47 protein-coding genes, 1 rRNA gene and 2 pseudogenes (2 of these 50 running past the window's edge) are annotated in these 57,671 nt (G+C 52.0%); 34 read left to right on the forward strand and 16 right to left on the reverse strand.

Annotated elements, in window-relative coordinates:
* Both JOE45_RS16770 and JOE45_RS16775 read right to left on the reverse strand, forming a co-directional pair.
* Positions 1-2,067, reverse strand: partial view of an FdhF/YdeP family oxidoreductase gene (locus JOE45_RS16770; RefSeq protein ID WP_210023216.1) — the 5' portion only. It extends 285 nt beyond the left edge of the window; the window shows 2,067 of its 2,352 coding nt (coding positions 1-2,067); the start codon lies at positions 2,065-2,067; the stop codon falls past the left edge of the window.
* A gap of 195 nt (positions 2,068-2,262) precedes the next feature.
* On the reverse strand, positions 2,263-2,625 hold the full coding sequence (locus JOE45_RS16775; protein ID WP_210023215.1) for a Na-translocating system protein MpsC family protein: 363 nt from the start codon (positions 2,623-2,625) through the stop codon (positions 2,263-2,265).
* Positions 2,626-2,917: 292 nt separating this feature from the next.
* On the opposite strand from JOE45_RS16775, the gene argC reads away from it, so the two are divergent.
* The 7 genes from argC to argH all read left to right on the forward strand — a co-directional run bounded on the left by argC (position 2,918) and on the right by argH (position 11,116).
* A complete protein-coding gene (argC, locus tag JOE45_RS16780) occupies positions 2,918-3,967 on the forward strand; it encodes an N-acetyl-gamma-glutamyl-phosphate reductase (protein WP_210023214.1) in 1,050 nt (349 codons plus the stop codon).
* 26 nt (positions 3,968-3,993) lie between these two features.
* Positions 3,994-5,226, forward strand: coding sequence for a bifunctional glutamate N-acetyltransferase/amino-acid acetyltransferase ArgJ (gene argJ, locus JOE45_RS16785; RefSeq protein ID WP_210023213.1), 1,233 nt, complete (start codon positions 3,994-3,996; stop codon positions 5,224-5,226).
* Between the two features lie 106 nt (positions 5,227-5,332).
* On the forward strand, positions 5,333-6,124 hold the full coding sequence (gene argB / locus JOE45_RS16790; protein ID WP_210023212.1) for an acetylglutamate kinase: 792 nt from the start codon (positions 5,333-5,335) through the stop codon (positions 6,122-6,124).
* 32 nt (positions 6,125-6,156) lie between these two features.
* A complete protein-coding gene (locus JOE45_RS16795) occupies positions 6,157-7,347 on the forward strand; it encodes an acetylornithine transaminase (RefSeq protein WP_210023605.1) in 1,191 nt (396 codons plus the stop codon).
* Between the two features lie 44 nt (positions 7,348-7,391).
* Positions 7,392-8,348 carry an ornithine carbamoyltransferase gene (gene argF, locus JOE45_RS16800; protein ID WP_210023211.1) on the forward strand — a complete coding sequence of 319 codons (957 nt, stop codon included), beginning with the start codon at positions 7,392-7,394 and terminating at the stop codon, positions 8,346-8,348.
* A gap of 32 nt (positions 8,349-8,380) precedes the next feature.
* Complete coding sequence (locus JOE45_RS16805) at positions 8,381-9,622, forward strand: argininosuccinate synthase (RefSeq protein WP_210023210.1); 1,242 nt, start codon at positions 8,381-8,383, stop codon at positions 9,620-9,622.
* 78 nt (positions 9,623-9,700) lie between these two features.
* Positions 9,701-11,116 carry an argininosuccinate lyase gene (argH, locus tag JOE45_RS16810; protein WP_210023209.1) on the forward strand — a complete coding sequence of 472 codons (1,416 nt, stop codon included), beginning with the start codon at positions 9,701-9,703 and terminating at the stop codon, positions 11,114-11,116.
* A gap of 155 nt (positions 11,117-11,271) precedes the next feature.
* Here argH and JOE45_RS16815 read toward each other — a convergent pair whose 3' ends face one another.
* Positions 11,272-12,744, reverse strand: coding sequence for a VanW family protein (locus tag JOE45_RS16815; RefSeq protein ID WP_210023208.1), 1,473 nt, complete (start codon positions 12,742-12,744; stop codon positions 11,272-11,274).
* Positions 12,745-13,084: 340 nt separating this feature from the next.
* On the opposite strand from JOE45_RS16815, the gene ftsE reads away from it, so the two are divergent.
* The 5 genes from ftsE (at position 13,085) to JOE45_RS16840 (ending at position 19,038) form a co-directional block, all read left to right on the forward strand.
* Positions 13,085-13,771, forward strand: a complete 687-nt coding sequence (gene ftsE / locus JOE45_RS16820; RefSeq protein ID WP_210023207.1) for a cell division ATP-binding protein FtsE — start codon at positions 13,085-13,087, stop codon at positions 13,769-13,771.
* Positions 13,761-14,678 (forward strand): permease-like cell division protein FtsX, encoded by a 918-nt coding sequence (ftsX, locus tag JOE45_RS16825; protein ID WP_210023206.1) that lies wholly within the window; start codon positions 13,761-13,763, stop codon positions 14,676-14,678. Before ftsE ends, ftsX begins: the two co-directional genes overlap by 11 nt.
* 47 nt (positions 14,679-14,725) lie before the next feature.
* Entirely contained in the window at positions 14,726-15,967 is a 1,242-nt protein-coding gene (locus tag JOE45_RS16830; RefSeq protein ID WP_210023205.1) for a murein hydrolase activator EnvC family protein, read from the forward strand.
* Positions 15,968-16,061: 94 nt separating this feature from the next.
* Positions 16,062-17,510, forward strand: coding sequence for a S41 family peptidase (locus JOE45_RS16835; protein WP_210023204.1), 1,449 nt, complete (start codon positions 16,062-16,064; stop codon positions 17,508-17,510).
* 235 nt (positions 17,511-17,745) lie between these two features.
* Positions 17,746-19,038: a PDZ domain-containing protein gene (locus JOE45_RS16840; RefSeq protein WP_210023203.1), complete on the forward strand. Its 1,293-nt coding sequence runs from the start codon at positions 17,746-17,748 to the stop codon at positions 19,036-19,038.
* An 85-nt stretch (positions 19,039-19,123) separates the two neighbouring features.
* On the opposite strand, the gene JOE45_RS16845 is transcribed toward JOE45_RS16840, so the two are convergent.
* Both JOE45_RS16845 and JOE45_RS16850 read right to left on the reverse strand, forming a co-directional pair.
* A complete protein-coding gene (locus JOE45_RS16845; protein WP_210023202.1) occupies positions 19,124-19,867 on the reverse strand; it encodes a flagellar motor protein MotB in 744 nt (247 codons plus the stop codon).
* Positions 19,851-20,642 (reverse strand): flagellar motor protein, encoded by a 792-nt coding sequence (locus JOE45_RS16850; RefSeq protein WP_210023201.1) that lies wholly within the window; start codon positions 20,640-20,642, stop codon positions 19,851-19,853. The genes JOE45_RS16845 and JOE45_RS16850 overlap by 17 nt, the downstream gene beginning before the upstream one ends.
* A gap of 264 nt (positions 20,643-20,906) precedes the next feature.
* Between JOE45_RS16850 and uvrB the strand changes: the two genes are divergently transcribed.
* Positions 20,907-22,904 (forward strand): excinuclease ABC subunit UvrB, encoded by a 1,998-nt coding sequence (gene uvrB, locus JOE45_RS16855; protein WP_210023200.1) that lies wholly within the window; start codon positions 20,907-20,909, stop codon positions 22,902-22,904.
* Between the two features lie 23 nt (positions 22,905-22,927).
* Complete coding sequence (uvrA, locus tag JOE45_RS16860; RefSeq protein ID WP_210023199.1) at positions 22,928-25,810, forward strand: excinuclease ABC subunit UvrA; 2,883 nt, start codon at positions 22,928-22,930, stop codon at positions 25,808-25,810.
* Between the two features lie 193 nt (positions 25,811-26,003).
* On the opposite strand, the gene JOE45_RS16865 is transcribed toward uvrA, so the two are convergent.
* Positions 26,004-27,617 (reverse strand): nitrite/sulfite reductase, encoded by a 1,614-nt coding sequence (locus tag JOE45_RS16865; RefSeq protein ID WP_210023198.1) that lies wholly within the window; start codon positions 27,615-27,617, stop codon positions 26,004-26,006.
* 296 nt (positions 27,618-27,913) lie between these two features.
* On the opposite strand from JOE45_RS16865, the gene JOE45_RS16870 reads away from it, so the two are divergent.
* Entirely contained in the window at positions 27,914-28,129 is a 216-nt protein-coding gene (locus tag JOE45_RS16870; RefSeq protein WP_210023197.1) for a hypothetical protein, read from the forward strand.
* 137 nt (positions 28,130-28,266) lie between these two features.
* Here JOE45_RS16870 and JOE45_RS16875 read toward each other — a convergent pair whose 3' ends face one another.
* Complete coding sequence (locus JOE45_RS16875; protein WP_210023196.1) at positions 28,267-29,235, reverse strand: sugar phosphate isomerase/epimerase family protein; 969 nt, start codon at positions 29,233-29,235, stop codon at positions 28,267-28,269.
* Positions 29,236-29,508: 273 nt separating this feature from the next.
* Here JOE45_RS16875 and JOE45_RS16880 point away from each other — a divergent pair, with 273 nt between their 5' ends.
* The gene (locus JOE45_RS16880) at positions 29,509-29,799 is read left to right on the forward strand and encodes a hypothetical protein (protein WP_245247051.1); all 291 of its coding nucleotides are present in this window, start codon (positions 29,509-29,511) and stop codon (positions 29,797-29,799) included.
* Positions 29,800-29,860: 61 nt separating this feature from the next.
* Here the strand turns inward: JOE45_RS16880 and JOE45_RS16885 are convergent, their stop codons facing one another.
* From JOE45_RS16885 to JOE45_RS16905, 5 genes are all read right to left on the reverse strand, one after another.
* Entirely contained in the window at positions 29,861-31,015 is a 1,155-nt protein-coding gene (locus tag JOE45_RS16885) for an MBOAT family O-acyltransferase (protein ID WP_210023195.1), read from the reverse strand.
* Positions 31,016-31,110: 95 nt separating this feature from the next.
* Positions 31,111-32,028, reverse strand: coding sequence for a hypothetical protein (locus tag JOE45_RS16890; protein ID WP_210023194.1), 918 nt, complete (start codon positions 32,026-32,028; stop codon positions 31,111-31,113).
* Positions 32,029-32,257: 229 nt separating this feature from the next.
* Complete coding sequence (locus JOE45_RS16895; RefSeq protein ID WP_210023193.1) at positions 32,258-33,454, reverse strand: class-II aminoacyl-tRNA synthetase family protein; 1,197 nt, start codon at positions 33,452-33,454, stop codon at positions 32,258-32,260.
* A 5-nt stretch (positions 33,455-33,459) separates the two neighbouring features.
* Complete coding sequence (locus tag JOE45_RS16900; RefSeq protein ID WP_210023192.1) at positions 33,460-33,711, reverse strand: acyl carrier protein; 252 nt, start codon at positions 33,709-33,711, stop codon at positions 33,460-33,462.
* A 45-nt stretch (positions 33,712-33,756) separates the two neighbouring features.
* Positions 33,757-36,990 carry an FG-GAP repeat domain-containing protein gene (locus JOE45_RS16905; RefSeq protein WP_210023603.1) on the reverse strand — a complete coding sequence of 1,078 codons (3,234 nt, stop codon included), beginning with the start codon at positions 36,988-36,990 and terminating at the stop codon, positions 33,757-33,759.
* Positions 36,991-37,308: 318 nt separating this feature from the next.
* Between JOE45_RS16905 and JOE45_RS16910 the strand changes: the two genes are divergently transcribed.
* Both JOE45_RS16910 and JOE45_RS16915 read left to right on the forward strand, forming a co-directional pair.
* Positions 37,309-39,831, forward strand: coding sequence for a U32 family peptidase (locus JOE45_RS16910; RefSeq protein WP_210023191.1), 2,523 nt, complete (start codon positions 37,309-37,311; stop codon positions 39,829-39,831).
* 106 nt (positions 39,832-39,937) lie between these two features.
* Positions 39,938-40,465, forward strand: a complete 528-nt coding sequence (locus tag JOE45_RS16915) for an IS3 family transposase (protein WP_348632604.1) — start codon at positions 39,938-39,940, stop codon at positions 40,463-40,465.
* Between the two features lie 61 nt (positions 40,466-40,526).
* On the opposite strand, the gene JOE45_RS16920 is transcribed toward JOE45_RS16915, so the two are convergent.
* Both JOE45_RS16920 and JOE45_RS16925 read right to left on the reverse strand, forming a co-directional pair.
* Positions 40,527-40,760, reverse strand: a complete 234-nt coding sequence (locus JOE45_RS16920) for a hypothetical protein (protein ID WP_210023190.1) — start codon at positions 40,758-40,760, stop codon at positions 40,527-40,529.
* On the reverse strand, positions 40,757-41,014 hold the full coding sequence (locus JOE45_RS16925) for a hypothetical protein (RefSeq protein ID WP_210023189.1): 258 nt from the start codon (positions 41,012-41,014) through the stop codon (positions 40,757-40,759). Before JOE45_RS16925 ends, JOE45_RS16920 begins: the two co-directional genes overlap by 4 nt.
* Before the next feature lie 90 nt (positions 41,015-41,104).
* Here JOE45_RS16925 and JOE45_RS16930 point away from each other — a divergent pair, with 90 nt between their 5' ends.
* The gene (locus JOE45_RS16930) at positions 41,105-41,575 is read left to right on the forward strand and encodes an Hsp20/alpha crystallin family protein (protein WP_210023188.1); all 471 of its coding nucleotides are present in this window, start codon (positions 41,105-41,107) and stop codon (positions 41,573-41,575) included.
* Here the strand turns inward: JOE45_RS16930 and JOE45_RS16935 are convergent.
* On the reverse strand, positions 41,562-41,750 hold the full coding sequence (locus tag JOE45_RS16935) for a hypothetical protein (RefSeq protein ID WP_210023187.1): 189 nt from the start codon (positions 41,748-41,750) through the stop codon (positions 41,562-41,564). The two genes, JOE45_RS16930 and JOE45_RS16935, sit on opposite strands and share 14 nt — an antisense overlap.
* A 133-nt stretch (positions 41,751-41,883) precedes the next feature.
* Here JOE45_RS16935 and JOE45_RS16940 point away from each other — a divergent pair, with 133 nt between their 5' ends.
* From JOE45_RS16940 to JOE45_RS16970, 7 genes are all read left to right on the forward strand, one after another.
* Positions 41,884-42,294 carry a hypothetical protein gene (locus tag JOE45_RS16940; RefSeq protein ID WP_210023186.1) on the forward strand — a complete coding sequence of 137 codons (411 nt, stop codon included), beginning with the start codon at positions 41,884-41,886 and terminating at the stop codon, positions 42,292-42,294.
* A 213-nt stretch (positions 42,295-42,507) separates the two neighbouring features.
* A complete protein-coding gene (locus tag JOE45_RS16945; RefSeq protein WP_210023185.1) occupies positions 42,508-43,566 on the forward strand; it encodes an ABC transporter ATP-binding protein in 1,059 nt (352 codons plus the stop codon).
* Positions 43,559-44,272 (forward strand): ABC transporter permease subunit, encoded by a 714-nt coding sequence (locus tag JOE45_RS16950; RefSeq protein ID WP_210023184.1) that lies wholly within the window; start codon positions 43,559-43,561, stop codon positions 44,270-44,272. Before JOE45_RS16945 ends, JOE45_RS16950 begins: the two co-directional genes overlap by 8 nt.
* Before the next feature lie 54 nt (positions 44,273-44,326).
* The gene (locus JOE45_RS16955; protein ID WP_210023183.1) at positions 44,327-45,718 is read left to right on the forward strand and encodes a Gldg family protein; all 1,392 of its coding nucleotides are present in this window, start codon (positions 44,327-44,329) and stop codon (positions 45,716-45,718) included.
* On the forward strand, positions 45,715-46,650 hold the full coding sequence (locus JOE45_RS16960) for a DUF4340 domain-containing protein (protein WP_210023182.1): 936 nt from the start codon (positions 45,715-45,717) through the stop codon (positions 46,648-46,650). Before JOE45_RS16955 ends, JOE45_RS16960 begins: the two co-directional genes overlap by 4 nt.
* 180 nt (positions 46,651-46,830) lie before the next feature.
* Positions 46,831-47,064: a hypothetical protein gene (locus JOE45_RS16965; protein ID WP_210023181.1), complete on the forward strand. Its 234-nt coding sequence runs from the start codon at positions 46,831-46,833 to the stop codon at positions 47,062-47,064.
* Between the two features lie 23 nt (positions 47,065-47,087).
* Positions 47,088-47,918, forward strand: coding sequence for a spore coat protein (locus tag JOE45_RS16970; RefSeq protein ID WP_210023180.1), 831 nt, complete (start codon positions 47,088-47,090; stop codon positions 47,916-47,918).
* 53 nt (positions 47,919-47,971) lie between these two features.
* Here the strand turns inward: JOE45_RS16970 and JOE45_RS16975 are convergent.
* Positions 47,972-48,290, reverse strand: a pseudogene (locus JOE45_RS16975) (HNH endonuclease).
* A 139-nt stretch (positions 48,291-48,429) separates the two neighbouring features.
* On the opposite strand from JOE45_RS16975, the pseudogene JOE45_RS23610 reads away from it, so the two are divergent.
* The 8 genes and pseudogenes from JOE45_RS23610 to JOE45_RS17010 all read left to right on the forward strand — a co-directional run.
* Positions 48,430-48,602 (forward strand): annotated as a pseudogene (locus JOE45_RS23610) (helix-turn-helix domain-containing protein); the annotation flags it as partial.
* A complete protein-coding gene (locus JOE45_RS16980) occupies positions 48,599-49,699 on the forward strand; it encodes a sensor histidine kinase (RefSeq protein ID WP_210023179.1) in 1,101 nt (366 codons plus the stop codon). The pseudogene JOE45_RS23610 and the gene JOE45_RS16980, both read left to right, overlap by 4 nt.
* A gap of 256 nt (positions 49,700-49,955) precedes the next feature.
* A complete protein-coding gene (locus JOE45_RS16985; protein WP_210023178.1) occupies positions 49,956-50,138 on the forward strand; it encodes a hypothetical protein in 183 nt (60 codons plus the stop codon).
* 174 nt (positions 50,139-50,312) lie between these two features.
* Positions 50,313-50,897: a hypothetical protein gene (locus tag JOE45_RS16990; RefSeq protein WP_210023177.1), complete on the forward strand. Its 585-nt coding sequence runs from the start codon at positions 50,313-50,315 to the stop codon at positions 50,895-50,897.
* Between the two features lie 265 nt (positions 50,898-51,162).
* A complete protein-coding gene (pcrB, locus tag JOE45_RS16995) occupies positions 51,163-51,840 on the forward strand; it encodes a heptaprenylglyceryl phosphate synthase (RefSeq protein WP_210023602.1) in 678 nt (225 codons plus the stop codon).
* Between the two features lie 27 nt (positions 51,841-51,867).
* Entirely contained in the window at positions 51,868-54,162 is a 2,295-nt protein-coding gene (pcrA, locus tag JOE45_RS17000) for a DNA helicase PcrA (protein WP_210023176.1), read from the forward strand.
* A gap of 23 nt (positions 54,163-54,185) precedes the next feature.
* Positions 54,186-56,204 carry an NAD-dependent DNA ligase LigA gene (gene ligA, locus JOE45_RS17005; RefSeq protein WP_210023601.1) on the forward strand — a complete coding sequence of 673 codons (2,019 nt, stop codon included), beginning with the start codon at positions 54,186-54,188 and terminating at the stop codon, positions 56,202-56,204.
* 912 nt (positions 56,205-57,116) lie between these two features.
* Positions 57,117-57,671, forward strand: a 16S ribosomal RNA gene (locus tag JOE45_RS17010) (it continues 986 nt past the right edge of the window).

The raw sequence follows: 57,671 nt of genomic DNA on the forward strand, positions 1-57,671 counted from the left end.
TTCCTCATTTATCAGCACGTCGTAACGGTCAGCACCGTTAAACGGATCGGTCTCACTATAAACCATGGAGTTGAATTGCTTACCTCTTCTAGTCGTTACAAAATAATGGCCTTCCGGCTTGCGCAGCTCAGGAAGCTCAGTAGGGATCAGATTTCCCCGTCCGTCCGTCGTAGGGCAAATTCCATCCTCACAAAGCCAAGCACCGCCCCACTGGAACACATCGCCGCGGTTTTTCAGGTGCTGAATGCCGTCGTAATTTGGCGCAGCCTTTGCAATCTCAGCCCGGACTGCCGCAGCATCTTTAAACTGGATCAAATGCGCCTGCTCAGGCTTCACCCGTGAAGCCAGGTCCACGTAGATCTCCCATTCCGAACGAGCTTCAGGCATGCGAGGCCCGTCGATTTCAGGCGAGAAGAACACCATGCGCTCCGTCGACGTGGAGGTTCCGCCTCCCGGCTGTTCATAACGAGTCATAGCAGGCAGGACGATAACCGTTTCCTTGGCGTCCACCAGCGTAGACGTGTTCAGCATGATGTCTTGGTGTACCCGCAGCTCTACGTTTTGTAAGCAGCGCTCTACGAATTCTGGTTCCGGCATGGTTTCGAGGAAGTTGCCGCCGGAAGTGTAGAACGTCTTCAGCTTCCGTTCGTGATCCTCCGGGAGCAGCGCGTTCTCGAGCGTTACTCCTACGATGTCCCCCTGCCAATCAGGCAGCTTAAAGCCCCACAGCTCTTCGATTCTTGGGACGTCGGCTCCTTTAAACTCGCCACCTGGCAAGCTGAACGGGTCTGCGCCCATTTCGCCGGAACCCTGCACGCCGCTGTGACCGCGGATCGGCATGAGTCCGCAGTGTTCGCGGCCGAGGAAGCCCCGCAGCAGCGCCAGATTGGCGACTTGAGAGATGTTATCCGTACCGAAGCGGTGCTGCGTCAGCCCCATGCTCCAGACGAAAACAGCCGACTTTGCTTCAGCGAGCAGCACGGCGAATTCGCGAATTCTTTCACGTGATAGCCCGGACGATTGTTCAAGCAGTGCCCAATCCTGATTCATGACATGTGCACGCAGCTCTTCATAGCCGTTCGCATGCTCCCGCACGAAATCCAGGTTCACGGCGGATCCAGGAGAGGTTTCCTCCATATCGAACCAATGCTTCATTACACCGTTCATGAAGGCGATGTCCCCGCCGATGTTCACCTGATAGAAATCGTCCGTAATCTTGGTGCCGAACAGAGCGGATTCTCCAACAGACGGAATCCAATATTGATCCATGGAAGGCTCATGGTAAGGATTAATGGCAATGATCTTGGTCCCTTTCCGTTTAGCCGCATACATATACTTGGTGGATACGGGCTGGTTGTTCGCGGCTACGCTGCCCCAGAACACGAGCACATCCGTACCGATCCAGTCTTTGTAGTTACAGCTCGAGGCTCCGATACCGACCGAACGCTTCAGAGCGGTTTTAGACGGCGAGTGACAGATACGGGAGGCGTTGTCGATATGATTTGTCCCTAATAAACGGGCAGCTTTCGCTGCGACATAATATGATTCATTTGTAATGCCGCGAGCTGTCAGGTAAAAGGCCAATTGTTTTGGATCTACACTTCGGATTTTCCCGGCAATCGTATCGAGGGCCTCATCCCATGACAAACGGCTAAACCGGCTCTCTCCAGCGCGGCGGATCAAAGGATAAGGAATCCGGCCCAATTTGCGCAGCTCCGTGCTGTCGAGCTTACGAAGCTCTTCGATGTCCGAATGCAGAACGTCGTGCGCAATAGCGGGCATGGTGTTCAGCCGAAGCACATTCAGCCGAGTCGTACATAAGTGGGGGCCTTCCAGTGTCTGATCCCGCAGACCGGAAACGCCCAGGGCACAGCCGTCGCAAACCCCTTGAGTCAGAATGCGGTAAGCGTAAGGAAGCTGGTCGCGATTGTCCCATACGACCTTTAATGTGTCACGAATATGCCGCGGCTTGATCCGATTGAGACCGAACGGCATTTTGCTGGCCCAAAGCTTGGGGTCTGGCATACTAGGCAGGCTGATGCGTCCTGAATGTTTCGTTTTACCCATGAATAATTACCACCTTTGATTGGAATTTCGTATGATTTGTTATGATCTATGGAATAAAAAAAGCCGCAAAGATCCCGCTCCCTTGAAGTCCGTTAGTCGGAATGAAGGAGTGGATCTATTGCGGCGGTTAGTCTTGAGCAGGTTCGCTGCCAAGTGCCAACGGCACATATTATGTTGGTTTGTATGCATTCGGCTCTATGACGAACTGAATTTCTTCTGAATGTCCTGATCGAATACAAAAATGCTCATGCCCAAATCTTTATCCAAATCGATGTCGACAAACAAATCAACGAATTGTGCCCCTAGAAGTTCTTCGATTTCGGTAGGGCGGTGCGCTCGGTACATTTCTTTAATCATTTCGGTCCGAGCCGTACGTAGCGCATGCTTGCCATCGGTTGCGGTGGCGATAAATTTCTCTACGGGAGACAGATGCCCCTCCATCTCGCAGATCGCCCAATTTTTGCAGAAGGTGGTGCGGATCTCGCGAGGCCCCTTACCGATATGGCGTTTGCGGAACGCCTTAACCAAATTGCTAAATTCGGCTTCTGTTTTATTCATTCGTGTACAGCTCCGTCTATGGCAACGTTTTCTGCTTACCCATTTTATCACGGCAGTAAGGCTGTTTCAAGAAAAAAAAGGTTTTGTGCGTTAGGCGGAGACGTTTTGCTTGATAGAGTCGCCCGGGTGCGGTACGATGAGGAGAGGAACGGAAGGACAGCTGCCCGGAATACTTGGTTTTTCGACGGGGATTGCCGGTGAACAGACCTTATATAAAAGGAAAAAATGAATTGAATTATTATACCTAAGAATGTATAATAATACATAGTTTTTATGTGGAGGGAACGGAACCATGTCTACGAAATTAAGAGCGGCCATCATCGGTTCGACGGGCTATGGCGGGGTAGAGCTTATTCGGCTGTTGCTAGCGCATCCGCATGTGGCCATTACTTCGGTGATCTCGTCTTCAAGCGCGGGGGCGCCGATCGCGGACGGATATCCGCATTTGAATCAAATATTGACCGACAAGCTGGATGCCGTAGATGTCGATTTGATCCGGGAGAAGGCAGATGTTGTCTTCTTGGCGACGCCGCATGGCGTTAGCACGGAGCTGTCCCCTAAGCTGGTTGATGCGGGGATGAAGGTCATCGATATCTCGGGAGATTTCCGTTTGAAATCCGGCAGAGATTACGAGACTTGGTACAAACACAAGCCGGCGGATCCCGCTTATATAGAAAAGGCAGTTTACGGACTGGCCGAGGTGTTCGCAGATGAGGTTCGGGACGCGGAGTTCATCTCCAACCCGGGCTGCTATCCGACTGCCACGCTGCTCGGTCTGGCACCGATTGCAGCCAGCGGCTTAATGGATCCGAAATCCGTCATCGCAGATGCCAAATCGGGCGTGTCGGGTGCGGGTCGGGGGCTTAGCCTGACGGTCCATTACGCGGAAATCAACGAGAATTTCCTTGCGTACAAAGTGAACAAGCACCAGCATACGCCGGAGATTGAGCAGACGCTGAGCCGGCTGGCCGGAGAAGAGGTCGTCATGACGTTTACGACGCACCTGGTGCCGATGACGCGGGGGATCTTGTCTACCATCTATGTGAACCTCAAAGAGCGCCGCAGCGAGGACGAAATCTTCGACCTTTATCGCAAATACTATGAGGGACGCCGGTTCGTCCGTATTCGCGACAAAGGAAAGTATCCGGCAACGAAGGAAGTATGGGGCTCCAATTATTGCGACATCGGCTTGTCCCTCGATCCACGGACTGGCCGTTTGACGATCATTTCAGTTATAGACAATGTAGTGAAGGGCGCCGCAGGGCAGGCGATCCAGAACTTGAACATCATGATGGGCTGGGATGAAACGACAGGTCTTGCGTTCACCCCGGTGTATCCATAACGCGCTAAGGAACGGTGAGGAGAAGGATGGCTATGATAGGGAAGGATTCGTTCGTGATCTTATCGGAAGGGTCCGTTACGACACCAAAAGGATTTCGTGCAGGCGGGCTGCACTGCGGTCTGAAGAAGACGGAGCGGTATGACCTTGGTGCGATTGTGTGCGAGGTCCCGGCTCAGGCGGCGGGTGTGTACACGCTGAACCAGTTTCAGGCGGCTCCGCTGCGTGTAACGCAGGAGAGCATCGCGCAGGGAGGAATGCTGCAGGCGATGCTCGTGAACAGCGGGAACGCCAACGCGTGCACAGGACAACAGGGCGAAGACGACGCCCGTGCGATGAGATCCGCTGCAGCCAAGGCATTCGGCGTAGCTGAGCATTTGGTCGGTGTCACGTCAACCGGCGTGATCGGCGAGCTGCTGCCGATGCCGAAGGTGCTGAGCGGCATCGAGAAGCTGCCGGTTGAGGTGAAAGCCGACGGCGGGGACGATTTCTGTCAGGCAATCCTGACAACGGATCTGGTGAAGAAGGAAATCTGCGTCAGCCTGACGGTGGATGGGCGAACGGTACATATTGCGGGTGCGGCGAAGGGCTCGGGCATGATTCATCCGAACATGGCCACGATGCTCGGATTCATGACGACGGATGCGAACATCGAGAGCGCACAGCTGCAGAAGCTGCTGAACGACGTAACGGATTCCACCTTCAACATGATTACGGTAGACGGCGATACGAGCACGAATGACATGGTTGTCGTCATGGCTAGCGGTCTTGCGGGCGGCGTAAGCCTGACGCCGGAGCATGAGGAGTGGACTGCGTTCGCGGCTGCGTTCAACTACGTTGGCGAATATTTGGCCAAAGCGATTGCTCGTGACGGCGAAGGCGCAACCAAGCTGATCGAGGTGACTGTTAGCGGAGCCGCTTCGAGGGAAGCGGCGCGTGCTATCGTCAAGACCGTGATCGGCTCGAGTCTGGTGAAATCCGCCTGCTTCGGAGCGGATGCGAACTGGGGACGGATCATCGCGGCGGTCGGACGCGCGGGTCATCCGGTACAGACGGAGACGGTGGACATCCGATTAGGAGACATTGTCGTGCTGGCGCAGTCGCGTCCGGTGAAATTCGATGAGGAACGGGCCGCCGAATATTTAAAGGGCGAGCTTGTGCAAATCCATGTCAATCTGAACATGGGTGACCAGAACGCAACCGGCTGGGGCTGCGATTTGACATACGATTATGTGCGGATCAACGCGGCATACCGGACTTAGCTTACAGAATTCAAAAGAGCTTATAGGAACAGTCAAGGGTATATTTTTGCGGCCTTGCCTTGAACTTGGTAGGGGATAGCCGATCTATAAAGGGGAAACGGTTCGGATGAGCAATTGTTTTGTGATGAAATGCGGCGGCAGCACGCTGGCTGCTCTACCTGATGGTTTTTTTGAGGATTTGAAAAGGCTGCAGGAGGAGGGTCTAATTCCGGTCATCGTCCATGGCGGCGGTCCGGCGATATCGGATACGCTCGGGAAGCTCGGCATCGAGACGGAGTTCGTGAATGGCTTGCGCCGGACGAATGAAGCGGTGCTGGATGTAGTCGAAATGGTACTTGCGGGACAAATTAACAAAGAGATTGTTCGCAAAATCCAGCGTTCCGGAGCTAAAGCGCTTGGTCTGTCCGGGGTGGACGGCTACCTGATTCAAGCGGCGCCTGTAGCGAACGCGGATGAGGTCGGGCTCGTCGGCGACGTTACGCATGTGAACGCAGAACTCGTACAGGGTATCGTGAACATGGGCTATATGCCGGTCATCGCGCCTGTGGGTATTGGAGCGGACGGCGGTCAGCGCTACAACATCAACGCGGACACCGCTGCGGGTGCGGTAGCATCCCATATTGGCGTGGAGCGGATGATCGTGGTGACCGATGTGCCGGGCATTATGAGAACGGTGGACGGCGAGAAGAAGGTGCTGCCTTCCGTGACGGTGCAGGAAATCGACGAGATGATCGAAAGCGGCGAGATTTACGGCGGCATGATCCCAAAGGTGCGTGCGGCGGTGCAGTGCATCCAAGGGAAGGTGCGCGAGGTTGTGATCGTGAACGGTGCCGAACCGGAAGTCCTGAGCAAAGCGCTCAAGGGCGGGGGCATCGGAACGCGCATCGTCAGGGGGTAAGGAACCTTTTGAATGATAAAGGAGTGAAAGGCATGGGAGAGTCTCAAAATGCGTTGTTTCCGAATTACGGACGGTATCCTTTTACGTTTGTGAAGGGGGACGGCAGCAGGCTGTGGGATGAGAACGGCAAGGAATATTTGGACCTGATGTGCGGGCTCGCGGTGACGAACTTAGGGCATGCTCCAAAGCAGGTAAAGGAGCGTTTGAAAAACCAGGTCGATACGCTTTGGCATACGAGCAATCTGTTTCATATTCCGGACCAGCAAAAGCTGGCGGAGCTGCTTGTCGCTAACAGCTGCGCAGATGCCGTATTCTTCTGCAACAGCGGGGCGGAAGCGAACGAGGCGGCGATCAAGCTGGCGCGGCGTTATTATCAGAAGGTAATAGGCAAGCCGGAGCGCTACGAGATCATTACCTTCCATATGTCGTTCCATGGACGGACGCTGGCGACGCTGACAGCAACAGGACAAGACAAGGTGAAGGAAGGCTTCTCGCCGCTTCCGGAAGGCTTCGTGTACGCGCCTTTCAATGATGCGGAAGCATTGGAGAAATTGATTGGCGACCGGACGTGCGCGATTATGTTGGAGATGGTTCAGGGTGAAGGCGGCGTGAATCCGGTGGACCCTGTATTCGTGAAGCGGGTAGCAGAGCTGTGCGAGCAGCACGGGCTGCTGCTGATCGTTGACGAAATTCAGACCGGCATGGGACGCACGGGCAAGCTGTTTGCGTATGAGCATTACGGTATTGAACCCGATGTGTTCACATTGGCCAAGGGACTCGGCAGCGGTATGCCGATCGGCGCGATGCTTGGTAAAGAGAAGCTCCGAGAAGCGTTCTCCGCAGGGAGCCACGGCTCCACGTTCGGAGGCAACTACTTGTCCACCGCGGCAGGCGTTGCGACGCTGGAGACGATACTCGAAGAGAAGCTGTCGGAACGCGCGGCGGAACTTGGCAGCTATATTGTCAGCGAGCTCGAGCAAAAGCTGGCGGGCAATCCGCTCGTGGAGCAAATCCGCGGACTGGGACTGCTCATCGGTATCGGGCTGAACCGATCAGCGGCGGAGATTATTAATGAGCTGCATAACGAGGGTATCCTCGTCGTATCGGCGGGCCCTAACGTCATTCGTTTGGCGCCAAGCCTCTTGATCTCGAAGGAAGATTTGGATCGTGGGCTCGATGCGATCTGCACCATTTTAGCGAAAAAGGCCGGGGCTGCAGTTTAACTTTACAGCCGGTTTATACGGATAAACAGAAAGGAGATGCATCCATGCCAGGAACAACTGAACAGGATATGGCAGTTCAGCTTAAAGGGCGGGATTTCATCGGATTAGTGGATTATACGCCGGGTGAGATTCAATATTTAATCGATTTAGCGGTGGAACTGAAGAAAAAGCAGAAAGCGGGAGAGGTGTATCAGCCGCTCAAAGGAAAGACCCTCGGAATGATTTTTGAGAAGTCTTCTACGCGGACGCGGGTTTCTTTTGAAGTGGGAATGTACCAGCTTGGGGGTCATGCACTGTTCCTCAGCAAGAACGATCTGCAAATCGGCCGCGGAGAGACGATTCAAGATACGGCGCAGACGATGTCGCGGTATTTGGACGGGATTATGATTCGCACGTATGCTCACCGGACGGTGATCGAGCTGGCCCGGGGTGCAACGGTTCCCGTAATCAACGGCTTAACGGACTTGTCTCATCCTTGCCAGGCGCTGGCGGATTACCAGACGATCTTTGAGAAAAAAGGCCGTCTGCAGGGACTCAAAGTAGCCTATATCGGCGATGGGAATAATATGGTACACTCTCTGTTAATGGGTGCGGCCAAGCTTGGCGTGAATTTTGCGGTGGCGACGCCGGATGGTTACGATCCGGACAAGGAAGTGCTCGAGATGTCCCGTGAAATGGCTTCGAAAGCGGGCTCCAGCATCTATGTAGGCACAGATCCGAAAGAAGCGATTGCAGATGCCGATGTCGTATACACGGATGTATGGGCCAGCATGGGCTTCGAGGCGGAGCAGAAGGAGCGGGAGATCGCGTTCAAGAATTATCAGGTGAACGACGAGCTCGTGAAATACGCGAAGAAGGACTACCTGTTCATGCACTGCCTGCCGGCGCATCGCGGGGAAGAAGTTTCAGAAGGCGTGATCGACGGGCCGAACTCCGTCATTTTCGATCAGGCGGAAAACCGTCTGCATGCGCAAAAAGCGGTAATGGCTGCAATAATGTAGAATGAGCTTAAATGTAAGGGGAGCGGAAACGAATGGCAAAGCAAAAAATTGTTTTGGCGTATTCGGGCGGTTTGGATACGTCGATCATTTTGAAATGGTTGAAGGAAACGTATGATGCGGAAATTATCGCTTTTACAGCCGATATCGGGCAGAAGGAAGAGCTTGACGGCCTAGAGGAAAAAGCGCTGAGCACCGGTGCCTCCAAAGTGTACATTGATGATCTTCGTGAAGAGTTTGCACGCGATTTCATTTATCCGATGTTTCAAGCGGGTGCACTGTATGAAGGACAGTATTTGCTCGGCACGAGCATTGCGCGTCCTTTGATTGCAAAGCGGATGGTTGAAATCGCCCGTGCAGAAGGCGCTACAGCCATCGCGCACGGCGCTACGGGCAAAGGGAACGATCAGGTGCGTTTCGAGCTGACGGCGGCTGCGCTGACTCCGGACATCGAAGTGATCGCGCCTTGGCGTATGGAGCAGTTCCGTGAGCAATTCCCGGGACGCGCAGAGATGATCGCTTATGCGGAGAAGCACGGCATTCCGGTCACAGCATCGGCATCCAAGCCGTATTCAATGGACCGCAACCTGCTTCATATCAGCTATGAGAGCGGTGTATTGGAAGATCCGTGGTTTGATGCCAGCGCGCCTTCGAATAAAGACATGTTCCTGCTCAGTGCAGACCCTGAGGATGCTCCAGATCAAGCAGAGTATGTGGAGCTGGAGTTCGAACAGGGCAATTGCGTGGCAGTAAACGGCGAGCGGATGATTCCGCTTCACGTGATGGAAAAGCTCAATGAGCTCGGCGGTAAGCACGGCGTAGGCCGCGTGGATATGGTGGAGAACCGCTTCGTCGGCATGAAGAGCCGTGGCGTGTATGAAACGCCGGGCGGAGCGATCTTGTTCACCGCGCATCGCAAAATGGAGTCGCTCACGATGGACCGTGAAGTCATGCATTTGCGCGACTCGCTGATCTCGCGTTACGCATCGCTCGTGTACAACGGCTTCTGGTTCGCACCGGAGCGTCTGGCTGCGCAAGCACTCGTAAGCGAGAGCCAGAAGAACGTGAGCGGTACGGTTCGACTCAAGCTGTACAAAGGCAATGTCATTGCCGCCGGAGTGAAGAGCCCGGTGAGCTTGTATAACCCGGACATCGCAACGATGGAAGCGGACCCGACACAAGCGTACAACCAAGGCGACGCGACCGGCTTCATCCGCCTGAATGCGCTGCGTTTGCGCGTTGCTTCCGGCGTAGAGCAGCAGAACGCAGGAAAGTAAACTGCATCGTGGTTAAGAACTTAGGGTTTTCCGCCTTTGGAAAACCCTAAGCCTATGTGTATGAGGAGGGAGCAAGACGTGTCAAAGCTTTGGGGTGGACGGTTTACGAAAAAAACAGACCAATTGGTGGAAGAATATACAGCTTCAATCATGTTTGACAAGGAACTTGCCGAGGAGGATATCCAAGGCAGTCTGGCACATGTGACGATGCTTGGCAAATGCGGCATTCTACCGCTGGATGACGTGGAGAAAATCAAAGACGGCCTGTTGAAGGTTCAGAGCATGATTCGCCGCGGTGAAATGGAGTTCTCCATCAGCGACGAAGATATTCATATGAACATTGAGAAAGCGTTAATCGATGAGGTTGGTTCTGTCGGGGGCAAGCTCCATACCGGACGCAGCCGGAATGACCAAGTGGCAACGGACATGCATTTGTGGCTGCGCAAGCGCGTCGTCGAATTTGTCGGTCTTTTGAATAAAGTGCAAGAGGCTTTGATCGGACAAGCGAAGAATAACCTAGATACCATTGTGCCGGGTTACACGCATTTGCAGCGGGCGCAGCCGATTTTGTTCGCCCACCATCTGATGGCTTACGTATCAATGTTCCAGCGGGATATCGAGCGTCTGCAGGACAGCTATAAGCGAGTCAACGTAATGCCGCTCGGGGCCGGCGCTTTGGCGGGAACGACGTTCCCGATCGACCGCCACTTCGTAGCGCAGCAGCTCGGCTTTGACGGCGTATACGAGAATTCGCTTGATGCGGTCAGCGACCGAGACTTTATTCTCGAGTTCTTGTCGAACGCGTCAACGATCATGATGCATCTATCGCGGCTGAGTGAGGAGTTCGTACTGTGGTCCAGCACGGAGTTCCGTTTCATCGAGCTTGACGACGCATTCTGCACTGGCAGCAGCATCATGCCGCAGAAGAAGAACCCGGACGTGGCCGAGCTCGTTCGCGGCAAGACGGGCCGCGTATACGGCAACCTGTTTGGTCTCCTGACCGTGCTGAAGTCTCTCCCATTGGCCTATAACAAGGACATGCAGGAGGACAAGGAAGGTATGTTCGACACGGTACGCACCCTGCAGGGCGCTCTGCAACTGTACGCGCCGATGATCAGTACGATGAAGGTGAACAAGGAACGGATGAGGCAGGCGGTGAACCAGGACTTCTCCAACGCGACCGATATCGCGGATTATTTGGTTAACAAGGGCATGCCGTTCCGCCAAGCGCATGAAGTTATCGGCAAAACGGTGCTCTACTGTATTCAAAATAAAAAATACCTGCTCGACTTGAAGCTGGAGGAGTTTCATCAATTCTCCAAGCTATTTGATCAGGATATTTACACTGTGCTGCAGCCGGAGAGCGTCGTGAATGCGCGCAATGTGTACGGCGGCACGGCGGAGGCTCAGGTGACCGGGGCAATTGAGCGCGCGGAAGCCGTTCTGGCCGGATCGAACGCATGGTTTGAAGAGTATTACGCGAAAAGCAGATAATGCAGCGATCGTATAAACGGGGCGCCGCGGCCGAATCATTGGCCGATGGGCGCCCTGTTGCTTTGTGACAGCTGTGCTCCTGTCCATGTGCAGTTGATGTCTCGTCGGACATAAGCATCCTGCAGATCCGCTACAGTCCGGCTGCCCCCATATTTTTACTGGAAATGGGGACCTTTCACGCCGTCTTCGATCAAAGGCTCAGGCTTATCGCCGCTCGGGGATGGTATAGAGCGGTCGCCTCTGCCCGATCCGCTGTTTGATGCAATGATCGTAGGCTGAGCGGCATATGTATCGCGAGATAACTTTTCTTGTGAAAGCACTCTGCCGGCTTTCTTCTTGTAGCGGTAGGTTTCGACAATATAGCCGGGTTTGCCCTTAGAAATCGTTTCCTGCTTGCCTGTCTTAAGGGAAGGATTCAGCACGTATTTCACCGGAGGCTCAAGCGTTTCGACCGTTCTCGATTCGACCTCATAGGTAAACTCAGGTGGCGTCTGACCGAAAAGTCTAACTGTTAAGCTTTGGTGATCGGCCTCGGTTCGAATGAGCACCGCATAGTCCGTACTGTTGCGGAACTTGAAGTTAATGTGTCCGCTCGCAAAGGTGGCGTCCTGTCCCAGAGGCACATAGCTAACCGGAAGCGAATGATTTCGCCGCTCCACGATGGTAAGCCCGGCTCGCAGTACGGCGTTGTACAATGTAGACGACACTTGGCAGATGCCTCCGCCTATACCGGGAACGAGCTTGCCGTTGACAATGACGGGCGCTTCCTTGAAGCCGAATCTTTTTTCCGTTTGCTCGATAAAAGGAGCATAGTCAAATACTTCACCGGGTTTCAGCAGGACGTCCTGCAGAGAGGCAGCTGTGGAGCGGACGTTATGAACACGGCCTTCGCCGCTGGGGGCTGATGATGCATGAGGCGGATAATTTGTTATAAATTCGCTGATTTTTCTCACAATCCCCTGCTCTTGCAGCATAAGCATCGTGACTTGGGGCTCAGCTATCCGCATAGGAACATCCAGCTGGAGCGGCTGGTTATCCGGCCCGCATATCGTCTCCCAAGAAGGCAGGATCTTTTCCAACAGCTTCTTCAGCTTTTCCTCGTCAATCCGCTGCACTCGTATTTCCGGGATAAGACGAATCGTGTCATCCGGCTCAATCACCCGCCTGGCGTCGGCCGGCTGACGGGAGTACACCTCGTGGAAGGTTTCCTTCAAGGCCTCATGCACCTTCTCTTCCGGGAAACGGGCGGTCAGCGTCCAAGACTCATGCCGAATGCGCCAGCGGTAGAGCGCCCGATGAAACGGTGAGCCGTCCGTAAGCGGTCCTAGCCGCTCAAGCAGCTCCTGCGTGTTGACTTCCAGTCCGAGCTGCTGCAGTGTACGTACTGCAGATAGACTCCCTCCTTCGACATTCAACCGAATGTTGAATCCCAAAAGACCAGCCCTTCTTTCCTCCAACTGCTTTTCGAATTCAGGCACGGTCAGACCGCCGATGACCCAATCTCCGACCCTCACATGCGCAGGAATACGCTGAAGCGAACCATAGCCGGCGATCGTCAGGCAAGCGGATAACGATATCATCAGAACGCTAATCCACAACCAGAGTAAACGGGGATTTGAGTATGCCATCAAAGGGTCTCCTTCTCACGAAAGCTCGTACCTTATCTTCATAAGTATGCGGCCAAGGTCAAAAACTTGCCAAAAACGTACCGGTGGGGTCGCCGTTTCGCATAAGTGGATCGTGCCGTTTTTTGCCCGGAAACGTCGATTGCCTCATTTCTTGCGCACCCCAAGAACGACCATTCAACAAATCTCTTTCCAAATGTGACAATCTGTAGAAAACCAGAAGAGTCATAAAGGATTTTGTGATCTTATGTCGAAGATATTAAGCTGGTAGAAATCTATCCATCTTCCTAGTTCATGCTGCCCATTCAATGGGTAAAACTCGCAATATTCAGGATGTGATACCGTGATCGAAATGCAGGACGTTTGGAAAACGTATCCTAATGGAAGCCATGCCTTACAAGGCATCAGCGTCAAAGTAGACCAAAGCGAATTCGTCTATATCGTAGGCCCTTCCGGCGCCGGTAAATCGACTTTCATGAAAATGATTTATAGAGAAGAACGGCCTACCAATGGCACGATCTTCGTGAATGGCTTCAACTTGGAAAAGCTGAAACAACGCAAAATTCCATATGTCAGACGAAATATCGGCGTCATTTTCCAAGATTTTCGTCTGCTGCCGAGGCTTACAGTGTTTGAGAACGTGGCTTTTGCTATGGAGGTTATCGAGGCGCCCAAGAAAATCATTAAGAAGCGTACGCTCGAGGTGCTCGAGCTGGTTCGTTTGAAGGATAAAGCAAATTCGCTTCCGACCCAGCTGTCGGGAGGGGAACAGCAGCGTGTGGCTATTGCCCGGGCAATAGTGAATAAGCCTTCGGTCATTATCGCAGATGAACCTACGGGGAATCTGGACCCGGACACATCGTGGGGCATCATGAAGCTGATGGAGGAAATTAATTTCCGCGGCACCACCATTGTGATGGCAACGCACAATAGAGAAATCGTGAATACGATGCGCAAACGGGTACTGGCTATCGAGGCAGGCAAGATCGTTCGTGATCAAGCGAGGGGTGAATACGGCTATGAAGATTAACACAGCCGTGAGGCATCTCCGGGAAGGCGGCAAGAATGTCGTTCGTAACGGTTGGATGTCCTTTGCCTCGATCAGTTCGATTGCGATCTCTTTGTTCATTTTAGGTGTGTTTCTTCTTTTGACTTTGAATGTCAATTTCTTGGCCCAGCAAATCGAACAGCAGGTGGAGATCCGCGTTTACATGGAAGTCAATACTCCGGATGATCAAATCAACCTGCTTCGGGGGGAAATCGCAGCTATTCCGCAAGTGAATAAAGTCACGTTCGTATCCAAAGAAGAAGGGCTTGTGTTTCTTCGCGAGAAGCTGGGAGAGGGCGGCAATCAGCTTCTCGAAGGGTTTGAAGGAGAGAACAATCCGCTGAACGACTCGTTTACCATCGAGGTTGCGGAGCCCCGGCAAGTTGCGGATGTAGCACAGCAGATTAACAGTCTCAACAATGACAAACCGGCAAAGCCGATTCAGCGCGTCAGTTACGGCCAAGGGACAGTAGAGACGATGTTCAAAATCACATCCATCGTCCGTAATATAGGCCTTGCTATTGTTGCTGGGCTTGCTCTGACAGCCATGTTCCTGATTGCTAACACCATCAAGCTGACGATTTTGGCGCGGCGTCGCGAGATCTCGATTATGAAGCTCGTAGGGGCTACGAACGCTTTTATCCGGTGGCCGTTTTTCATCGAAGGGGCGCTGCTTGGTATCATTGGCTCGGTGATCCCGGTGGTCATTCTGCTTTATGGTTACTGGCAAATGATGCGATCGATTCATCTCGATCTGAACCTGATGCTTATTGAATTGCTTCCTTTTGAGAGTATTCGTTGGGAAACCGCCGGTCTTTTGATCGGTATAGGTGTTCTGATCGGTATATGGGGCAGTACGCTGTCCGTTCGAAAATTTTTGAAGGTATAGCCACCAAGACTTGACTGAAATGATGATAAGTCGGAGGAGGAAATGGTTTGAAGAAGTCTTTACTGCCGCTTGTGGCAGCCGCCGGTTTACTGGGCACATTGCTTGTACCGCAGTCCAGTTTTGCTCTAAAGGAATCGCAGCGGATTCAGCAAGAGCTCAATCAGTTGAAGAAAGCGAAATCGGCTGTGCAGCAAAAATCTGCACAAACAGATAAGCAAATCGCCCAAGTACACCACGAGATGCAGCTTACGGAGAGAGATATCGATGTGATCTTAAGCGAGATCGATGCGACTAACAAGAGATTAAGCGTACTGAAGGACCAGGAGGATAAGGTCGTCGCATCTCTTGAGGATAATGCCGTGCAGCTGGATGAAGCGGAGGAACGCATCACTTCGCGCGACGAAATGCTCAAATCCCGCTTGAGGCTCATGTATATGAACGGTGCCGTGTCTTATGCCGATGTGCTGCTCAGCTCGACCAATTTCAGCGATTTTCTCGATCGGCTGAATGCGCTGAAGTCGATTGTGAACCAAGACAAGGAAATATTGGAAGCAAACAAACGCGACCGCGATCTCGTTGTAGAAAAGCGAGTGGTGATAGAGAAACAGTTCGCTGAGGTAACAAGCTTAATTGAACAATCGTCCGTCATCAAGGCTGAGCTTGTTGTAAAAGAGAAGGAAAAACAAGTCAAGATTGCAAGCTTGTCTGAAAAGGAACGAGAGCTTGAGATTGTCAGCGAAGAAGAGGAGCAGCAAATGCTGAAGATCGCCCGGGACGAAGCGGCGAAGCAGCGTTCTTTCCAACAGGCGAAGCAGCAGGAGCAGGCGCAGGCTAGAGCCGCGTTAGCGGGTAAAAAGGGTCAAAGCTCGGCCCCGGCTTATACGTACAGCGGAGGTAAGTTCGCCTATCCGCTGCCGAGCGTGGTTCGGATGTCCTCGGACTTTGGGACACGCACCGACCCGTTCACTGGACGTAAGTCGAGCCATAGCGGATTAGATTTTCCTGCTCCCGCCGGCACTAGCATCTTGGCTGCAGAAGCCGGCGTGGTGATTTTGGCCGGTTGGTGGAGCGGGTATGGCAATACGGTCATTATCGATCATGGCAAGGGCATTTGGACATTGTACGGACACATCCGTAACGATGGAATTGTTGTGAAAAAAGGGGATTCCGTCAAACGCGGACAGAAGGTGGCCGAGGTTGGCTCGACGGGCCGGTCTACGGGGAACCATCTGCATTTTGAAGTGCGGATTAATGAGTCTACTGTCGATCCAAAGCCGTATTTGCGCTAAATCCAGCTGTTCATAAATAGGCAGAGCTTGTCATAAACTAGAAAGACAAGTTCTTAAAGAAGCAGGGAACAGCAAAGGCGGTGTGGAAACAGAAATGAATTTCAAAGGACGTACGGTACTGGTTTTCGTTTTGTTGTCGATGTTTGCCGGCAGCATAATGACGCTTACGATTGTGAATCCGTCCATTTTTGCTGCAGTCGGGAAAGAAGCAGGCTTGCAGACAGGCGGACAATCGGGGCTAAGCGGTAAGGATCTCTCAAAGATCGCAAAAACATACCAATTGATTGAGAGCAAGTTTTTGACAGAGGTGGATCACGAGAAGGTCGTGAACGGTGCCATTAACGGTATGCTGTCCACGCTGGAAGACCCGTTTACGGTTTACATGGATCAAAAGGAAGCAGAGCAATTTGATGAGAACATCACATCTTCGTTCCAAGGGATCGGTGCAGAGGTTACCTCCGAGGACGGCAAAGTGGTGATTGTTGCTCCGATTAAGGGAGCGCCGGCCGAGAGAGCGGGGCTTCATGCGAACGATGTGATTGTTTCAGTGAACGGTGAGAAGCTGGAAGGACTGTCATTAAACCAAGCAATTATGAAAATTCGCGGGCCAAAGGGAACACAGGCTAAGCTTGAGATTGTGAGAAGCGGCTCACCTGAGCCCATCCCTGTTATTGTTGTACGTGATGACATTGATGTGGAAACAGTCTATGCGGAGATGCTCCCGGGACAGATCGGCAAAATTGAAATCCGGCAATTTTCAAGTAATACCTCCGAGCATTTTAATCAAGAGTTGAAAGTGCTGGAAGAGCAGGGCATGAAGGGACTTATTATTGATGTGAGGAATGACCCGGGCGGATTGCTTTCGGCGGTGGTGGAGATCGTAGAGCCTTTTATCCCGAAGGGCAAGACGATTGTTCAGATCGAAAACCGCAAAGGAGAACGTGAGGAAACGAAATCTCAGGGAACGGGCAAGCCCTATCCGGTATCGGTGCTGATCAACAAAGGCAGCGCCAGCGCATCGGAAATCCTGGCCGGAGCGCTTCATGACTCCGCGGGGAGCAAGCTGATCGGTGAGAATACCTTCGGTAAAGGTACGGTTCAAGTGACCTTCGAGAAGGAAATGGGTGACGGCAGCAATATCAAGATGACCGTATATAAATGGCTTACACCTAACGGTACATGGGTTCATAAGAATGGCATTGCACCGAACATTACCGTGGAACAGCCGGGATATTTCCGGGTGGCGCCGCTCACCAAAAAAGAGATCTTGAAACCGGATATGAACAACGAGGATGTCAAAAACCTGCAGATCATGCTGCAGGGCTTGGGATTGAGTCCTGAGCGAATGGACGGGTACTTTAACGGCAAAACGCAACTGGCAGTCAAAGCATTCCAGCGCATGAACAATCTCCCCGTCACCGGTGAAGTGGATAAGGAGACAGCCGAAAAGCTGGAGAAGGCGATTCTGGAAGCTATTCGGGATACGAAGAACGATTTACAGCTGAAGGCGGCTATTCAGCATATGCAGTCGGTCGTAAAATAATCATGCCTTGGACACTGATATTGGCAATTTGCGGCTAACGGCAGGAAAAGTGATATTGGCGTCGAAATGTTATAAGAAGGCAGGCTACGGAACGGAGCCTGACCTTCTTATCTTTTTGTGATTCAGAAAAATAGTTTGCCAAGGCATTATGGCGCATCTGAATTACCTTGACAAACGCTCGAGTCCTGAAAAGGACGCCGCAGCCGTTTATCCTTGTTTGGTGAAGGAGCAGGCCATGGATTGGGTTATGGAGTTGAGTGTTCGAGGGCTTCATGCTCTGTTGCAATTGTTCATGCACCCATTATATTATGTAGGAATATTATTCATCGTGTTACAATACCGCAGGCAAATTGCGTTTGAACGCAAGCTGTTTTCTACGAAACTTCATTCGCTACTGTCGGAAACCTGGCGCACTGTGCTGTGGGGATGGATCGGCGGCATTGCCGCTTCTGTTATCATGGCGGGAGTGGGCGCAACGATCGAGCCCGAAGCCGTGCTGCTGCTGTGGATTATTTCTTTGCTGTTGATATGGATTCGCGTGAGGTTTTTGTGTTGGGCTTATGCTGTCGGCATCATCGGCATCCTTCAGGCGATTGTGCTTGCGGTTCCGGCTTTGCAGGACGGCGGCGCAGCTTGGGCTTGGATAACTAAGCCTCTGCTCGCGTTGAATATGCCTTCCTTGCTAGCACTTACGGCCATACTCCATTTGGTGGAGGCCATGCTTATTCGCGGGCAGGGGCCCAGGTTCGGTACGCCGATGTTCTTTGAGAGCAAGCGGGGCAAAATTGTCGGGGGATATCAGCTTCAAGGGTTTTGGCCGGTGGCGCTGTTCCTTCTCGTTCCCATACAAAACAGCGGTGGCGTGCCGCTTCCGTGGACGCCGCTGCTAGGAGGAGATTTGTGGAGCAGCGGTTGGACGATCATCGGTTTTCCCGTTATGATCGGTTTTTCGGAAATGACGATGTCGAGGCTTCCGAAGGAGAAGGTTAGGATCAGCTCGAATTGGCTTGTGCTATATTCTGGGGTACTGCTGTTGTTTGCGGTAATGGCCGCCTTATGGCCTTGGCTCACATTTGTCGCGTGCTTGCTGTGCATCGTCATGCACGAAGCGATGATCGTCTATAGCCGCTGGGATGAAGCCAGACGAATTCCTATATATGTGCACGGAGATAAAGGACTGTATATATTAGGTATTCTCCCTGGAAGTCCGGCAGAGGAGCTTGGACTTGTAGTTGGCGAGACGCTGCATAAAATCAACGGCGTGCGCGTACGGACCAAACAGGAGCTTCATCTGGCAATGCAGCAGAATTCCGCCTTTTGTAAGCTGGAGGTGCTGAATTTGGCGGGAGAAAGCAAATTTTTGAAACGGGCGGTGTTTTTTGGGGATCATCATCAGCTGGGAATCATTCTGGCACCCGATCAGGATGCGCTGCACTTCGCGGAGGAAAAGCAGACTTCGATCTGGGCTTACTTAAGCCGAAGGCTTATAGGACTCAAGAACAACAAACCGGGGTCGAAGTCGATGTAAGTAAGAAGTAACACATGAGAAAGGCGTCTCCAGTCCACTGTTACATCAGGGATTGGAGACGCCTTTTGGGGTTATCTTCGAGGTTTTAAGGGTTTGAGCTCTCCCGCAGCACGACGATTTCGACGCGTCGGTTTTTGGACCGATTCTCTGGAGTGTTGTTTTCCGCTACCGGACGGGTATCTGCAAATGAAGTCGAAATGAACTTCCTTTGATCAAACTGTGCGGTACTGACGAAATACCTCAGGACAGATAACGATCGGGCTTGGGATAAGCCCCAATTATCCCGAAAGACAGAACCGGTTGCGAGCGGCAGATTGTCCGTATGTCCTTCAATGCTGATGGTCGCATCCAGTGAAGGGAATAGCGTTGCAAGCTGATTCAAGATCGGGAACGCGTCGGGCTTGAGTTCGGCATTACCCAAATCGAACAAGAACAGGTCGTTTAGCGTAATGGCGACCCCGCGAGGGGTATTTGCAGCAGAGACTTGAGCCTGAAGCTGATTCTGCTTGATGTAGGCTTGAATTTGCTCCAGTAAATTTTCGAGCTGCTGTTCTTCTTGCCCCTGCGGTTCGGTCTTTGTCTCATCACCCTTAGTCGGGTTCGTCCCTCCCATTATACCTTCACCTTGCTGCATGATGGAGTCGGGTTTCAGAAATTCCGATTTCAGCGATTGGGACAATACTTCATACTTCTGAACATCGATTTTACTCATGGCGTACATGACGACGAAGAAGATCAGCAGCAGCGTAATCAAATCGGCGTAAGTAATCAACCAGCGCTCATGATTTTCGTGCGGCGCATAGACCTTACGTTTATTTCTCCTCGCCATCGGCCTCACCTGCGCCTTCAACTGTTTTTTGTTCCTGATGAAGGAAGGAGTACAGCTTTTTCTTGATGAGCTGAGGGTTTTCGCCGGCTTGAAGCGCCAGGATGCCCTCGAGCATCATTTCCATTTCGGCTATGGTCTCCTTACTGCGAATTTTAATTTTGCTTGCTATCGGTAAATAAATGACGTTAGCCGAACCGACTCCATATAACGTAGCGGAGAATGCCACGGCGATCGAAGGACCAAGCGAACCCGGGTCGGATAAGTTTCCGAGGACGTGAATAAGCCCCATCACCGTACCGATGATTCCCATAGTTGGGGCAAAGCCACCCGCCGATTCGAAGATTTTAGCCCAGCCTTCATGGCGATTCTCCAGCGCGTCGATTTCCAGCTCGAGAATTTGCTTTGTTAATTCCGGATCCGTTCCGTCGACAACCATCACCAGACCTTCTCTCAGAAACGCGTCGGGATGTTCCAACGCTCGCTGTTCTAAGGAAAGTACTCCTTCCCTTCGGGCAGTGGTAGACATGTCGACCAGTTCTTCAATGACGATAGAGGAATCTCTCTTGGACTCTTGGAATGCCAACTTCAGTGCGCTGCTGATTTGCTTGAGCTGGGACTTTGGAAAGCTGACCACAACCGCGCCGATCGTTCCCCCGAAAACAATTAACGCGGCACTTGGAACAAACAATGCTTTTAAGTGTCCACCGTCCCAAACGTAACCTCCGATCAGTGCTCCTATACCAATGAGAATTCCAAGAATTGTAGTTATATCCAATGTTGGTTCCACCCCTAGATTTTCTTGTATAATAGATATGCGGCCTAAGTCTGCTCCCTGTGCAAACGTCTCATTATATTAAAAGAGAAATGGGAGTCATTTGCAACAAAGAGAGAAAAAAGGTATAATATATGGGAACAAATATTCCTATAAGTAAAAAATAGTCGGACGAAGTCGAAAGTGCGCGTTTGATGCATATATATTTAATCGGAAGCAGATAAATAAAAGTTTATATGAAAACTCTTACTATGAACGGGTGATGAGATGAACGAGGTAGTAGTAAGCGATAAGAAATTTGAGCTGGTGTCGGATTACGTGCCTCAAGGCGACCAGCCGGAAGCGATCAAACGATTGGTGGAGAGTATACGTTCCGGCCAGAGGCATCAGGCTCTGCTTGGCGCGACGGGCACGGGCAAAACCTTTACGGCAGCGCATGTCATCGCTCAGTTGAACCGGCCGACACTGCTGATCGCTCACAATAAGACGCTCGCTGCACAGCTGTGCAGCGAGCTTCAAGAGTTTTTTCCGAATAATGCAGTATCGTATTTTGTAAGTTATTATGATTATTATCAGCCGGAGGCGTATATTCCGTCGTCTGACACCTACATTGAGAAAGATTCCAGCATTAACGAAGAAATCGATAAGCTGCGGCATTCCGCAACGAGCTCTTTGTTCGAGCGCAGGGATGTCATCATCGTGGCCAGTGTGTCTTGTATTTACGGCCTGGGTTCGCCGATGGAGTACCGTGATTTGGTGCTTTCGCTGCGCGTAGGGATGGAACGATCCCGCAATGAAATTTTGCATCGGCTGATTGACATTCAATATCAAAGAAATGATATGAACTTTGTTCGCGGCACCTTCCGCGTCCGCGGTGACGTCATTGAAATCTTTCCGGCTTCGCACGGGGAGCAGGCGGTTCGCGTTGAGCTGTTTGGGGATGAGATCGAACGAATTACGGAGATTGATGTGCTGACCGGAGAGATTATCGGTCAGAGGGATCATATCGCGATCTTCCCGGCTTCCCACTTCGTAACCCACGAGGATACGATGAAGCGGGCGCTTGTCAATATCGAGCGGGAGCTGGAGGAGCGGCTCGCCGAGCTGAGGGAACAGGGGAAGCTGCTGGAGGCCCAGCGGTTGGAGCAGCGGACGCGCTATGACATAGAGATGATGCAGGAGATGGGGTTCTGCTCGGGCATCGAGAACTATTCGGGACCGCTGACGTTTCGCGAACGCGGAGCCACGCCGTACACTTTGTTGGATTATTTTCCGGACGATCTGCTGATCCTTGTCGATGAATCGCATGTCTCTCTGCCACAGATTCGCGCCATGTACAATGGCGACCGCGCACGTAAGGAAGTGCTGGTGGATCATGGCTTCCGTCTGCCATCGGCGCTGGATAACCGGCCGCTCCGGTTTGAGGAATTCGAGCAAAAAATCAATCAAATCGTATATATCTCCGCCACGCCCGGACCCTACGAAATCGAACACTGCCCGCAGATGGTGGAGCAGATCATTCGGCCAACAGGCCTGATTGATCCGGAGATCGAGGTAAGGCCTACAAAGGGACAAATCGACGATCTGCTTGGAGAAATTCAAGATCGCATCAAGAAGGACGAACGCGTGCTGGTGACGACGCTGACCAAGAAGATGGCGGAAGATTTAACCGACTATTTCAAGGAAATCGGCATTAAGGTTCGCTACCTTCACTCAGATATCAAGACGTTGGAGCGGATGCAGATTTTACGGGAACTGCGGCTTGGTGTATTTCATGTACTGGTAGGGATCAACCTTCTGCGTGAAGGTCTTGATCTTCCTGAAGTCTCCCTTGTGACGATACTCGACGCGGATAAGGAAGGCTTTCTTCGTTCCGAGCGGTCGCTTATTCAGACAATCGGGCGGGCGGCGCGGAACTCAAATGGCCGCGTAATCATGTACGGCGATAAGATCACCGATTCGATGGCTAAAGCGTTGGATGAAACCAATCGACGCCGAAGCATCCAGATGGCTTACAATGAAAAACACGGCATTACGCCGCAGACGATACAGAAGAAAGTGCGCGATGTGATTGAAGCGACGAAGGTTGCCGAACAGAAGACGGAATACTTGGCGGAGGTTAAGCAGACCAAGATGTCCAAGAAGGACCGGTTGTCCTTGATCGAACGCTTAGAGAAGGAAATGAAGGATGCAGCCAAAAATCTGCAGTTCGAACGCGCTGCGGAGCTGCGCGATGCTGTGCTTGAGCTGAAGGCGGAGCTGTAACGAAGGGAAGGGTGAAAAGGCGCGTGGCCAGAGACAACATCATCATTAAAGGCGCGAGAGCGCATAATTTAAAAAATATCGACGTCACCATACCGCGGGATAAGTTCGTTGTGCTTACGGGGCTCAGCGGCTCGGGCAAATCATCGTTGGCATTTGATACGATTTATGCTGAAGGACAGAGACGGTATGTAGAGTCTCTGTCCGCCTATGCGCGGCAGTTTCTAGGTCAGATGGACAAGCCGGATGTGGATTCGATCGAAGGACTGTCCCCCGCCATTTCGATCGACCAGAAAACGACGAGCCGTAATCCGCGCTCCACGGTTGGAACGGTAACGGAAATCTATGATTATCTTCGCTTGCTGTTTGCCCGTATTGGACGGCCGCATTGCCCGGAGCATCATATTGAGATTACTTCGCAAACGGTCGAACAAATGGTCGATCGGATTATGGAATATCCAGAGAGAACGAAGCTGCAAATTTTGGCGCCGATTATTTCTGGACGAAAAGGCGAGCATGCGAAGCTGTTTGCGGAGATTCAGAAGCAGGGCTTTGTCCGTGTTCGGGTTAATGGCGAAATCCGGGAATTGTCAGAAACAATTACACTAGAGAAGAATAAGAAACACAGCATTGAAGTGGTTGTCGACCGGATTGTGGTAAAGGCTGACATTCAGACCCGTTTGGCTGACTCATTGGAGACCGCATTGAAGCTGGCAGAAGGCCGCGTTATTGTGGATGTCATGGAGCAGGAGGAGCTCTTGTTCAGCCAGAATTTAGCATGCCCTGAATGCGGTTTTAGCATTGAGGAGCTGGCACCGCGGATGTTCTCGTTTAACAGTCCATTTGGAGCTTGTCCTGAATGCGACGGTCTCGGTCAAAGGATGGTCGTTGACCCGGAGATGCTCATTCCCAATCCGAAGCTGGCGATTGACAAAGGGGCTTTCGAGGCTTGGGCTGGAAGCACCTCCAACTACTACCCGCAGTTTCTGGCAGCGGTATGTGAGCATTATGGAATCCCTCAGGATAAGCCGGTATCCGAGCTGACCAAAGAACAGATGCAGAAGCTGCTGTACGGTACGGGTGGCGAGAAGGTGCGCTTCCGCTATGAGAACGATTTTGGCCACAAGAAAGAGGCCATGGTTGCTTTTGAGGGTATCGTGAACAACCTGGAGCGACGTTATCGGGAGACGTTCTCCGACGGCATACGTGAGCATATTGAAACCTACATGAGTGCTAAGGCTTGCGGCAAGTGTAAAGGGCATCGATTAAAACCCGAATCACTAGCGGTAATCATTAATTCTAGAAACATTGCCCATGTCACCTCCTTATCCATCGGCGATGCTCAGGAGTGGTTTGATTCGCTTACTCTGACCGATCGTGAGGCGCAAATCGCACACCTGATCCTGAAGGAAATCAGAGCAAGGCTCGGATTCTTGGTGAATGTAGGGCTGGATTATTTAACGCTGCATCGGGCGGCGGGAACCTTATCCGGCGGGGAAGCGCAGCGGATCCGTCTGGCTACACAAATTGGTTCCAGCTTGATGGGTGTGCTGTACATTCTGGATGAACCGAGCATCGGTTTGCACCAGAGGGACAATGAACGATTGATTATGACACTGGAGCATATGCGCGACCTTGGCAATACGTTGATCGTCGTTGAGCATGATGAGGACACGATGCTGGCGGCGGATTATATCATCGACATCGGACCGGGGGCCGGTATTCACGGAGGCAGGGTTATTTCTCAGGGCACGCCGAAAGAGATCATGGAGGATTCAAATTCCTTGACCGGACAATACTTGAGCGGCCGTAAGTTTATTCCGGTAGCTGCGGAGCGGCGTAAGCCTAACGGCAAGTGGCTGGAAATTCGCGGCGCCAAAGAAAATAACCTGCGGGGTGTGAACGTCAAGATTCCGCTTGGCGTGTTTGGATGTGTAACAGGCGTTTCCGGTTCGGGCAAGAGTACGTTGATCAATGAGATTTTATACAAAACCTTAGCTAAAGAACTGAACGGCGCCAAAGTGCGCCCGGGAGAATATAAGGAATTCAAAGGGCTGGAGCATGTCGATAAAGTCATTGATATCGACCAATCGCCAATCGGGCGGACCCCCCGTTCCAACCCGGCTACGTACACCGGCGTGTTTGACGATATTCGCGATGTTTTCTCGGCAACGAACGAGGCGAAGGTACGAGGCTACAAGAAAGGCCGCTTCAGCTTCAATGTGAAGGGTGGACGGTGCGAGGCTTGTCGCGGTGACGGGATTATCAAGATCGAAATGCACTTCCTGCCGGATGTTTATGTTCCGTGCGAGGTGTGCAAGGGCAAGCGATACAACCGGGAAACGCTGGAGGTCAAGTATAAGGGGAAGAATATCTCGGATGTACTCGAGATGACCCTTGAGGATGCTTGCGAGTTCTTCAAGAATATTCCGCGTATTCACCGAAAGCTTTCTACATTGCTTGATGTCGGACTTGGTTATATGAACCTTGGACAGCCTGCCACGACGCTTTCCGGGGGCGAAGCGCAGCGTGTGAAGCTCGCTGCGGAGCTGTACCGCCGGAGCACCGGTAAGACGATCTATATTCTCGATGAACCGACAACAGGCCTGCATATCCATGATATAGACCGTCTGCTTAAAGTGCTTCACCGATTAGTGGAGAACGGCGATTCCGTACTTGTGATCGAACACAATCTTGATGTGATCAAGACGGCCGATTATATCATTGACCTCGGACCTGATGGCGGGAATCGCGGTGGAAGCATTGTAGCCACCGGTACACCGGAGGACGTCGTGAAAGTGGAAGGGTCCTACACGGGTAAGTATTTAAAACCGATTCTTGAACGTGACACATCCCGTTCGAAGGATTACCGTCAGCGGTTGAAAGAGATGGAAGACGCAGTGGTGTAACGATTCTACTGGACCGATTTATCGAGGATAGATGACAGTAAGGGGCTGACCATTTAAGCGAAATGCTCACTTAAACGGTCAGCCCTTTTTGTAGTGCTGCTTGAATAAACAATTCAAAGTAAACTAAAAAGCCGGTTGGCGGGGAGTCCCCACCAGCCGGCTTTAATTCATTTCATTGTGTGGATTGTATAAATTAAGAAGCAGCCAAAATGGATGTCAACTTATCTTGGAAAGCCGGAACACCAACACGGTTAACAAACTGATGGAACGTTTCTTCCGGGCTGCGGTTTTCTTTATAGTACAAAATCAACTGCTCCAGAACAGGTGCCACTTGGTCGCCTTTCACGCGGCCTTTAATCGGCTCATTGAACTTGGCTCCAGGTCCGAGGATACCGCCAACGGCGATGTCAAATGCGTCAACCATGCCTTCTGGAGTTTTGATCAAGGCACCCTGCAGACCGATGTCTGCAATCTGCTTCTGGCCACAGGCGTTCGGACAACCGATGAAGTGGATGCGAATTTCTTCGTCCAGCTCAACTTTGGAATCAAGATACTCAGCTACACGAATAGCTCTTTCCTTAGTTTCTACCACCGCGAGGTTGCAGAACTCGTTCCCTGTACAGGAAACCGTACGGGATATGAAATGGTTCGGGTTTGGCGTCAGACGTTCAAGGACCTTCTCGGCCAACACCTTATCCACGTTGTCGTCTTTGACACCGGAGATGATGATGTTTTGGGAAACGGTGGTACGAATATGACCGTCGCCATAAGCATCTGCGATCCGGGCAAGCTCAGCGAATTCTTCACCGCTTAAACGGCCTACTGGAAGGCTCAAACCAACATAGTTCAAGCCAGCTTGTTTCTGAGGATGAACTCCGTCGAAGTAAGCAGCCTTCCAGCCCACGGTTTTGTCTTCACCGAGGGATGGCATATCGCCGATCAGCTCGATCAGTTTATCTTTGAACTTCTCTGGACCCCAATCTGCAACCAGGAACTTCAGACGTGCATGATGTCTTTTTTCACGGTATCCGTAGTCGCGGAAGATCGTGGTAACGCCTGTTGCCACCTTCAGAACTTCCTCAGGACGAACGAACATATCGAGCTGCTTCGCCAGATGAGGTTTTGCAGACAGACCGCCGCCAACCCACACATGGAAGCCGATGACTTCTTGACCGTTGATCACTTTCGTTGCCGGCGTGAACGCCAAGCATTGAATTTCAGCATGACCGGAGTTATAAATATTAGAAGAAATGGACATTTTATATTTACGTGGAAGGTTCGAGAAATCACGATTCATCAAGAAGAAATCGTTCACTTGATTTACGAGAGCCGTCGTATCCATTAACTCATCCCGGTCAATATCGGCGAGTGGATTTCCTACTACTGTACGAGGGCAGTCGCCGCATGCTTCGTAGGAATACAAGCCTACCTTTTCCAAACGGTTGAAAATGTCAGGCAGGTTTTCTACACGCAACCAGTGGAACTGAATTGCTTGGCGCGTGGTCACGTCCATCAGGTCACGTCCATAGTCTTTCGCGATACCAGCAATGGCACGAGCTTGATCGGCAGTCATCACGCCGGAGTTAATACGCACGCGCATCATAAAGTGACCGTCTTTTGGTTTTTGTTCGTATACGCCGGCCCATTTGAAACGGTTCATGTCGTCTTCAGTAATGGAATCGTAGCCCTCGTTAGCGTATTTTTCGATAATGGTGCGAATGACGTCGAGGCCGTCTTTTTCCAGCTTCGCGATCTCCATCTTGTTCAGCTTGGACGTATCGGATGCCCAAATGGCTTCATATGCCATAGTGTAATGCCCTCCCTAACCTATTGAAGAAATTCCGATTAATTTAGTATGAAAAAACTATAATCATCTTACCACTTTTGGTGCGGTACGTAAATCGTATCGGGATACAGCTTTATAAGAATTTGTTATATTAAAAATTGAATTCGGTTATACCAATGAAAAACTTGACAATCTTGTTACATTTGGGGGCTTTTATGCCATTTGTAAAAGGCTCTACGGATAAATCGCTTGCACATCCGGACGAGTCAAGATAAGATAGAAACTAAGCATTTTTGTATATTGAAGGAGGTCTCTCCATGTTTTTGGCTGAAGAGGCAGCAGCTACAGCAAGCAAATTTACCGGTTTCGATCCGTTCGTAATATTGTTTACGATCGTTATTGCCATTGGCTTGATGCGTCTGCTCGCTGCACCTAAGAAGAATCCGTTTGCCATCGGTTTCGCTATCGTAAGCTTGCTGGTTTTTTTAACTATGGTCGTTGTCATGATCATGGGCTGGATGGGTAAACTGTAAGTATACGTTTCACAAACATAAATAGAGACGTGGAAAAGGCAGTGCTGAGGCACTGTTTTTTTGTTTTTTATACCTTCGCGCTCATGTAAAAAGGGTTACGGCCTCTGCTTGCTGCAGAAGCCGTAACCCTTTTTACTTTATGCCCACCACATCTCGCCGAGCGGTTCTTTGATCAGAACCTGCTGCAGATTTTGGACAGCTTTAGTGAAGCCTTCCTCTATCGACATCAGGCCGTCCTCATGCTCGATACTCACCACATAATCGTAGCCAGTGAGACGAAGTGCGCTGATGATGTCAGCCCAAGTTTTAACGTCGTGACCGTATCCAACCGTACGGAACTGCCAAGCACGGTCCAGCATGTTCGTGTAAGGCTGCATATCGGTTAAGCCGTAGCGGTTGACGTTAATCGGGTCAATCGTTGTATCCTTAGCATGGAAATGATGTATAGCGCCTGCACGCCCAAGAATTTGTACGGCTTGGACAGGATCGATGCCCTGCCACCACATATGGCTTGGATCCAGGTTTGCTCCAATGACGTCGCCTGCGGCTTCGCGAAGACGGAGCAGCGTGGCAGGGGTATGTACGGAGAAGCCGCCGTGCAGCTCGAGACCAAACTTGATGCCTCGATCGGAAGCATACTTGCCGGTTTCGGTCCAATACGGAATGACTTTGTTGGCCCACTGCCAGTCGAGAATTTCTTGGAAATCCGGCGGCCATGGAGCAACCGGCCAGTTCGGATACTTGGAGTGCTCGGAATCACCAGGGCATCCGGAGAATGTATTGACGACCGGGACCTCGAGTTTTTGCGCGAGATCAACGGTTTTGAGGATCGCTTCATGATCTGCCTTGGAAATCGCTTTTTGCGGATGCAAGGGATTCGCATGGCAGCTTAAAGCACTAATGATGAGTCCGCGGGATTCCACCGCTTTTTTGAATTCCTTTAACTTGCTGTCGTCGTTTAGCAGCACATCCGGATTGCAGTGAGCGTTACCGGGATATCCGCCCGTACCGATTTCTACAGCCTCAAGGCCTTGAGCTGCAATGTAATCCAAAGCTTCTTCCAAAGGCTTTTGCTGGAACAATACCGTAAAAACGCCTAATTTCATGGGACACCTCCGATAAATAATGGAAATGAACGCGTGTACAAATAACGGTCCAACCAAATTATATCATTCAATGCGGTTAACTCAAAATCTGAATGATGAACTTGAAACCATTGCCACTAATGGATCAAAGCATAACTATAAAACATTTACAGTATAAAAAATACTTTCGACAAAAAAATTTACAGCGTTCCTGATTCTTTGCGTGCGGGTTAGTTTAATATAAAAGATGTTTCGTAATCATCGGGTTGATTACTTGAAGGAAAGGCGGAACTAATGATGAACAAAGATACTCAAATCGTTGAAACGGTTGCCGGGACATGGCTTCGCTTCCCAATCAGCTTCAAAAAGTCTCACTGCTTGGTGGAATTGCCCGATCAGCTTTCATTGAACATTAATGTAAAGAACGGTAACGTCAATGTGTACAAAAGAGACGGAAACAATGTGTACCAGTACTTAGGCGATGTATTTATTACCTCTTCGGCGAATCAGCTTCAGTGCTCTGCCGTTTCTGCGCAGATGCAAGAAACGAACGAAAGGCCTCGGCAGCAATCGGATGCAAGCTGAACGTCATGGAGGTTATACAAAGAAGCAGCGCCCGCTCTAACGGGACGCTGCTTTCTTACGTTCAGAACGGCCAATTGATGAGGCCGCGATAAATGTGAACTACCGTTTCTTCGCTGCCGCCATACACGATCACGGCCGCAGTGACGAACAATTGCGTCAGCGCACAGCGGAAGTAAAAATGAGTGCGGGATACTTTTTTCTTGTTGACCGTAGAGCGTCCAAGCAGATTCTCCAGTGCAAGCAGAACACCGTGATACACGCCCCAGAGCAGATACAACCAAGTGAATCCGTGCCATAAGCCGATCAGCACCATAATTAGTACGGATAAGCCTGCTGCAGTCCATTTGGTGGGCGTTTGCCGCGAGAAGAAGATAAAGATATGGTCGCGGAACCAATCGCCGAGCGTGGCGTGCCAGTTGCGCCAATACTGCGTCAGGGTAGGGGACGAGAATGGCTTTTTGAAGTTTTCGGGAATGTTGTAGCCCATCAGCCGTCCGAAGCCCACCGCAATATCGGAATAGCCGGAGAAATCGAAAAAGATGAGCGCATAAAACCAGACCATCAGAAAGAGAGACTGATGCGTATGCAGCTCCGGCTGCTGAGAAACTTGATTGAACACGTCCATCATCCAAGTGACGAGTACGATCTTTTTGAACATGCCCAGAATGATCCTTTTAACGGCTTGTTCGGTCTGTACAGCGTTTAATTGGTATGGCTGCTTCGTGTCCGCCATAAAGTCGCGGAATTTCAGAATCGGACCAGATGTGAAGGTTGGAATAAATAAAATATAGTTGAAATAGTCCAAAACTGGCGTGCGAGCGTCTTTACCGAAGAAGTAGGCGAAATAGAGCGCGTCGATGACCTTCAGGACATTGTAGATCAAGCCGAGCACCATGACTGCGTCAAACAGCGGATTCGTAAACACTTCCATGCCGAACAAGCGCAGTGTGGACACAGCCGCGACATTAGCGCCGATCAGCGTAATAAACCAGCCTTTGCGAAAGCGCCTTGTATGGCACAAAAACAAGAAGGCTAAGTAATTGAGCGACGTGTAGGCCAGATAGAAGAAAAACAGCTTTTCACTGAACACCAGCAAAAAGCACAGATTGAACGCGAGCAGCAGCAAGCGCTTGTTGTTAGGCCAGCGGCGGGTAAGGGCGAGCACAAGTACCATGCCGGTCATGGCCATGACCGCGTTCATATTCAAATACCACATAACATGACGCCTCCAAAATCAGAACCCTTCGTAAATGAACAGCCCTTTGCCGGTAAAATAAATGAGCACCATGATGAGCATGGCGAGATACACGATCACTTCGATGAGTTTGCGAGCGAAGCGAGCCATGCATCCACCTCCTTCGTAAATACGGGAGCGCCTTCTTGGCGGCTCAAATGTACGAGATCGTGAAAATACTTCGGGTTATACGTCAACAGCGTGTCGAGTACGGGTACTCCCGCGTCGTTCAACCTTGCATTGACGTCTTTTTTTAGCCCAGGCATATAGCCCGGCAGCTTATAATCCGGATTCCAAGGCATCCATATGACACGCAGCGGGAGCTGTCTTTCCTTGCAATAATCGATGATCCAATTCAGTGCCTGCAGGTTGTCTTTATAATCGTGCTGGGACATCCAGCCGAACCTGCGCTCGTAGTCATCCCACTTTTTGCGGAGCTCCTCATCGGGTAAGTGCCCGAAGTAAAGTTGCTTGTCGATCCACCGCGGCTTGTAAGTCAGCAGCTCGGTGCGATCCAGCTCGATCATGCCTTTGTACAGCTGACCGACGAACTCCACGCCGGAATCTCGAAAGTAGTCGCGGTATGTGTAGACATAAGGCTGGTACCATGGCTTGAACCATTGGTAGGTGGGATCCGTCTCGAGGCTGTCAATCATCGTATGGACATCTATGCCGACGACGAGCTCGTCTTCCACATGGTAAAGCTGCCGCTCCAGTATAGCCTTCAAATCTGTGAGCTTCCCGTAGGAGAGGCCCATGTCAACCAGCTTGGAGTTTGATTCAGTTTCGATATAAGCTCCCGTCACGGCCGAGTTGCCGTAAAAAACGGGACCACGGTCGACCCAATTATGGTGATAGAGCGTCTTCGTAAAGTCATTTTTATAAAAACGCCGCGACGATGCCATCGGATCCCACCAGCTGATGAGAACGTCCGACAGCACGAAAGCAGCCAGAAGCAGCAGCACAAAGCTGTTTTTACGGATAAAAGCGATCATATGGGTTTAAACCACACTTTATAAAAGAATGAGTAGGCTTTCAATTAAGGTTAAAGCTATTGTTGTTACACAAAACGGATCGAATGGCGCTGCCAACGGGGACCAAAGCAGTATAAAGCTGCAGCGTAGTTGAGAGGCACCCGACCTTACATTCCGTTATGGATTCAAAACGGCCTCATCACGAAAATAAGCACCTTACAGGTACTTATTTTCGTGAGCTGACCGTGGATTAGAGTGACTTTTGCTGCCAAGCGTGGTACTGCTCACGAAACGATGCAGGCCACTTCGTTTCGTCCAGTCCGTACTGCGCCAGGAATGCGAAGGTCCAGCGCTCGATACCGAAACCGACGCAGCCCGTTACGGCGTTACGTTTACCAAACTTGATGTTAAAGGCATTGCCAAACGTATTGCTGTGGAAATTTACCGAGCTGCAGGCGATGGATTTCTTAATGTTCGGGATCGTCAGGCGAAGCTCGTATTTCATTTCTTGATTGCGTTGGAAGGATGCTTTAACTTGAAAATCGTTTGTAAAGAATGGATCATTAGCAATCTCCAGCACGCTGTCCACATTCCATTCCACCGCCAGCTCCTTCAGGTATTCGATGGCGCGAAGACGGTTTTCCTTCACGAAATCAGGCTTTCCTACGAAAATGATCTCGCGCATGCTGAAATCAAGCAGACGTCCAAAGTCACTGTGGTTGCGTGATTCGAAGCGGTGGCACTTCGAGATGGCAGCGACGATCACGCCGTCGCCCTCCAGCGTTTCATTCTGTAATCCCTCGTAGCAGTGATAGCACGTGGACGGATTCATCGTGAACTTCGGCGTAGGCATATTGGCGTTCAAATCGAGCGTTTGATCCTGCTTCCACCCGCCCGCCTCGCGGATCGACTGAGAGAACGATTCGATGATATCCAGGTCTTCACGCAAATGCGTGAGGAAATGGATGTGCTCCGGGAATGAGGTGAAATGGTTAGTTTTGTTCAGCGTCTCACTGTGAATGACGGCAGGGTAATGCTCCTCCTTTACGCCCTCGAAGCGTCCCGCGACTTTGGTCATGAAGCTGTAATCGAAAAAGCGCATCAGGCTCGAGAACGGCTCGCGGAAAATAAACAAGCCGGGCTCCAGCACCTTGATGATTTTACGATCAACAAGCTCGGCAATGATATCTCCCTCGTAAGGGGTGTCCGCTTTATGCTCGAACAGAATGTTCTCCTTAAAGCCAAAGTCGCCTTGAGAGAAGCGGTCGATCAGCTTATGCACCCGTTCCTCGATGGCTGCGTTGCCTTTGGGAGATTCGTGAACGATATGAATCCGGTCGGATTCAATTCGAATGTCGGTGATCGTTTCATCGATGAAGGCGGCTGCGTATTTTAACTGTCCATGCTGGCTGGGGGCAAGATGCTCCAGAGATACAATACACTCCATTGTTCTTAATTCCCCTTTTTGTTCTGAATAAATGCAGCAATTTCGCGAACGGTGTTCAGCGGATACATCATCAAATCCTGATTTGTCACTTGAATTCCGTAGGTTTTCTCGATATGCGCGATCAGAGCGGTTGCTCCGAAGGAATCGATATATCCATAGTCGAACAGGTGGACATCCATCGTAAAGTCTTCATCGTCTTCTTCAATTTCGTAGCGGCTCTTAATGTGCGCTTCCAGCTGCTCTAACACTTCCTGCATGGGTAAAGCCTCCTTAATGGATATGAAATAACGTCAAACGGGCTCCTAGCGCCCGTAAGTGATATCAATAGCGACGGGGTCGCCAAAGTGGGTGACCGTATAGGTCATGCCCGCATCATCCCGGTCTACCTTTAGATCCGGACCCGAGAACGTCACCGGCTGCGGACTCCACAGCTGAATCTGCTGCATGCCAGGGGCGTTGAGATTCAAAATCCAGCGTTCGCCTGATTTCTCCAGCTCGTAAGGCACGTTCGAACGCAGCAGATGAGGCTCGGCTTTGAGGGCGTTTGCCCGGTCTTGCGTCACGAACCGGACCGCTGTTGTTTGCGGTGCCCCGAAATACAGCTTGCCATTGTGAGTATCGTGTACATCGGCGTCAGTCACCGCTTGCTTGTCCGCGTAGGGCTGACCTAGCTCGACCGTGAGGCCGAGGGTGCCGATATATTCGGCAGCGTGTTCGGGCACCTCGCCGGTGATTGTTTTCACGCGGAAGCCGGGCTCTACATCCATGCTGAGCATCTTCCTCAGCCGGTCCGTGACAACAGTGCGCCATGGCCGTTCGAGCTCAACACGGGTCGTCATGGCGTTCAGGAAAGAACGGGCCATCTGCGTTTCGGTCATAAAGTTATAACTGTAATCATTGCGCAGCTTGTCCAAGTAGCGGACAAACTCCAAAAGCTCTGGAACACGTGTCGGAAAATGATACTCGATATGCTCGAAATAATCGATCGGCAAATCCATTGCCGCGTAAGCTTCGAAAAGATCCTTCGTGGAATACTGCGGATTTGTTCGCAGCACCGGTGCAGGCGTATACAGCATCATCGGTTGTTTCAGCTCAGGTTCTCCTGCCGCGTCCGTCATTAGAAACGGCAATCCCCAATGATACTCAACGCCAAGTCTTGGGTCGGCCTTCGCATACGAAGGCTTGAAGCCAAAGTTAAACCAAATATTCGCTTCCCGCTCGTTTCGCAGCGTTTGGGTGCGATCCGGATAGTTGATGCGCCAGGTATGCTGGTTCGTGCCCGTCAGCGCCCAAGGGATGCCGAGCTTGTCGAACGCCTGCCGGTGCAGGGCGATCTCCTGTTTCTCCTGCGCGTCGCTTGTAAAGTTATGCACGAAAATGTGCGGATACAATTCTAAATGATGTTTCTCACTATATCGAATAAATTCGCTTAGTTGATCTGTGTAAGGGAACTTCGGATCGTCGATTGGCGACGCCATGCCGAATTCCAGCTGTCCGACGATCAGATCGTCGCGCCCGTCCCCGTTCAGGTCGTACCAGAGCGGGACGGAGCTGTGTCCGCCGACAAGGGAGCGGCTGCCGAGCTGGTTCGTCGAGGCGGCCTCGATGAGGCCGCTGTCGAGCCAATCTAGCTGGCTAATATTCGACTCCTGCTGCAAGTACACGCGCAGGTCGCCTTCCAGGCCGCCGACGACGAGGTCGGCCTTGCCGTCCCCGTCCATGTCCCGGATGGACGGGGACGCGAACGGCGCGGGCAGCTTGAACTGCGCCGCGCCAGAAGCAAAGGCGAGCGCGCCTCCGGCGCCCCGCTCGCCGCGGTACAGCGTCACCTGGCCGCCGCCATCCCCGACCACGAGATCGGGAACGCCGTCTCCGGTGACGTCGCCCACAGCTGCCGCCAGCGGTGCGGTGGCGCGCACAGGCTGCCCGCCTGCCAGCAGCGCGGCGGGCACCGTGAACGTCCCGTCGGCGGTGCCGTAGGCGGCTGCGAGCGTGCCATCCGGCCGGCCGATCAACAGGTCCGGCCGGCCGTCGGCATTCAGGTCCGCCGCCGCGACGCTGGCGTACGAACCGACCTTCAGCGGCTCTCCGGTCTCGAGCCGCACAGGCGTCCGCTTCCCGAAGGCTGCGGGCGGCTTCATGCTCTCCGTTAGCTGCTGGCCGGCATAAGCTTCGTCTGAAGCCTTCGTTCCCGGGTATGCGTACACGCTGCCGTCGGCCGAGCCGACGATAAGGTCGACGGTTCCGTCGCCGTCCAGATCAGTTAGCGCCGGAACCGCGCGGTAAGGCAGCGTAATCGGGTCTCCAAGTGAACGGTACTCCGGATACGCCGCCAATCGGATCGGACCTTCCTCGCCCATAACCCGATTGCCGGTGGAGTAGAACGAATTCGGCGTCTCCCCGGCGAACGCAGGCTTCTCGTTCGTGCCGGTGTTCAGATGGACGACCACGGACTCCTGCCATCGGCCCCATGTGAATGCCGAGCGGACGAGCGAGAAGGAAGGAATCTGGTTGTACTTGCGCAGAAGCTCTGCCCACTGGATGCCCTCTCCGTCACGAATCGCTTCCATGGCCTCAAAATGATTCTGATGCGCCATCGCCGGTCTTCCGTAGGGGCCGAGCGTCTTTTTCACGCTGTATCCGAGCTTTACTTTCGAGACAAAGGCGGCGTATTCGCTTCGCAGCAGTGCATTTCCGGCTGCGAACGTAAAGTGAAAATACGGCTCCAGCGGCAGCTGGTTCCGGTCAAAATACAGTGCGCCGGGCTTCTCCTTCTTTGCCGCGTTCGTCTCCGCAGCGAGCTGCTCGAAGCCTAGCTTCGGGTCCATGCCGCCGGTCAAATCGTAGCCCGTGATAAAATAGCGGTTCGGCAGCAAAGTGCCGCAAAAAAAGACGGTGCCCCGTCCGTACCGGTTCACCGTGTATAAGGAAGTCCCGTTCATCGAGACGAGCGTTTCCGCGGTGGAAGGAATGATCCCTTTGCCCCAGGCGAATCGGCTCAAGCTGCCCTCCGTATCATGCCGGAAGAAAGTATCCGCAAACGACCGAATCAGCTGCTGTACGCCTTGCAGATTGATGTCCGTTTCCGGGTAGGACCACAGTGTTGCACCGGGGCTTACAGGAAGCATGCTGCGCTCGGGCGCCTTCACTTCCACTATTTCCTTGGCTCCCAAGAAGGCGGGCTCAAAATCATCGGCAAACCTATTTTCAAGGAACAAATGTCCGCCAGCTTCAACATATTCCATCAGCAGTTTACGCTGCGGATCGGTTAATGTTTGATGCAGGGCCGGGTCCAAAACCATCGTATCGTACGATCGGAGCTTTCGTGCGCTTAGCTCGTCCAAAGACAAACGGTCCAGCTCAAGACCCACGACAAGCGTTTGCCGTAAATGCCCGTAAGCGGCGGTATCGTAAGCGTCGCCTTGGGTGGCGTACAACATGCGTACCTTCAGCTCCTTGTTCGCAGTGAACAAAGCGAGCGTCATGATAACCGCCAGTAATCCCAGAATGGCAGCAACAGTTTTGCGCCGGTTCATTTGGTTCAAAATTAATCCCTCAATTACTGCTGGGTTGCATTACCCTGACATTATAGCATGGATAGAAGGCTTTGTTAACTTATGACCTGCAGGCAAGTACAGCGGCAGTCTGAGTTCGCGAGGCCTCCGGAATCACATGGGAGCGGGCCGGGACCGTCTTGTTGCGGTACAGCGCATGAACGGCCATATAGATGAGGCGTTCCGAGGTGGAGCAAGCGAAGCACAACCCGACATGGATGGAGTAACCTTTTATCCTTGGGTCCGTTTCTGTTACACTAGAAGAGAAAAGGCAATATTATTCGGAGGAAGGAATTAACTATGAGCGAACTTCGCAAATCAGATATAGAGCTGCTAGCGCCTGCGGGAGATTGGGATTGTATGCGCGCGGCGGTAGCGAATGGGGCCGACGCCATCTTTTTCGGCGTAGAAAAATTTAATGCCCGGGCCCGGGCGAACAATTTTCATACGGATGAGCTGCCGGACATCATGTCCTTCTTGCACCGATACGGGGTCAAGGGCTTTTTGACGTTCAATATCCTGGTGTTTGAGGAAGAGCTGGAGGATGCCAAGTCGCTGATCGAAGCGTGCATCGATGCCGGCGTGGATGCGGTGATCGTACAGGACTTGGGTCTTGTGCGGATGATTCGGGAGCTGTCGCCGGATTTCCCGATTCACGGCTCGACGCAGATGACGATCACCTCGCCGGAGGCGGTGGAATTCACAAAGCCGTTTGATATCGAACGGGTGGTGCTCGGACGGGAGAACAATCTGAAGCAGATCAAGCAGATCGGGGACCAAGCCAAACTGCCGATGGAAGTGTTCGTGCACGGGGCACTTTGCGTATCCTACTCAGGACAATGCCTGACCTCGGAAATGTGGGGCGGACGTTCAGCTAACCGCGGGGAATGCGCCCAAGCCTGTCGTCTTCCCTACGACCTGATGGTGGACGGGGAGCATAAACCGATGGGGGACGTGGCTTATCTGCTGTCGCCAAAGGATTTGGCGGCGCTCGAGCTGGTACCGGAATTGATTGAAGCGGGTGTGACTTCTTTCAAAATTGAAGGACGGTTGAAAAGCCCGGAGTACGTGGCGAATGTGGTTTCGAAGTACCGCAAGGCGATAGACCGGTACTTCGACGGAGAGAACCCGATGCCGACTAAAGAGGAACTGCGGGAGCTGGAGCAAAGCTTCTCGCGCGGTTTTACGCACGGGTTCCTGAAGGGGACAGACAATAAGCAGCTCGTAGAGGGCACATACCCCAAAAGCCGTGGTGTCTACATGGGACGCGTGAAGCAGGTGCTGCGGGACGGCGTATTGTGCGAGCTGGAGGCGCCGCTGAAGCGGGGCGATGGGATTTGCTTCGATGCGGGCGATCCGACGAAGAAGGAAGAGGGCGGACGCGTGTACGACTTGCGCCGTAAGGGTGTCAAGCTGGAGGGCGAAGCGCCTGGCGGTCTGGTCGAAATCGTGCCGGGTCGCAGCGATGTTGATCTCAGCCGTGTGCATGTCGGTGATCGGATTTGGAAGACGAACGACCCGCATCTGGACAAAAGAATGCGTCAGTCGTTCGAGACGGACAAGCCTTACCGCGTGTTCCCCGTCAAGGTGAAGGTGACCGGTGCCGCCGGGCAGCCGCTGAAGAGCGTATGGACTGACGTGACGGCAAATCATACCGTAGTCGTAGAGTCGGAGCTGCCGCTTGCTCCTGCGGAGAAGAGACCGATGACAGTCGAGCTGTTTCAGGAGCAATTCGGACGGCTTGGAGGTACGGTCTTCGAGCTGGCCGAGCTTGAAGTTCACCTCAGCGGCGATTTGATCGTGCCGATGCGCGAGCTGAATCAGATGCGCCGTCAAGCGGCTGAGCTGCTGCTGGAGAAGCGGGAGCAGCCTCGTCCCTACATCAAGCGAAGCGTTGATGCATATGAAGATGCACCTTTGCAGCCGGCTAGTAGGTCCACAACGCCTGTGGGCGGACGGCCGCAGGCACGGTTGACGGCACTCTGCCGCAGCCTCGACCAGGTGCAGGCAGCCTGTTCGATGAACGTCGATCTGATCTATGCCGACTTTGAGTTCATCAAGCAGTTCCCGGCTGCCGTGGAAGCCGTCCACGCCGCGGGCAAGCGCATCGCACTTGCGACGCCCCGCATTCATATGCCAGGTGAAACGGGTTATTTCAAGAACATCCTGAACCTTAAGCCCGATGCCGTGTTGGTTCGCAATACGGGAGCCGTCTACTGGTTCATGCGCTATTTGGCCGAGCATCCTTCGGAACCCCAGCCGGAGCTGATTGGCGACTTCTCACTGAACGTTGCCAATCATAAGGCAGCAGCACTGTTCCTGGATGCCGGGCTCACCCGCGTGACCCCGTCTTATGACCTGAACATTCAGCAGATGATTGATCTGCTGCGCCGTACGGATACGTCAAAGCTTGAGATCGTTATCCACCAGCATATGCCGATGTTCCATACGGAGCACTGCGTCTACTGTACGTTCATGAGTCCGGGCACGAACTACACGAACTGCGGCCGTCCATGCGAAGAGCAGCGTGCCTCCCTGAAGGACCGCGTTGGCTTCTCTCACCCGATCCGCGTCGACGAAGGCTGCCGTAACACGGTGTACAACGCTATCGACCAATCCGGTGCGGAATACCTCACCAACTTCATGGAGCTTGGTGTACCGTCATACCGTGTTGAGTTTCTGGAGGAATCGCCGGAGAAGGTGCAAGAAGTGCTCGGATTGTACGAGCGCGCTCTTCGCGGTCAGATTAATGGCACACAAGTATGGAAAACATTGAAATCAACCAATCAGCTCGGCGTAACACGCGGGCAGTTGGTGAAATAGCGTTTACGACAGAAACCGTCCCGGCCATCCATAAGCCTAAAGTGCACCCCTTAGAATAGACATTGGAAAAACCCCTAGGTTAATCCGATGAAAATCTAAGGGGTGCATTTTTTATGCCAGTAAAAAAAGGTCAGAAGTTGAAGCAGATGCCCCCAATCAAAAATGGGTTACCGATGTCACCCAGTACCGTGTAGCAGACACCTGGTTGTATCTCTCCGCGATTAAAGATTTGTTCAATAACGAGATCGTGGCTTACCAGATGAGCTTACGCAACGATAACCAGCTCGTCCTAGAGACGTTTGCGAAAGCCTTTGAAAAGACGAAAGACGTGACTGGATTGATCGTTCACAGCGACCAAGGGTTCCAGTACACGTCCTACGCTTACCACGACATGCTGCCACAGGTTGGCGTTCAAATCAGCATGTCTCGGAGGGGCAATTGTTATGACAATGCCTCGATGGAGAGCTTCTTCTCGCATCTCAAAACGGAAGGGCTCTATCCTTATGATATACGAAGTTTGGACGAGGCACAAAGGCGAATTGAGGAATATATTCATTTTTATAACCAAAAGCGACCACAAACAAAATTAAAAAAACTGACGCCGGTAGAGTACCGACGCCTGCTTGCAGCCTAGAGGCTTTTTTCAATGTCTACTAAATGCGGTCTTGATCAAGCCGGGGAGGCGGTTTTTTCATTTATACTAAGCTGTTTTTGAACGAAGGGCTATCGACCACATCCTGATCCAGAATCACGTTAAACGGTACATAGACCGGTGACAAATCGCCGTTATCCTCCCCAAAGCCCATATTTTGCTTCGTGGATAAGAAAAGATCGATTTGCTGAATAGGGCCGAAGCTGATACTGCTCCCCCGGTCCAGTACGTTGGCTTTAACACCTAACAAATTCACCGTCATCGGTGCGAAAATCATCGGTATTCCTCCCCAGGTACAATGAGTGCGGAGCGCTGCAAAGCAGGTGAATCCACCTGATCCCTGTCGTCGACGAAATGCCGGTTGCCCACGAAGTTCGCCTCATCGCCGTAATTTTGTCCATAACCTTGCAAACGTTTGTCCGAGTTCGTCCATTCTGCTAAAAAATTTTGTCCGACATTGACCGCTGAGGCATTTTCGATGGAATTAATTTTTAAAATGAAAATATTATTAATTACTGTGGAATGTCCCATCCTCTCGAATCACCCCCGGAAAAAATATTATTATGTATACGCTCCGCACTTAAAAATATAACCTAGAAATTACCAAAGGCTGGTGGAGAGATGGATAGCGAAAAAATCGGTAAATGGCTGGAAGTAGCCAAAAATTTCACCGGAAGCGATTTTTGGACGGACATCTTTGACCAGTCCGGGGCGAAGCAGATGATGGGAATGAATCCGATGTTCCAGGGAAACAGCGATAAACAGCAGGGGAATCATCTTCCACTGGTGGACATGCTGAGGAGCAGTAATGAAGTCATTGTTCTGATTGATCTCGCGGGTGTGGCTAAGGAAGATGTGGAGCTGTCTGTGGCCGGCGGGTTATTGCACGTGAGAGGGACCGTCAAGAATTTGTTTCCGGGATCGACATCTCTGATGAGAGAGCGGCTGTATGGGGATTTCGAGCGTACCATCCAGCTCCCGGAAGGAAAGGAAGATCCGGACAGTGAGATTAGGGCTGCTTTTCATCAAGGCCTCCTGATCGTCCGTATTCCTATGCCGCCCGCACCGCGGAGAAACATCAATATCGAATGATGCGAATGTGCCTTGTGACAGCGGGGGCGTCCAGCAGGTCACGGTCATCGACGACAGCGTTGTGCGATAGCACAGGACTGCCGTCGGCATACTGTACGCCAAAGCCTTGTGTAGTTTTTCTAGTGTTATGAATGCCGATTTGGACATTGCTGCCGAAGCGGACCGCTGAGCCCATCTGTATTTTGTTCACTTTGATGAATGCAAAATTGGTTTCTGATGGATAAAAAACGGGGAACCGCCTCCTTTATCGGTATGTTCGGTGAAAAGAACCGAAGCTAAGACCATTCTATGTGAAACGGGGTGATCTCATGTGGCCGTTTTCCCGATCGACCTGGAATACGATTACCAAGGACAATCCTTCCGCTGAATTGGAGAGGAGAATTGCCGAATTGGAACGCAAGCTTCAGGAGCAAGCCAGCGCTAAACCGGAAGAGCCAAGACCGACGGTCGTCATCGAGCATATCGCCATCGACAAGCTGGTAGTGGAAAAATGGGATCACAGCAACAATTTTGGAGCCTTGGGAATCAAAGAGCTGGGGGGCAAGCTGAATATCGGCGTGAATTATTCCGGTCCTATTGACGGCGAGGTGCTCAAGGATTTCTTTCCTAAGGCCAAGACAAAACCAGAAAGTAAGGATAATTCACCGCAAAAGACCAAACCCGGCACCACGGGCAGTTCAGATGGGCCAAGCTGTACGATTCGAGCCAAAAATCTGTAAGCGTAGGAATGAAAGCATTGTTTAGTAGAACCTTCGGACCTAGGTGCCAGAGGTTCTTTTTTTGACACAATTTTGACACATAATTTTAATCCTTTTTTCAGCTTTGGTTAAGGTCGTTTTATGCCTTCGCTAGTATATTGTGGATGGTTAAGACATAGCAAAGATGGGAATGGCTGTATAGTGAAAAATGTGGCTACGACGGGAGGTTTTGACATGCTCGAGGTAAAACAGGTCAGCAAATGGTACGAGAACCAGAGAGGGGTCCAAAGCGTAGATTTCTCTATGAGCCGCGGCGAGATCGTCGGTTTTCTCGGGCCGAACGGCGCCGGCAAAACGACAACCATGCGAATGATCACGGGCTACCTGAATCCGACGCAAGGCACGATTACGATTGATGGCTTGTCTATGACGGACCATCCGAAAAAAGCGCGGCAGAAAATCGGATATTTGCCGGAGACGCCGCCGCTGTATCCCGAGATGACGGTCAGGGCTTATTTGCAGTTCATCGCCGATTTACGCGGTATTCCGGCAAAGGAGCAGAAGCGCCGGCTCGGCGAGGTGGTGGAGCGGCTCGGCTTGCAAGGACGCGAAAGGCAAATTATCCGCAGCCTGTCCAAAGGGTACAAGCAGCGGGTCGGTCTGGCGCAGGCTATCCTTCACCAACCCGACCTGTTAGTGCTGGATGAACCGACGTCAGGCTTAGACCCCAAACAAATTATCGAGATCCGCCAGTTGATCCGGGAGCTGGGCGAGAATCATACCGTGCTGCTCAGCACGCATATTCTGCCTGAGATCAATACACTGTGCAATCGCGTGCTAATCATTAATCAAGGGCGCATTGTACTGGATGGACAGCCAGATCGGCTGGCACACACGATGGGCGAGGCCTTCGAGGTATCGCTTGAGGTGAAGGGCCCTCGTGAGGCGGTGCTTACGGAATTGCGCGGCCTGCCCGGTGTGACGGATGTGCGGGAACTGGACGGCGAAGCGGGTGTAACGGAGCCGAAAACGGCTGTCGTGGATGAGGATACAGTATCTTCTGTGACGGCCAGTCCGGCTGAGACGGTGAAGGTGCTTGTCTCTGCGGCGGCTCATGAAGACATTCGTGAGGTGCTGTTCTACCGGATGGCCGAACGCAGGTACCCGATTCTATCCATGAAGAAGGAAAGTCTTAGCCTGGAGGACATCTTCCTGAAGCTGACGACAAGTGAAGCGCTGGACGGGCAAGCCGGAAGCGAAGCGTCTTCGGAGGAGGTGATTGCGGATGCGTAGAGCTTGGGCAATGGCCAAAAAAGAGCTGCAGATGTATTTTTATTCGCCGACGGCGTATGCGGCTTTTGCTTTCTTTTTCCTTATTACCGGTTATTTTTTTAGCGCTAATTTTCTTTATCCCCCGTATATCGTCGATATCCGGCCGGTGGTGGGGAACATCACATTCGTGTTCCTGTTTATTATTCCATTACTGACGATGCGGCTGATTTCCGATGAACTGCGGCAGGGGACCGATGAGCTGCTGCTTACATCACCCGCCAGCCTTACAGAAATCGTTGTGGGCAAATATGTCGCCGCGATGATCGTTCAGTTATTGCTTGTCATCGGCAGCTTGATTTATCCGCTCATTCTGAGCGCTTATGGGACGTTGGAGATACCGGCGCTGTGGTTGTCCTACCTATCGATGTTCCTGATGGGAGCAGCCATGATGGCGATCGGTTTATTCGCTTCTTCGCTGACAGCGCACCAGATGGTGTCGGGCATCATCGCGTTTGCGATACTGCTCGTGTTCTGGACGATTGAATGGCTCGGAGATACCGTGGGCGGAAAAATCAAAGATTTTCTCGGCATGTTCTCGATTGTCGGCCGTTCGCTCGACCTGCAGAAGGGCGTGCTCGATTTTGCCGATGTGCTCTTCTATGTCACTCTGAGTGCGGTGTTCGTGTTGCTCAGTATTCAAGTGCTGGAGCGCAAACGCTGGAGATAAACGACAATCGCTTGAAGCGCGGGCCACGCGCCAAGCAGAAGGGGGAAAGCCAAAGTGAACAAGTGGATACGCGGAACAAACGCGGTCGTGCTGTCGCTCGCCGTGATCGGCATTTTCATCGTGCTGACGATATTTTTGAACTCGATGAAAGGCATGCAGCTCGATCTTACGAAGAATAAAAAATTCACGCTGTCGGAACAGACGACGCAAGCGCTGGGGGCACTGGATCAGGATGTGCGGATCGTCTCGCTGACAAGCGACCAGACCGATCCTTACATTAAACGCCAGGTGGTCGAGCTCGTGCAGGAGTATAAGAAACGCAGCGGCAAAATCACCTTCGACGAATACGATATCGTCAAACAGCCGGCTGTAGCCCAGCAGTATGAAGTAGACCCGTCGGGAACGCTGGTGGTGGAAAGCGGTACGCAGAAAAACACGATCTATTATTACGATATGTTCCTTCCTGGACAGCAGCAGGGGGATTATCAGTTTAGCGGCGAGGAGAAGCTGACCCAGGCGCTTGTAAACCTAAACAGCACCGAGAAACGTAAAGCTTATTTTCTATCCGGGCATAATGAAATTCCTTTGGATCAGATGAATACGTGGCGCAGCGGGCTTGAAAGCGAGAACTATGAGGTGGAGGATCTTAATCTGCTGCGCGAGGGCAAAATTCCGGATGATGCTGAGGCTCTGTTTATTATCGGGCCTGAGAACGATATCAGCGATCAGGAAGCCGAGCTGATCAGGACGTACCTGGGCGGTGAGGGCAAGCTGTATTTAGCGCTTGGGTTTAACCAAAATATGGCCTCCCAGTGGAAAAATATCGACAGCCTCATGTCGGCCTACGGAATTAAAGACCAGCATGCCGTGGCTATCGAGCCGAAGCAAAGCATGCTGTACGATCCGCTGACGATCATTCCGGAGTATGGAGAGCACCCCATTACCCAAAAGCTTGGGGAGTACAACCTGCTCACCATGATGACGCTCGCCGTGACACTGAATGTGGACCAGCCCAACGAGAATTATACGCCGACTCCCATTCTTAGAACGACGGATGCAGCCTATGGTGAAACGGACCTAACGCGGCTCGCGGAAAGCAGTCAAAGCAGCAAAGATCAGACCGATATCCAGGGTCCGCTAAATTTGGGCTACGTTGTTGAGGACAAGGATGGGAAGCCGAAAGCAGTCGTTCTAGGTGGTTCGACGTTGTTCGTGGATCGGGTGATTTCGCAGCAGGGCAACCGTGATTTCGCGCTCAACAGCGTTGCTTGGCTGCAGGAGCAGACGAATCAGGTCACGATACGCCCGCGTCAGGGAGATGCCTTTCAAACAGCGCTTGTGACCGCTGGGCAGGCGAATCTGATTTTCTACGGAACAGTGCTGCTCTTCCCGTTACTCTTCCTGATGTTCGGCGGAGCGATTTGGTGGAGGAGGAGACAAGGATGAAAAGGCTGATCCCTACGATGATCTTGGTGATCTTGTGCATCGGGGGCTTCTGGTTTGCGTCGAGCAAAGATTTTTTTCAGGAGAAACTTCCGGAAGCTCCGGCTCTGGTGACCGTGAATAAACAAGAAGTAGTAGGCTATACGATCAACAAAGGGGATGCGGTCATCGAATTACAGCAAAAAGACGGGCTGTGGACGATGACCAAGCCATCCGCGGTTCCGCTGAACGAAGCTCAACAAATGGGTTGGATCGATGCCTTTAACGCGGTGAGGAAGGATAAAACGGTCGACGAGAATCCATCCGATCTTGCCCAATTCGGCTTGAACCTACCGGCGCAGGAGTTCAGCATGAAGCTTGCGGACGGCACGACGCATTCGCTGTTCGTGGGCGGCCCGGTGGCAGTGCAGGGCTTTTACTACGCCAAGTTCAGCGGCTCGCCGGAAGTATTTCAGATCAGCGAGTCCCATCTGACGGCTTTGGCAAAGCAGCAGATGGATTTTATGGAAAAAAGCCCGATTCAGATGGACTATGAGCAAGTTCGTGCTTTGAGTGTCGATTGGAAGGGCCGAAAGTGGACACTGACCAAGTCGGAGCCGGACAAACCGTCATATGAAGCCAGCTGGAAGCTCGGGGATCAAGAAGTCAAAGGCGTAGATGCCAGCGGTTACCTTGATAAAGCGGCGTTACTTTCCACAGAGCAGCTGGCAAAGCCGGCAGCCGAGGTGAAAGGTCTCGATCAGCCGGAGCTGCGGATCGAGATCCAAACGGCGGGTTCGGACGGAAAAGAAACGACAACCGCGTATACGGGCAAAGTGGAAGGCGACAACGTCTGGATTTCGAAGCAGGGCGGCGAATGGGCTTTTGCCATTCCCGCAGCGGCGATTCAAGAGCTGGCGGACAAAGACAAAGAATCGCCGGCGGAGCAAAAGTAAAGGAACACCGTGCAGCATGACCGGCGTTATTCGGTTAAAAGCTGCGCGGTGTTTTTTCTTCCTAAGAGATTTTAGCCTGTGCAGATTGATCAGAATAAATAAAATATGCGGCCCAACCATACATAATTTCCCATAGACGAGGAAACCCTACTTTTGTCAATGATGAAAGGAGGAATTCCAATGTTTACGGGACAACAACAGCAGGGCATGAATACGGTCACTTCCAAGGAACTGGCTTATATTTCGGATGGATTGAAGAACGAAGAGCTGATTGCCAAAATTGCGGTGCAAGGTGTGGCGGAAAGCCAAACCCCACAGCTGAAGCAGAAGCTGGCGCAAATGGCTCAGGACCGTTTGCAAAACGCGGATCAATTGCTCCGGACGCTGCAACAGCATACGCAGATGACTCAATAGATCTACATAGGAGGTGTGTTCATATGTACCAACAAAACGTTATGAATTCCCAGCAAACCGGAACACAAGCCCAGCCTTATCATCTGAATGAGCAGGATACGGCTAATCTCGTTTTGTCCGAGCTCAAGCGCGCCGCTCGCGAATACACTACGGCCGCACTCGAAGCGACTCATCCGGCGATCCGCCAAACGTTCGCGAACCTAACGCAAAAAACGCTGCAGGATCAAGCGGAGCTATTTGACGCCTTGAGCCAAATCAATGGTTACGGTTCGATCTCTATGGCCGCCCAGCACGAGGTGCAGCAGGAGCTGCAGCAGCAAATCCGTAGAGCGGAGCAGCTGCAGCTGCTTGTCCAGCGGTCCATTCAAAGCGAATATGCAAGCGCGAATGCCCAACAACAGCAGATGCAGCAGCAATCCTATCCGTCCAATCAGCCGTTCCAGCAGACGGGGTCTTACCAGACCGGATACGGAAGCCAAGGCCAACCTGCTTCAGCGGCTTCCTTTTACGGTACGGGCGGCGGTTTCAGCTCCTATCCGAACCAAGGATACGGTTCGTCGGGTGCGTCTGGCATCAGCCAAGGCATTCAGTCGAGCCACGGCTTCAGCTCCTCCACCGTCGATACGCAGGACAGTGATTACAATCTGAAGTCCTCGTTATCCGGAACGGACAGCCAAAGTGATTTTTCAGCCAAATCGACACAGGACTATACGAGCAATAAATTCAGCAGCGGCGGATTGCAGGAGCCTTACAGCTCCAAGACCCAGCAGGATCAAAGTTATTCCTCGTCCGGGGTATCGTCCTCTAGCGCCCGTCCCAGCGGGACGTCACATAACAGCAAGTACATGATGTAAGATCATCGATGCCCTGTATACCTTCACAGATAAAAGAAGGAGTGCAGGGCTTTTTAATTCCCTTGCCTTCGTCCTTGCACATGCTGCGATTTCCGGATTCTCGGCAGTGGGGTCCCCGGCTGCTTGCGGATCTAGCGTAAAAACTTGACCATCTCTTCATTCTCTCTCAGCGCTTCAAACGTGTTTAGTCCTGTCTTCAGATCCGTGTTCGTAAAGAGCGCATGAATCTGCTTATGGCAAGCAAGCAACGCACAGGTTCGCCGTAGGCAGGAATGTTCCTCCCTTCTCTTTTGGCGTCAGGTGATGTCTCGTCGTTTCCACATCTTTGCGACCGCACAGTTCGCATAAGCCGGGTTCCTTCTTTTTACTCATCGCGGACGCTCTTCCTCCTAACCCAGTTCACCTTCGACAGTGAAAAAGGTATAATATTTCCATGACCACCCATTGGGTACGGCAGAACCGTAAGGTGGACCTGACACGTAATGAGCTGCTGCACCCCGAATCGAAGTGACTGCCGGAGACGCTTTGGGACGATGTAGACTTCGTCGACGATAATACACCAACTGCAACTGTTAATGTGACTGGCGTTCGTAAGGAGCTGGAGGAGATTGAGCTTTCGGTGCTATTGAGGCCGTCCGCGGACAAGGGTATCGTTTACGCACGAAGTGGAGGGAGGAGTCATGAATTTTCGCTTGTACTTAGCTGATCGTATCGGTATGATCTCTATTTATTTGGTGAGCCTGTTGTTAGTTGCCGCTGTCATCGAACTGGATCTGCATGGACAAGGGCTATCGCTCACCCGTGGGAATCTGATTTATATAGGCGTTCTTTCTGTTGTTGGAGTTTCCGTGTTTCTGACCTTGGACTACATGCGTCAGCGCGGATACTGGAATCAGCTGAACGCATTAAAGAGCGATCCGGACAATCCTCGCGAGGGGATCGACATGGAAGCGCTGCTGACCTTACCGGCCGGCGCCACCCGAGAGCAGCGTTATATGCAGGACCTTGTAAGGGAGCTTTACTGTACGCATGTCGACCGCTTGGAAGTGTACAGATCCATGCAGGATCAGCATCAGACGTTCGTCCGGAAGTGGGTGCATCAAATGAAAACACCGGTTTCCGTCATCAGTCTGCTCACCCGGCAATCCCCCTTGTTGAAAGAGAGCGCACCATCCTCCGATATGCTGGAGAGTATTCAAGAGGAGAACGAGAAGCTCATGCAGGGTCTAGATATGATGCTGAACGCCGCCAGGTTGGAGAAATTTGAAGTCGACGTGTGCGTGCAAAAGGTTGATTTATTGAAGGTGGTCCGTAACGTCGTTAGTGAGCGCAAAAAGGCGTGCATCCGCTACCGAATTTTTCCTAAGCTTATCGCCAGTCACGAAGTGTGTTATGTGGACACGGATGAAAAATGGCTCAGCGTTATCGTTCATCAGATTGTGTCCAACGCCATTAAGTATTCCAAAGTAAAAGAATCAGAAAACAAAGAGCTTATCATCACACTGACCAAAGATGCAAAAGGCTGCTATGCCATTTTCGCGGACGAAGGCATCGGCATAGCCGAACAGGATTTGCCTCGGGTATTCGACCCTTTTTTCACGGGAGGGAATGGGCGTCTGCTGACGGAGTCTACGGGGATGGGCTTGTACATTGCAAAGGAAGTATGCCGTCGGCTAGGGCATCGTTTGGAAATCGAATCAAGGCTTGGCGAAGGAACGACGGTCAGGCTCCATTTTCCTGCAGGAGTCACGCTGCATGACGGGCTCGTAAGCCCAAGATGATGGTTTAAGGGTACGGTGGAGCGGGTGTAAGGTGAATCGATGGCTCAGGGGGCTGCTTCCTTTTATACTTCTGTTCATAGGCTGCTGAAGCACTTACTTTCTGTTTACCTAGGCCACGTGGCGGCGCTCGCAGACTCAGCAACGCAAAAGCTTCTACTATAAGCATATGAATTTGATCGCTCTGTCCAGCTCAATTGTAAGATGAAGGACCAATACGCGCACGCTGGTTCTGGTCGCCGCGACGAGCGGAGTCATTTTGACGGCATCATATACGCTGTATGTGTTTTATAAGGATAATGAGAATAAAAAGATGGAGCATTTCCCGGATACGTTTAGCTTCTCCGAAAAGGTTCTGGCGGACAAGGAAGCGAAGGATCAGTTGAAGGTCGTCTTGGCTCGAGAAGGGTCAGACTGCCGAGGCATTTACTTCGGAGTCTGATATCAACAGGGCAGCTGTTTACAGCATCCCATACCAGGAGATGGATGTTGACCTCATGGAGAAGGGCTTCTCAGGTCGCGTCCTCCAATAAGCCCGTGGGTGTTAGCTGTGGTATATTTTTTCGTTTTTGAACCATAATACGAGAAAACGCCACAGCAGGAGGGGCTTCGTCTGATGAGACTATGGTTGACTCTGGTTCTGATTACCGGGCTGCTTGCCGGTTGTCAGACGCAAAGGGATCGCAACGCTACCGATATGAAGTCGCTGCAAAAAACCGTGGGCAGGGAGCAGCTGATACAAACGTTCAGCCAAATCACGCCGCCGCCGATGAGCAAGGAGATTATGAACCAATCCGACGAGCAAATTATTGCCTGGATCCGGCAGGTGGACGCATGGACGCATCAAGTGCTTTCTTCTCCGCTAACGGGAGAAATGGACAGGCATGCGATGGGGGAAATGCGGAGGCATTTGGAGCAGGTGTATACGCCGGAGATGGCACAGCGGATGATCGATTACTTTTTTCGGCATGACTATACACTGGGCACCTATCAGGCCAACAGCACCAAAGCGATGTTGGGTCTGAGAAGCGAATGGAGGGAGTATGAGCTGAAAAAGACGCAGCCTGCTCCAGATCAATATAAGGTTTTATTAACTGGCAAGACCCAATTCGAATACTCTGAGTCCGTCATGCAGCATGAATCTGCTTACCGTGTGCAGGGAGACCGTCTGATCGTGACGGAATTTCAGACGCGCTCTTAGGTACGGACTTAGTCCGTGCTTGATCGCAGAGCATCCCTAGAGGGGTGCTCTGTCTTTTTGTTTACATGAGAACTTATATTCCTATGTTGTCTAAGGAATGTGATATAATAGATGATATTTTCTCTTGGCTTCCCGCAATTGACACTTCCTTCGGGGTAGCATAGACTTGATTTTAGACAAGCTGATAGTGAATGCGTATCCCGGTTTTCGGGAATGCGCTTCGGCCTTTTTTACATGAACAGGAGGCATTGCCTTGCATTTGCGTATGGAACAATGGAAGCATGTTTTTAAGCTGGACCCGGACCGGGAGCTGTCGGATGAGGCTTTGGAGCGCGTATGTCTGTCCGGAACCGATGCCGTCATGGTTGGAGGTTCTACCGGCATCACGTTTGACAATACTGTCGATCTTTTGGCTCGCATTCGGCGCTATGAAGTGCCCTGCGTGCTGGAGGTGTCCGATCAAGAGGCGATTGTACCGGGGTTTGACCTGTTTATGATTCCCATTGTACTGAACGCAGGTGACACCCAGTGGATTGTCGGGCGGCATCATCAGGCGCTAAAGGAATATGGGGCTATTCTCGATTGGCAGCATATCGTGACTGAGGGCTATATTATATTGAATGAACATGCTACCGCAGCCAAGCTAACAGAAGCCAATACCCAGCTTAGCACCAAAGACGTTGAAGCTTACGCACGTATGGGCGAGCGGCTGTTCCGCTGCCCGATTGTGTATTTGGAATACAGCGGAGTGTTTGGCGATATGGCACTGGTAAGCAGAGTCCGCAATCTGTTGGGTGAGGCACGGCTGTTCTACGGCGGCGGCATCGACGGTCCGGAGAAAGCTCGGCAAGCGGCTGAGGCGGCTCACACGATTGTAGTAGGCAATGCCGTGTATGAGAATTTGGAGCATGCTCTTGCTACGGTCGAAGCTGTACGTAATTGAAAAGCTGCAGAAAGGGAATAAGAACAAATGATGAATCAAGCGATAGATATTTTCAAAGCTGTTGAAAAACTGAATCCTCAGCAGAGGCGCGCCGTCGAGGCGGTGGACGGTCCTCTGTTGATCATGGCCGGAGCGGGAAGCGGCAAAACCCGCGTATTGACGCACCGAATCGCTTATCTGATTGCGACGCGGAAAGCGGCTCCTTGGAGCATCCTGGCCATCACGTTCACGAATAAGGCGGCTCGGGAAATGCAGGAGCGCGTTAGCGCGCTGGTTGGGCCGCAGGGGCAGGATATTTGGGTATCGACCTTTCACTCGATGTGCGTCCGCATTCTGCGCAAGGATATTTCAAGAATCGGTTTTACATCGAATTTTACTATTCTCGACTCGGGCGATCAGCTTTCCGTCATCAAGAACTGCATGAAGGAGCTGAATATCGATTCGAAGAAGTTCGAGCCGAAGGCCGTGCAAGCGGCGATGGGTAACGCTAAGAACGAGTTGCTGACGCCGGAGAAGGTTGAGCAGAAGATCGGCGATTATTTCGATGGGATCGTAGCCAAGGTATATTCGCTCTACCAGAAGAAGCTCAGAAGCAACAACTCGCTAGATTTCGACGATTTGATCATGAAGACGATCGAACTGTTCCAGCAGATGCCCGAGGTGCTCGATTTTTACCAGAACAAGTTCCAATATATTCACGTGGACGAATACCAGGATACGAACCGGGCGCAGTATATGCTGTGCCGCCTGCTTGCGGGCAAGCATCAGCGCATCTGTGTCGTCGGGGACAGCGACCAGTCGATTTACCGTTGGCGCGGAGCGGATATCAGCAATATTCTCGATTTCGAGAAGGACTATCCGAAAGCCACGACCATTCTGCTCGAGCAAAATTACCGTTCGACCTCAACGATTCTGGACGCGGCGAATAAAGTGATCGCCAACAATGTCGGACGGAAACCGAAAAACCTGTGGACCGACAAAAGCGGAGGGAACAAAATCCGGCTGTATCAGGCGGATTCCGAGCATGAGGAAGGTTACTATATTACGGGAGAAATCCGTAAGCATATCGAGCAGGGCCGTAAATACAGCGATCACGCGATACTGTATCGCACGAACGCGCAGTCCCGGGTCATCGAGGAAATACTGATCAAGTCGGATGTTCCGTACCAGATCGTTGGCGGCATCAAGTTCTATGACCGCAAAGAGATTAAAGATATTTTGGCCTATTTGCGCCTGATTTCTAATCCGGATGACGATATCAGCTTCGCGCGGGTCGTGAATGTGCCGAAGCGGGGTATCGGAGACACCACAGTGGACAAGCTGGCTGCAGCGGCAGGTCGGTTTGGCGTATCAATGTTCGCCATGCTGGAGAATGTGGATAGCATGGAGATTGGCGCCAAAGCGCGGAATGCGCTCTCGGATTTCCGCGAAATGATCGAGAATTTGTACCGGATGGTCGATTATTTATCGGTGACGGAGCTGACCGAGAAGGTGCTTGAGATGACGCACTACCGCGATGAGCTGAAGCGGGAAAACACGCTTGAATCTCAAGCCCGCTTAGAGAACATTGACGAGTTCCTGTCCGTAACGATGGAATTCGAGAAACGAAACGACGATAAGTCGCTCATTTCGTTCCTCACGGATCTTGCGCTGATCGCCGATATTGATTCGATGAATAACGACCCCGATCCCGAAGCGGCCAAGCAGGGCGTTGTACTCATGACGATGCACAGCGCCAAGGGACTCGAGTTCCCGGTCGTGTTTATCGTCGGTTTGGAGGAAGGCGTGTTCCCGCATAGCCGGACGCTGATGGACAACGAGGAGCTTGAGGAGGAGCGACGTCTGGCCTATGTCGGCATCACCCGTGCCGAGGAGGAACTGTTCCTGACGTGCGCCCGGATGCGTACATTGTTCGGACGCACGTCGGTGAACGCGCCGTCACGCTTCTTGAGCGAGCTTCCTCAGGAGCTCGTAGAGGCGGTACGCGTAGGCGGCGGGATCAGCCGCGGCAGCGAACGCCGCTTCGGCAGCGCCGGAGCCTTTGGCGGCACGCCGGCAGCGGGTCGAGCGCCCGTGAGTTTCCGCGGTGGCAGTACGCCAGCCGCTGGAGGAGCGGCGGCTGGCACTGCGGCCTCCGCGTCGAAGCCGCCGGTTGACTTTGCCATGGGCGACAAAGTCTCGCACGGCAAATGGGGTACCGGCGTTGTCGTCGCTATTAAAGGCTCGGGCGATGACACCGAGCTGCAGATCGCTTTCCCTGCCCCAGTGGGTGTTAAGCGGCTGCTTGCCAAGTTTGCCCCGATTACCAAACCAAGTGAATAGAGCTAGGAGAGGACGAAGTGATCATGCTGGACGCTATGGAAACCATGCAAGCCCTCATCGAAGAAATCAATAAGCATAACTACTTATACTATACGATAGATCAGCCTTCCATCAGCGATACCGAGTATGATGCGCTTTATGCGAAGCTGATCGAGTTGGAGGCGGAGACCGGGACGGTGCTGCCGCATTCGCCGACGCAGCGGGTGGGAGGCGAGCTGCTCAAAGGCTTCGAACCTCATCGCCACCTCTCCAGACTGTGGAGCCTCGACAAAGCACAAAATCATGACGATTTGATGGCATGGTATCAACGTGCCCAAAAACTCGTAGACCAATACAACGCACAGCATCCGGATAACCTGCTGCCGCCGCTTTCTTTTGTCGTGGAGCTCAAATTCGATGGCTTGACCTTGAACCTGACCTATGACCACGGCGAGCTTGTACAGGCGGCCACACGAGGCAACGGAGTCTTAGGTGAAGGTATTCTGGCTCAGGTGAAGACAATCAAGTCCATTCCGCTGCGCATTCCGTATCAGGAGGGAGTTATGGAGGTACAGGGTGAAGGCATCATGAACCTGTCCGTACTTGATGCCTATAACCGGACAGCCGCAGAGCCGCTCAAAAACGCACGTAATGCCGCAGCGGGAGCGCTTCGCAACCTGAATCCTAAGGTGACAGCGGAGCGCAAGCTGAACGCTTATTTTTATAATGTGGGTTACTCCGATTCGTTGAAGTTCCGGGACCATCAGGAGATGGTTGCCTTTTTGCGCGATAATCAGTTTAAGGTCAGTCCGATGATAAAGTTTCTGGACAGTATCGATGTGGTGGAAGAGGAGCTCGAAAAGCTCGTAGCGATGCGCGGCACGCTGGATTTTTTGATCGATGGGCTAGTGGTCAAAATTAACGATATGCGCACGCGCGAGATCCTCGGCTATACGGATAAATTCCCTCGTTGGGCGGTTGCTTACAAATTCGAAGCGGAAGGAGCGGTGACCAAGCTGCTCGGCGTTACATGGAATGTAGGCCGAACCGGTAAAGTGACTCCTTTGGCCCGTGTCGAACCGGTGGACATCGGAGGCGTGACGGTGCAGAACTGCACGCTCAACAATATAGAGGATATTGAACGCAAAAATTTAAAGCACGGTTTGGGAAGCCTCGTGTATATCCGGCGCTCCAATGACGTTATTCCCGAAATCCTCGGAAAAGTGACGGAGGAGGCTGACGGCGAGGAAATTGTTGCTCCGGATGCCTGCCCTTCCTGCGGACATGGTCTTGAGAAGAAGGGACCGCATTTGTTCTGTACGAATCGCCTCGACTGCCGCCCGCAGCTTGTGGGTCGCATTGCCCATTTCGCGTCCCGCGACGCGATGGACATTGAGACCTTCAGCGAAAAAACGGCGGAACAGCTCTATGACACGCTGGGTGTTCGGGACCCTTCCGATCTTTACTATTTAGCGTTCGATGACTTGATTGAGCTGGAACGATTCGGCAAGAAGAAGGCAGAGAACCTTATTGCATCGTTAGAGAAAAGCAAGCAGCCGGATCTGGCCTCCTTTCTATACGGCCTCGGCATTCCAAACACAGGGAAAACAACGACCAAGGAGCTGGCGGATCATTACCGCAGTCTGGATAAGCTCATGCAGGCAACAACCGAAGAGCTGGTCACCTTGCCGGATATCGGAGGGATTGTTGCGGAGAGCATCGTCAGCTTTTTCCAGGATCCTGCCATGCAGCGCAGCATTGAACGATTGCTTGCGTCCGGCGTGAAGCCGGTAAGCGAGGAAGCGCCTGCTGCTGTAGTCCAGGATAACCCATTCTTCGGCAAAACGGTTGTGCTTACGGGCACGCTGTCTTCCATGAGCCGCGACGATGCGGCCAAGAAGCTGGAGAAGATGGGCGCCAAGGTGACGGGGAGCGTCTCCAAGAAGACAGATATCGTCATCGCAGGAGAAAGCGCAGGAAGCAAGCTGACTAAGGCGCAGGAGCTGGGCATACGTACTATTGAAGACGAAGAAGAACTGAAGCGTATGCTGAGTGAAGCATAAACCGGGTTATCTCATTTATACTATTCAACCGCCGGAATATGGTTTTGTCCGGCGGTTTTTGTATTTTTTCAAAGGAGGATTGGTTAGACCGCATATCGTGAATGGGGACTGCTTTGCCGAACGGCTAAAAGTGGCTGTGCCTGAGTGGATATTTTGATGTGGTGCGAGGTACTATATGAAAGGATCTATTTCCATTTTATTCACGGCCCATTGGATTCGGTTGCGAGACGGTATTATTTTGCCGATAAAGGAGTTCCAAACGGTTTGATTCAAAGGGTATATGCAGGAATAGGAGACGGCTCTGGAACAGTTCTGTGAGCATGAGTGTTGTGCTATGGTTCGAGCATGCTCTCTTCGATTAGTTTATTTGCTTCAATGATTCGCTGTAAGAGATCGGGGAGCGATTTCACTAAACTTCGTTCTCTAGAATCGTTTCCGGGTGAATTGGGATAGGCGATGTGTAGTTTTGGGCTAAGCTTGGCGACCTGCTAACGCGCAAATGTTACCATTGAGGTGGAGGAAGTCCGGCCGCCCGAGTACGGTGGAGCAATGGCTTCAGAGGGGCGGGGAGGATATCATGCGAAGATCTGTGGTCCCGTTTGGCGTTGGAATGAAGCCAATTTGGAGCTCATGTATCTCTAGAAAAAATAATTGTTGCAATAGCTCCTTGGTTTATGGTACATTATTGCTTGTCGCCGCAAAAGCTAATCGAAAACTTTCGGTAAGTGACAACGGAGATGGAAATAAAAAACTGTTGCAAAGCCCGTCGAAAAATGATAAGATATATTCTTGTCACGACAAAAAGTAACAGTGACGAAAGCTCTTTGAAAACTGAACAACGAGTGAGTGCTTTAAATAGAGAATCAATTGATTCTCGCCAGCATGGCAATGAGCTTTTCAATCAGCTTTTCTTTAATGGAGAGTTTGATCCTGGCTCAGGACGAACGCTGGCGGCGTGCCTAATACATGCAAGTCGAGCGGATTTATCCTTCGGGATAAGTTAGCGGCGGACGGGTGAGTAACACGTAGGCAACCTGCCTGTAAGATCGGGATAACTACCGGAAACGGTAGCTAAGACCGAATAGCTGGTTTCTCCGCATGGGGAGATCAAGAAACACGGCGCAAGCTGTGGCTTACAGATGGGCCTGCGGCGCATTAGCTAGTTGGTGAGGTAACGGCTCACCAAGGCGACGATGCGTAGCCGACCTGAGAGGGTGATCGGCCACACTGGGACTGAGACACGGCCCAGACTCCTACGGGAGGCAGCAGTAGGGAATCTTCCGCAATGGACGCAAGTCTGACGGAGCAACGCCGCGTGAGTGATGAAGGTTTTCGGATCGTAAAGCTCTGTTGCCAAGGAAGAACGCCTCGGAGAGTAACTGCTCTGAGGGTGACGGTACTTGAGAAGAAAGCCCCGGCTAACTACGTGCCAGCAGCCGCGGTAATACGTAGGGGGCAAGCGTTGTC

The sequence above is a fragment of the Paenibacillus sp. PvR098 genome, from assembly GCF_017833255.1.
GTDB lineage: Bacteria > Bacillota > Bacilli > Paenibacillales > NBRC-103111 > Paenibacillus_G.

Excerpts from the sequence above, each read along its gene's own strand:
- JOE45_RS16795 (WP_210023605.1), top strand. The coding sequence starts at position 6,157 with ATGGGAGAGTCTCAAAATGCGTTGTTTCCGAATTACGGACGGTATCCT.
- JOE45_RS16950 (WP_210023184.1), top strand. The coding sequence starts at position 43,559 with ATGCGTAGAGCTTGGGCAATGGCCAAAAAAGAGCTGCAGATGTATTTT.
- JOE45_RS16925 (WP_210023189.1), bottom strand. The coding sequence starts at position 41,014 with ATGGGACATTCCACAGTAATTAATAATATTTTCATTTTAAAAATTAAT.
- argJ (WP_210023213.1), top strand. The coding sequence starts at position 3,994 with ATGGCTATGATAGGGAAGGATTCGTTCGTGATCTTATCGGAAGGGTCC.
- JOE45_RS16960 (WP_210023182.1), top strand. The coding sequence starts at position 45,715 with ATGAAAAGGCTGATCCCTACGATGATCTTGGTGATCTTGTGCATCGGG.
- argC (WP_210023214.1), top strand. The coding sequence starts at position 2,918 with ATGTCTACGAAATTAAGAGCGGCCATCATCGGTTCGACGGGCTATGGC.
- pcrA (WP_210023176.1), top strand. The coding sequence starts at position 51,868 with ATGATGAATCAAGCGATAGATATTTTCAAAGCTGTTGAAAAACTGAAT.
- JOE45_RS16805 (WP_210023210.1), top strand. The coding sequence starts at position 8,381 with ATGGCAAAGCAAAAAATTGTTTTGGCGTATTCGGGCGGTTTGGATACG.
- argF (WP_210023211.1), top strand. The coding sequence starts at position 7,392 with ATGCCAGGAACAACTGAACAGGATATGGCAGTTCAGCTTAAAGGGCGG.
- JOE45_RS16930 (WP_210023188.1), top strand. The coding sequence starts at position 41,105 with ATGGATAGCGAAAAAATCGGTAAATGGCTGGAAGTAGCCAAAAATTTC.
- uvrB (WP_210023200.1), top strand. The coding sequence starts at position 20,907 with ATGAACGAGGTAGTAGTAAGCGATAAGAAATTTGAGCTGGTGTCGGAT.
- JOE45_RS16845 (WP_210023202.1), bottom strand. The coding sequence starts at position 19,867 with ATGGCGAGGAGAAATAAACGTAAGGTCTATGCGCCGCACGAAAATCAT.
- JOE45_RS16905 (WP_210023603.1), bottom strand. The coding sequence starts at position 36,990 with ATGAACCGGCGCAAAACTGTTGCTGCCATTCTGGGATTACTGGCGGTT.
- JOE45_RS16775 (WP_210023215.1), bottom strand. The coding sequence starts at position 2,625 with ATGAATAAAACAGAAGCCGAATTTAGCAATTTGGTTAAGGCGTTCCGC.
- JOE45_RS16970 (WP_210023180.1), top strand. The coding sequence starts at position 47,088 with ATGTACCAACAAAACGTTATGAATTCCCAGCAAACCGGAACACAAGCC.
- JOE45_RS16965 (WP_210023181.1), top strand. The coding sequence starts at position 46,831 with ATGTTTACGGGACAACAACAGCAGGGCATGAATACGGTCACTTCCAAG.
- ligA (WP_210023601.1), top strand. The coding sequence starts at position 54,186 with ATGCTGGACGCTATGGAAACCATGCAAGCCCTCATCGAAGAAATCAAT.
- JOE45_RS16990 (WP_210023177.1), top strand. The coding sequence starts at position 50,313 with ATGAGACTATGGTTGACTCTGGTTCTGATTACCGGGCTGCTTGCCGGT.
- JOE45_RS16920 (WP_210023190.1), bottom strand. The coding sequence starts at position 40,760 with ATGATTTTCGCACCGATGACGGTGAATTTGTTAGGTGTTAAAGCCAAC.
- JOE45_RS16900 (WP_210023192.1), bottom strand. The coding sequence starts at position 33,711 with ATGCAGGAAGTGTTAGAGCAGCTGGAAGCGCACATTAAGAGCCGCTAC.
- ftsX (WP_210023206.1), top strand. The coding sequence starts at position 13,761 with ATGAAGATTAACACAGCCGTGAGGCATCTCCGGGAAGGCGGCAAGAAT.
- JOE45_RS16870 (WP_210023197.1), top strand. The coding sequence starts at position 27,914 with ATGTTTTTGGCTGAAGAGGCAGCAGCTACAGCAAGCAAATTTACCGGT.
- JOE45_RS16940 (WP_210023186.1), top strand. The coding sequence starts at position 41,884 with ATGTGGCCGTTTTCCCGATCGACCTGGAATACGATTACCAAGGACAAT.
- pcrB (WP_210023602.1), top strand. The coding sequence starts at position 51,163 with ATGGAACAATGGAAGCATGTTTTTAAGCTGGACCCGGACCGGGAGCTG.
- JOE45_RS16815 (WP_210023208.1), bottom strand. The coding sequence starts at position 12,744 with ATGGCATACTCAAATCCCCGTTTACTCTGGTTGTGGATTAGCGTTCTG.
- JOE45_RS16895 (WP_210023193.1), bottom strand. The coding sequence starts at position 33,454 with ATGGAGTGTATTGTATCTCTGGAGCATCTTGCCCCCAGCCAGCATGGA.
- JOE45_RS16980 (WP_210023179.1), top strand. The coding sequence starts at position 48,599 with ATGAATTTTCGCTTGTACTTAGCTGATCGTATCGGTATGATCTCTATT.
- JOE45_RS16945 (WP_210023185.1), top strand. The coding sequence starts at position 42,508 with ATGCTCGAGGTAAAACAGGTCAGCAAATGGTACGAGAACCAGAGAGGG.
- argB (WP_210023212.1), top strand. The coding sequence starts at position 5,333 with ATGAGCAATTGTTTTGTGATGAAATGCGGCGGCAGCACGCTGGCTGCT.
- JOE45_RS16890 (WP_210023194.1), bottom strand. The coding sequence starts at position 32,028 with ATGATCGCTTTTATCCGTAAAAACAGCTTTGTGCTGCTGCTTCTGGCT.
- JOE45_RS16840 (WP_210023203.1), top strand. The coding sequence starts at position 17,746 with ATGGATTGGGTTATGGAGTTGAGTGTTCGAGGGCTTCATGCTCTGTTG.
- JOE45_RS16910 (WP_210023191.1), top strand. The coding sequence starts at position 37,309 with ATGAGCGAACTTCGCAAATCAGATATAGAGCTGCTAGCGCCTGCGGGA.
- JOE45_RS16835 (WP_210023204.1), top strand. The coding sequence starts at position 16,062 with ATGAATTTCAAAGGACGTACGGTACTGGTTTTCGTTTTGTTGTCGATG.
- JOE45_RS16885 (WP_210023195.1), bottom strand. The coding sequence starts at position 31,015 with ATGTGGTATTTGAATATGAACGCGGTCATGGCCATGACCGGCATGGTA.
- JOE45_RS16865 (WP_210023198.1), bottom strand. The coding sequence starts at position 27,617 with ATGGCATATGAAGCCATTTGGGCATCCGATACGTCCAAGCTGAACAAG.
- JOE45_RS16880 (WP_245247051.1), top strand. The coding sequence starts at position 29,509 with ATGATGAACAAAGATACTCAAATCGTTGAAACGGTTGCCGGGACATGG.
- JOE45_RS16935 (WP_210023187.1), bottom strand. The coding sequence starts at position 41,750 with ATGGGCTCAGCGGTCCGCTTCGGCAGCAATGTCCAAATCGGCATTCAT.
- JOE45_RS16875 (WP_210023196.1), bottom strand. The coding sequence starts at position 29,235 with ATGAAATTAGGCGTTTTTACGGTATTGTTCCAGCAAAAGCCTTTGGAA.